This window comes from Cupriavidus phytohabitans, from assembly GCF_017815025.1.
Taxonomy (GTDB): Bacteria; Pseudomonadota; Gammaproteobacteria; order Burkholderiales; family Burkholderiaceae; genus Cupriavidus.
In genome coordinates this window covers 1-55946 of record NZ_JAGIQB010000016.1, presented here as the reverse complement: position 1 = coordinate 55946, position 55946 = coordinate 1, and the positions used below count along the sequence as shown (strand labels likewise).

Genomic DNA, 55946 nt, shown 5'->3' with positions numbered 1-55946 from the left:
GCGACATTTATTTCATCAGTGAATTACCCTCGGATCCCCGCGTGAACGACATCGTCACCATCGGCATCATTTCCTTCGTGCTGGCCACGCTGGCCACGCTCTATCCCAGCTGGCGTGCCGCCCGCGTCAACCCCGCGGAGGCGCTGCGCTATGAGTGAAGCCGTGCTGCAAGCGGATACCACCGCCAATGCGGCGGGCCAGCCGGGCACCGGTTCGCCGGTACTGGTTGCGGAGGGGCTGACCAAGCGTTTTCGCCAGGGCGGACTCGATGTCGAAGTGCTGCGCGGCGTGGACGTGCGCGTCAATGCCGGCGAGAAGGTCGCCATCGTCGGCGCGTCCGGCTCGGGCAAGAGCACGCTGCTGCATGTGCTGGGCGGGCTCGACAATCCCGACTCGGGCCGCGTTGCGCTGCTCGGCAAGCCGTTCACGGCGCTGCGCGAGCACGAGCGCAATGTGGTGCGCAACCGCTCGCTGGGCTTTGTCTACCAGTTCCATCACCTGCTGCCGGAATTCACCGCGCTCGACAACGTGGCGATGCCGATGCGCATTCGCGGCCTGACGCAGCACGATGCACGCGGCACGGCGCAGGCCATGCTGGAACGCGTGGGGCTGGGCGGCCGCTCCAAACACCGGCCGGGCGAGCTTTCCGGCGGCGAGCGCCAGCGCGTGGCGATCGCGCGCGCGCTGGTGGGGCAACCTGCCTGCGTGCTGGCCGATGAACCGACCGGCAACCTCGACGACCACACCGCCGGCGGCGTCTACGATCTGATGCTCGAACTGTCGCGCACGCTCGGCACCAGCTTCGTCATCGTCACCCACGACCTCGACCTGGCCGGCCGCTGCGACCGCGTGCTGCGATTGCGCGACGGCCACCTGCATCAGGAACGCTAGGCCAGGCCCCCGGCATTGCACCATGTGGATCGACACCCACTGCCATCTCGACGCGCGCGAATTCGACGCTGACCGGCGCCAGGTCGCCGACGCGGCCGAGGCCGCCGGCGTGCGCGGCATCGTCGTGCCGGCGGTGGCGGTGTGGAATTTCGAGGCGGTGCGCACGCTGGCGCACGAGGATTCGCGCTGTGTCTACGCGCTCGGCATCCATCCGCTCTGCTCGGCCGGTACAGGGCAGGCCGATATCGATGCGCTCCGGCGCGAGGTCGCGGCCAGCATGGGCGATCCGCGTTTCGTCGGCATCGGCGAGATCGGGCTCGATTTCTTTGTCGCCGGTCTCGATGCCAATCACCAGACCTGGCTCTATGCCGAGCAGCTGAAGATCGCGCGCGAGTTCGACCTGCCGGTGCTGCTGCATGTGCGCAAGTCGCAGGACCAGGTCGGCGCGCAGTTGCGCAAGGCGGGCGTGAAGCGCGGCATTGCGCATGCGTTCAACGGCAGCCATGAGCAGGCGCGGCGCTTTGTCGAGCAGGGCCTCAAGCTTGGCTTCGGCGGCAACCTGACCTTCAGCCGCTCGCGCCAGATCCGCCGGCTGGCTGCAGACATGCCACTGGAGGCCCTGGTGCTGGAAACCGACGCGCCCGATATCGCACCCGCCTGGCTTGCCGATGACCAGTTCGGCGAGCAGCACAAGGTGCGCAACACCCCCGCGGAAGTTGCCGGCGTGGCGCGCGTGCTGGGCGAGCTGCGCGGCATCGATGCCGCGGCGCTGGCGCAGGCGACCTGGCGCAATGCCGTCGACGCGCTGCCTCGGTTGGCGGCCTTCGCCGGAACCATGGCACCGGCCAGACACATAACTTCCACGAGTTCCTGACAGGCTGACAAGCTTTCCGCCGCGTCGCGCGGTTACAACTCTGGCTGTGTGCAATCAGCCGGGGAGGTGCCGTGCGCGTGTTCGTGGTGGCGTTCGTCGCGGGATGCTGGGTGCTGCAGCAGCAGGCAACGCTGCCGCGGCAGGACGTCGTGCGCATTGCCGCAGCCGGACTGGCGCTGGCCGGCATGGCGATGCTGGTGTGGGGCGGGCGCCTGCGTCCCGCTTGGCGGGGCCTGGTGCTGGCCGTGCTGGCCTTTGCCGCCGCGATCTGCTGGGCGGCATGGCGCGCCGACATGCGCTTGCGCGACTGGCTGCCTGACTCGCATGAATCGCGCGATCTCGATGTGCGCGGTGTGGTTTCCGGGTTGCCGTCTGAATCAGCGGGCGGTGTCCGCTTTGCCTTGACCGTCGAGCGGGCCGTGCCGGATGGGGCGGATGGGCCGGGCGAACCTGCGCCGACGTTACCTGGCAGGCTGCTTCTCCACTGGCGCGATGCGCCGCCTGACCTGTATCCCGGCCAGCGCTACACCCTGACCGTACGCCTGCGGCGCCCACGCGGACTGGCCAATCCCTTCGGCTTCGACTATGCCTTCTGGCTATTGGCGCAGGGCTATGGTGCGACGGGCTACGTACGGCGTGCACACGGTCCACCGCAGGAGGCAAGACGGGAACGGCTCGCATGGCGCATCGAAGCGTGGCGCGCGGCCGTGCGTGATCGCCTGCGCGCCGCGCTGCCGGCCGATGCGCGCTATGGTCCCGTGCTGATCGCGCTGGTGATCGGCGACCAGCGCGGCATCGATACGGAAGACTGGCAGTTGTTCCGGCGCACCGGCATCAGTCACCTGGTCAGTATTTCAGGGCTGCACATCACCATGATTGCCGGCATGGCGGGGTCGTTCGTCGGCATGCTGTGGCGGTATTCGTTCGGGCTGGGGCGCAGGCTGCGCCGGCCGCTGCCACTGTGGCTGCCGGCCAGGTATGCGGCCCTGGTGACGGCGGTAGCCGGTGCGGTGGCATATGGACTGCTGGCCGGGATGCAGATCCCCGCGTTGCGCACGGTGGCGATGCTATGCGTTGCCGCGCTGGCGGTATGGGGCGGGCGGGCACCGCCGGCGTCGGTGGTGCTGGCCTGCGCGGCACTGGCCGCATTGCTGCTGGACCCGTGGGCGGTGATGTCGCCGGGCTTCTGGCTGTCTTTCGGCGCGGTGGCGGTGATCTTTTACGCTGCCCGGTCCGAACATGGCGAGCTTGAAACCCGATGGCAACGCATGCGTGCCACGCTTGCCGCCGCCGCGCGCACGCAATGGGCGGTGACAGCCGGGCTGGTGCCGCTGACGCTGCTGATGTTCCAGCAGGTGTCGGTGGTGTCGCCGCTGGCCAATGCGCTTGCCATCCCCGTGGTCAGCCTGCTGGTGACGCCGCTGTCGCTGGCCGCCGCCGCCGTGCCGGCCGTGCTGGCAGCGCCGTTGCTGGCCGTCGCGCATCAGGCGATGGTGTGGCTGGCAGCCCTGCTGGGCTGGCTGTCCGGCCTGCCTTGGGCCATGTGGGAAGCACCGGGATCCGGGCCGTTGCCTTTGCTGCTGGCCGGACTCGGGATTGCGCTGTCGCTGGCCCCGCTGGCCAGTGCTGTGGTGCGCCTGCACGGCGGCCTGCTGGTGCTGCCGCTGGTGTTGGCGCGCGGGCCGTCGGTGGCGCATGGCGAGTTCCGCGCGGTGATGCTCGATGTGGGGCAGGGGACGGCGGTGCTGGTGCAGACGCGCGCGCATGCGCTGCTGTACGACGCGGGGCCGGGCTATGCATCTGGCGCCAGCGCCGGTGCACAGGTGGTGGTGCCGCTGCTGCGTGGCCTGGGCCTGGGCCGGATCGACCACTTGATGGTCAGTCATGAAGACGCCGACCATGCCGGCGGCGTGGCCGACGTGGAAGCGGCGGTGGCCGTCGCGGCGCGCAGTACCGGCGCGCCACCGGGCCATGCCCTGCTCGGGCCGGTGCCGTCCGGGTGGGCGCCGTGCGCGGCCGGGCAGCAATGGGAATGGGACGGCGTGCATTTCACGGTGCTGCATCCGCTGCCATCGCAATCGCAGCATGCGGAGATTGCCAGCAATGCCCGCAGTTGCGTGCTGCACGTGGCAACCGCGCGGCATCGCTTGTTGCTGACCGGCGATATCGGCGAGGCCGAAGAACGCGCGCTGATCGACAGGCTGCCGCCCGAAGCGCTGCATGCCGACGTGATGGTGGTGCCGCACCATGGCAGCGGCACATCTTCCGGTGCCGTATGGCTGGAAGCGGTGCGGCCCCAGGCTGCCGTATTCCAGCTGGGCTATGCCAACCGCTACCGCCATCCACGTGCCGACGTGTGGGAGCGCTATGGGCGCGCCGGCATTGCCCGCTACCGCAGCGACGAAACCGGCGCTGTCACCATGGCCACAGCGCCGGCGGGTTATACGCTGTCGGTGTTTCGGCAGGCTGAGCCGCGCTATTGGCGCGCCAGGCCGGATGCGCCGCGCTAGCGGGGCTTGCGTCGCGCGCGGGTGGCTGCCGGGGCAGGCTTCACGTCCCCGGAATCCGGCTGGGCCGTGGCGCGGCCTCGGGCAGGCGGCAGCGTCCGTGCCGGTTCGGCGCCTGCGATGCGGCGTTCGCGCAGGTGGGCCTTGGCGCGCTGCAGGCCGGCGGCGACCGATTCCGCGCGCTCCAGCGCCACGCCTGCGGCCAGCACGTCGCCAAGCACAAGGTGGCTGATGCGGGACGTCATCGGTGTATAGACCTCGCTGTCTTCCTCGACGTCGGAAAACACGCAGACGTCGGCGAGCTTGGCCAGCGGCGAGCCGCTGTGTGTGATCGCCAGCACGCTGGCGCCGCTGCCGCGCGCCAGCGTGGCGGCGGTCAGCATGTCCCAGGTGCGACCGCTGTTGGACACCAGCACCGCCACGTCGCCGGCGCCGAGCAGTGCGGCCGACATGCTGAAGACGTGCGGGTCGGAGTAGGCGACGGTCGGGATGCCGAGACGGAAGAACTTGTGCTGGATGTCGAGCGCGACGATGCCGGAATTGCCGCAGCCGTAGAACTCGATGCGGCGCGCGCGGGCCAGCAGGTGGATGCCGTGCTCGATCTGGTCGGCCGACAGCGCGTTGCGCACGCTCATCAGCGTGGCGATGGTGCGGTCGAACACCTTGCCGGCGATGTCGGCGGGGCGGTCGTGGGCGTCGACGTCCTGGTGCACGAAGGGCATGCCGCCGCCGACGTTCTGCGCGAACTGCAGCTTGAACTCGCGGAAGCCGTCGTAGCCCAGCGCGGCGCAGAAGCGTGCGATGGTGGGCTGCGACACGCCTGCGCGCTCGGCCAGTTCGGGCATCGACAGGCGGATCACGGCGGCGCCGTGCTCGGCGACGTAGTCCGCCAGGCGGCGTTCGGAGGGGCGGAGCGTGTCATAGACGGCAAGGATTCGGTCGCGCATGGCGGCGGATGATCAGGTTGTTCGGGATTGCGGAATGTAGATATTCTACATCCAATGGCGCGGCATCATGCCCGAAAAGGTGCATGCCTGGATGTCAGGGTTTGCCCGTAATTCGGGAAAATCAGCGAATTCCGGCGCCATTGTGACGCATGACCTAGTCGACGGTGGCATTGCTATCGGTATAATGTAGAAAATCTACATGCGATTGCGCCGCTTTGGTGCTACGCCCCGACAACAAGGAACGTCTCCGCCATGCCCATTGCCGTCCATGCCGAGCTGTTGGCCGTCACCGAACGCATCGTTGCCCGCAGCCGCGTCAGCCGTGCCGCCTATCTTGCGCGCTGCGAGCGTGCGCAAGCCGAACTGGGGCCGCTGCGCGGCATGTCCTGCGCCAACCTGGCGCACGGCTTCGCCGCGCTGCCTGCCAGCGACAAGCTGAAGCTGCGCGTCGACCATGCGCCCAATCTCGGCATCGTCACCGCGTACAACGACATGCTGTCGGCCCACCAGCCCTATGAGCGCTACCCCGGCGTGATCCGCGAAGCCGCGCGCGCGGTGGGGGCCGTGGCGCAGGTGGCGGGTGGCGTGCCGGCGATGTGCGATGGCATCACGCAGGGCAATGCCGGCATGGAGCTGTCGCTGTTCTCGCGCGATGCGATTGCCATGAGCACGGCCATCGCGTTATCGCATAACACCTTTGATGCGGCGCTGATGCTGGGCGTGTGCGACAAGATCGTGCCGGGCCTGCTGATGGGCGCGCTGCAGTTCGGCCACCTGCCGGTAGTGTTTGTGCCGGCGGGCCCGATGGCCACTGGCCTGTCCAACAAGGAAAAGGCGCGCGTGCGCCAGCTCTACGCCACCGGGCAGGTCGGTCGCGATGCGCTGCTCGAGGCAGAATGCCAGGCCTACCACGGCGCCGGCACCTGCACCTTCTACGGCACCGCCAACAGCAACCAGTTCCTGATGGAAATCATGGGTCTGCACCTGCCCGGCGCGGCCTTCGTCCATCCGGATAGCGGCCTGCGCGACGCGCTGACGACCGCGGCGGCTCAGCGCGCGATCGCATTGCGCGCGCGCGGCAGCGAATACCTGCCGCTGGCGCGCATCGTCGACGAGCGCGCGGTGGCCAATGCCATGGTCGGCCTGCTGGCGACGGGTGGCTCCACCAACCACACCATCCATCTGGTGGCGATGGCGCGTGCCGCCGGCATCATCGTCGACTGGGATGATTTCGACCACCTGTCGCGCATCACGCCGCTGCTGGCGCGGGTGTACCCGAACGGCTCTGCCGACGTGAACCACTTCCATGCCGCCGGCGGCGCCGGGCTGATCATCCGCGAACTGCTGCAGGCCGGGCTGCTGCATGAAGACGTGCAGACCGTCGCGGGCCCGGGCCTGGCGCGTTACACGCAGGAGCCGGTGATGCGCGATGGCGTGCTGCAATGGCGCGAAGGGGCGACGGCCAGCGGTGACGCCCAGGTCGTTGCCAGCGCCGCGGCGCCGTTCTCGGCGGAAGGGGGGCTGCGGCTGATGCAGGGCAACCTGGGCCGCGGTGTGATCAAGGTTTCGGCTGTGGCGCCCGAGCACCGCGTGGTTGAGGCGCCGGTGCGCGTCTTCGATGCGCAGGAAGCGCTGCAAGCGGCGTTCGAGGCCGGCGAGCTGAACGGTGACCTGGTCGCCGTGGTCCGCTTCCAGGGCCCGAACGCCAATGGCATGCCTGAGCTGCACCGCCTGACGCCGGTGCTGGGCGCGCTGCAGGACGCCGGGCACAAGGTGGCGCTGGTGACCGACGGCCGCATGTCGGGCGCGTCGGGCAAGGTGCCTGCGGTGATCCACGTCGGCCCTGAAGCACTGGCCGGCGGCGCGCTGGCCCGCGTGCGCGACGGCGACCGCATCCGCGTCGACGCGGTGGCCGGCGTGCTGCAATGGCTGGGCGACGAGGGCGAGTTCGCGGCGCGCGAGCTGGCGCCGGCCCCGGCCGACGATTTTGCCCGGTTCAGCCTCGGGCGCGGGCTGTTCGGCTCGTTCCGGCGCCACGCGCGCATCGCGGAAGAGGGGGGCAGCGCACTCGACCTGTCCGAAGCGGATGCCGACGCGGCGCCAGTTATATCCGCCACTGCCATGGCGGCGCAAACCGTCGCACAATAGCCTCACACTCATGCCCGCCGCCGGCACGCCGGCGCGCGGGAGCGGCCCGCAGGCATTGGCCAGAGCCGCGACCCCATCCGAAAGCAAGACAGCAAGACAGCAAGATAGCAAGACGATACCAAGACCGACGGAGCAGACATGATCTATATCCTGATGGGCGTATCCGGCAGCGGCAAGACCACGGTCGGCCAGCTGCTGGCGCAGCGCCTGGGCTGCGGCTTCCATGACGCGGACGAATTCCACAGTGAAGCCAACAAGGCCAAGATGCATGCGGGCATCCCGCTGACCGACGAGGACCGCTGGCCCTGGCTGGCGGCGATGCGTGCCGCCATTGACGCGGCGCGCGCCGATGGCCGGACCCACGTGTTCACCTGCTCGGCCCTGCGCCAGGCATACCGCGACCGGCTGACGCCGCCCGACGGCGGCGTGACCTTCGTCCACATGAAGGGCGACGCCGCGCTGATCGCCGGGCGCCTGTCCGCTCGCAGCGACCACTTCTTCAACCCCGAGCTGCTGCAGAGCCAGTTCGATACGCTGGAAGCGCCGCGCGACGCGCTGGAACTCGATATCCGCCAGCCGCCCGAGGTCCTGGTGGAAACCATCCTGCAGGCTCCCGCTCGCTGAGGTTTTCGCCCTCGACCATCCGCTCCATCCCATGACGGCCGCCAGCCCCCGCTGGCGGCCGTTTTTGCGTACGCTGGCAGACATCTTGCTAATTCACTTTCCGTGCCGGCTGCGATTCGCCAGCTTGCGGCTTTCGCCGGTACAGGTATGCTGAAAGGGCCAGTGACTCGACAGTATCGCCGCGCCAATCCCATCGGGGACCATTCCGGACCTTCCCGGGGCAATTGCGCGGCGGGCTTGTGGCAGGACAGCCAGGTCAAACCAGGGCGGCCGGATGCGGGGAAGCGGCAGCACCCGACGCCCACTACATGGAGGAGCGGCCATCATGGCGGGGCGGTTTTTCGACGAGATGCTGGACTGGCGCGCCGACGGGGCGCCCATGGTCATCCAGGCCGGGCAGTCGCTGCCCGACGGGGCGGTACGCCCGCATTACCGGCATTTCACGGACTGGCTGGCGCGGCAGTCCGGCAGCACCATGGACAACAAGCGGGCCGAGGCGGACCTGATCTTCCGGCGCGTGGGGATTACCTTTGCCGTCTATGGCGACAAGGACGAGGCCAACAGCGGCACCGAACGCACCATCCCGTTCGACGTGATCCCGCGCATCTTTCCGGCCAGCGAATGGGCGCTGCTGGAAAAAGGCCTGCGCCAGCGCGTGGCCGCGCTGAACCGGTTTATCCATGATATCTACCACGGCCAGGACATCATCCGGGCCGGCGTGATCCCGCCCGACCAGATCTACAACAACGCCCAGTACCGGCCCGAGATGCTCGGCGTCAGCGTGCCGCACGACATCTATGCGCACGTCGCCGGCATCGACGTGGTGCGCGCCGGCGAGGGCGAGTTCTACGTGCTGGAAGACAACCTGCGCGTGCCCTCCGGCGTGTCATACATGCTCGAAAACCGCAAGATGATGATGCGGTTGTTCCCGGATCTGTTCGCACGCAACCGCGTCGCGCCGGTGGCGCACTATCCGGACCTGCTGCTCGACATGCTGCGCGGCGTGTCGCCGCAGGCGATCGCCGATCCCACCGTGGTGGTGCTGACCCCTGGCATGTACAACTCCGCGTACTTCGAGCACGCTTTCCTGGCGCAACAGATGGGCGTCGAGCTGGTCGAAGGCAGCGACCTGTTCGTCGAGGACGACCACCTGTTCATGCGCACCACGCAAGGGCCGCAGCGCATCGACGTGATCTACCGGCGCGTCGACGACGATTTCCTCGACCCGCTGGTGTTCCGGCACGATTCCGCGCTGGGCGCCGCCGGGCTGCTGTCGGTCTACCGCGCCGGCAACGTGACCATCTGCAATGCGATCGGCACCGGCGTGGCGGACGACAAGTCGATCTATCCGTACGTGCCCGACATGATCCGCTTCTACCTCGGCGAGGAGGTCATCCTCAATAATGTACCCACGTACATGTGCCGGCGCCCCGACGATCTGCAGTACGTGCTCGAGCATATGGACGAGCTGGTGGTCAAGGAAACCCACGGCGCGGGCGGCTACGGCATGCTGGTGGGACCGGCCGCGACACGCGCCGAGATCGATGCCTTCCGCGAGGTGGTCAAGACCAGGCCCGAGCAGTACATCGCGCAGCCGACCCTGGCGCTGTCGACCTGCCCGACCTATGTGGAGTCGGGCATCGCCCCGCGCCATATCGACCTGCGCCCGTTCGTGCTGTCGGGCAAGGAGGTGCGCATGGTGCCCGGCGGACTGACGCGCGTGGCGCTGCGCGAGGGCTCGCTGGTGGTCAATTCCTCGCAAGGGGGCGGCACCAAGGACACCTGGGTGCTGGAACGATGACGACGACAACCCACCACGCGAGCAAGACCGCCGCCGCCATGCGAGGAGACTCCACATGCTGAGCCGTACCGCCGACCACCTGTTCTGGATGGCCCGCTACACCGAGCGCGCGGAAAACACCGCGCGCATGCTCGACGTCAACTACCAGACCTCGCTGCTGCCGCAATCGGCCGAGGTGGCCGAGCAGGGCTGGTGGGCCATGCTCGATATCTCCGAGCTGACGCAAGCCTTCGACCATAAGTACGGCTTGCTGTCGCGCGACGACGTGATCGATTTCATGGTGCGCGACATGACCAATGTGTCGTCGATCATGAGCTGCCTGCGCGCAGCGCGCGAGAACGCGCGCGCGGTGCGCGGCTCACTGACCACCGAAGTCTGGGAAACCGTCAACACCACCTGGCTCGACGTGCAGCGCATGATCGCCGACGGCGTGCTCAGGGAAGACCCGTCGCGCTTCTTCGAATGGGTCAAGTTCCGCTCGCATCTGGCGCGTGGCGTGCAGTTCGGCACCATGCTCAAGGACGATGCCTTCCACTTCATGCGGCTGGGCACCTTCCTGGAGCGCGCCGACAATACCGCGCGGATCCTCGACGTCAAGTTCCAGGCCTCGGGCAGCGACGACAGCAATCCCAACCGCGAGCAGAACGACTTCTACCATTGGGCAGCGGTGCTGCGCTCGGTGTCCGGCTTCGAGGTCTACCGCAAGGTCTATCGCGCGGTGGTCACGCCGCAGCGCGTGGCCGAGCTGCTGGTGCTGCGCCCCGACATGCCGCGCTCGCTGGTGTCGAGCATGGACGAGGTGGTGACGATCCTGGCCATGGTGCGCAACCAGCAGTCGGCCGAGACCGAGCGGCAGGCTGGTAAACTCCACGCCGACCTGAAGTACGCGCGCATCGACGACATCTTTGCCGTCGGCCTGCACGCGTACCTGACCAGCTTCCTGGAGCGCATCGGCGATCTCGGCAATGGCATCAGCCGGGACTTCCTGGTGCCGCTGCAGGCGGCCTGACATGGGCACGCCGGCGGCGACCATGTGCTGCCGCCGCCGCGCCGCGCCCTGATACCGTGAAATACAAGATCCATCACCATACTGTCTACCGCTATGCCGAGCCCGTGCGCCGCAGCGTGCACGAGCTGCGGCTCGAGCCGCGCTCGGGCCCGCTGCAGACCGTGCACAGCTGGCAGCTGTGCACGCCGGGCAACCCTTCGGCGGCGCGCGATGGCTTCGGCAACATCGTGCACAACTTCACCGTGGCGGGCCCGGCGGACACCATCGCCATCGAAGCCAGCGGCGAAGTGGAAGTGCTGCCGCCGCATGGCGACCTTGACCGCGATGGGCACCATGCCTTCTGCGATGCGCCGCCGGCTGGCGAATCGCGCGTATCGCCGCTGTACTTCCTTGGCACCACGCCGCTGACCACGGCACCGCGCGAGATGCAGGCCTTCGCCGCGCCTTTCCTGGCCGCGGGCCACGATATTCCCGCGTTGCTGGCACTGGCCCAGGCCATCGGCGAACGCGTGCGCTACAAGCCCAATACCACCGATGTCGGGACTTCCGCCGCCGAGGCGTTCGGCCTGGGCAGCGGTGTGTGCCAGGACCAGGCGCAGGTGATGGTGGCGGCCTGCCGCGCGCTCGGCGTCCCGGCGCGCTATGTGAGCGGCTACTTCTACGATCCCGCCGCCACCGAACTGGCCAGCCATGCGTGGGCCGACGTTTGCCTTGACCCGCAGCGCGAGATCTGGTGCAGCATCGACATCACCCACGGCTGCCTCACCGACGAGCGCCATGTGCGCCTCGCCGTGGGGCGCGACTATCAGTCCGCCGCACCGGTCCGGGGCATCCTGGAGGGTGGTGCCGGCGAGACGCTCGAAGTCAATGTTGTGATCACACCGCTTGCCGATCCAGTCTAGGCTCCGGCTGCGCCAATTAGGTGCCACATTCCAGAACCGGCACTGACAGGCGCAGCGGCGCTAGAATCCATTAATGCAGGCCTGCGGCCGGCCACTCCCGGCCGTCCAACAAGAACACCAGAACAAGACCATGACGTACTGTGTAGCCATGCGGCTGGATGCCGGCCTGGTATTCCTGTCCGATTCCCGCACCAACGCCGGGGTGGACGCCATCTCGACGGCACGCAAGATGACGGTGTTCGAAGAGCCCGGCGACCGCGTGATGGTGCTGATGACTGCGGGCAACCTCGCCATCAGCCAGTCGGTGCGCCAGATCCTGGCGGAAAGTCACGATGACAAGCGCTCGCTGTGGAATGCGCGCGACATGTTTGAAGCGGCGTCCATCGTCGGTGACGCTGTGCGCCAAGTACACAAGCGCGATGCGCACGCGCTGCGCGATGCCGGCATCGAATTCAATGTCAGCCTGATCTTCGGTGGCCAGGTCCGGGGTGAGAGGCAGCGGCTGTTCAACATCTATGCCGCCGGTAACTTCGTCGAAGCCACGCCGGAAAACTGTTATTTCCAGATCGGCGAGGCGAAGTACGGCAAGCCCATCATCGACCGCGTCGTGCATCCTTCGCTGCCGCTGGCCGAGGGCGCAAAATGCGCGCTGATCTCGATGGATTCGACGCTGAAGTCGAATATTTCCGTGGGTTTGCCGCTGGACCTGCTGGTCTACGAGGCGGATTCGCTGCGCGTGACCCGATTCGTCAATATCGACGAGCGCAATGCCTATTTCCGCATGATCCGCGATACCTGGGGCCACCGGTTGCGGCAGGTGTTCGGCGAAATCCACAATCCCGAATGGGATCCGGCCCAGCAGGCTGACTTCCCGCTGGCACGCAGTGGCGAGGGCGACTGCTGGGGGCAGCCCGTGCGCGCCAGGCGCAATCCCTCCCGCACCCAGGAATGAAGGGCGGGGCGGCGATGCGCGAGATCATCCATTTTTCCCATGCCAACGGCTTCCCGGTCACGACGTACCGCAAGCTGTTTGGCGAACTGGACGGCGAGTTCGAATTCCGCGCCGTGGACCGCTACGGCCACCGGCCGCAGTTCCCGGTCACACGCGGGTGGCCACACCTGGTGGAAGAACTGCTCGAGGAAGTGGGGCGCCAGTACCGGGAGCCGGTCTGGCTGGTCGGCCATTCGCTGGGCGGCTTCCTGTCGATGATGGCGGCGCTGCGCCGGCCCGAATGGGTGCGGGGCGTGGTGATGCTGGATTCGCCGATCATTGCAGGCTGGCGCGCTTCGCTGCTGAAGACGGCCCAGGTGCTTGGCATCGACGAAAAGCCCGGTCCGGCGGCGGTGACCAGGAACCGGCGTACGCACTGGCCCGACGCCGAGGCCGTATGGCAGCACTTTCGCAGCAAGCCGAACTTCGCCGTGTGGGATCAGGAGGTGCTGCGCGACTATGCGCTTCACGGCACCGAGCCGACCGGCAAGGACAACGAGCGGCGCTTGCGCTTCGACCGCGAGGTCGAATACTGGATCTACCGCACGCTGCTGACCAGCCTGGGACGCAAGCTCAGGCGGGGCGCGCCGGTGCCGGTCGGCTTCGTCGCCGGCACGCGCTCGCGCGAGGTACGCCAGTGCGGCCTCGCGGCGACCCGCAAGCTGGTGGGCGAAAACCTGCGCTTTATCGAGGGCGGCCATTTGTACCCGATGGAGCGGCCGCGGGAAACGGCGCAACTGGTGCGCGACCTGATCGGAGCAATGCGCCGCGGGTGCTGAACAGGCGCTGAACGGGCATGCGGCGCATGCGCCGCAGTGCTGCCGCCGGGCGCTGGAAGGCCCCGGCAGGGGCACGCGCGCACCGGCGCTGGCGGGCGTGGTTGTCACAATTTCCGGGTCGGCGGAGACCGGGCTCTCATGTATAATCCCGATTTCCCCGGCAAGCTCGGTTTATGACCAAATTCGTCTTCGTCACCGGTGGCGTCGTCTCTTCCCTCGGCAAGGGCATCGCTGCTGCCTCGCTCGCGGCCATTCTTGAGTCGCGCGGCCTCAAAGTCACCCTCCTCAAGCTAGATCCCTACATCAACGTCGATCCCGGCACGATGAGCCCCTTCCAGCATGGCGAGGTGTTTGTCACGGAAGACGGTGCGGAAACCGACCTCGATCTCGGCCACTACGAGCGTTTCGTCTCGGCCAAGATGCGCAAGTCGAACAACTTCACCACCGGCCAGATCTACGAATCGGTGATCCGCAAGGAGCGCCGCGGCGAATACCTGGGCAAGACCGTGCAGGTGATCCCGCATATCACCAACGAAATCCAGGCCTTCATCGAGAAGGGCGCCGCCGCCTCGCACGACGGCAAGGCCGACGTGGCGCTGGTGGAAATCGGCGGTACCGTGGGTGACATCGAATCGCTGCCGTTCCTGGAAGCCGCGCGCCAGATGAGCCTGCGCATGGGCCGCAACCACGCTGCCTTCGTGCACCTGACGCTGGTGCCGTTCATTGCCAGCGCCGGCGAGCTGAAGACCAAGCCGACCCAGCACTCGGTGCAGAAGCTGCGTGAAATCGGCATCTCGCCGACCGCGCTGCTGTGCCGCGCCGACCGCCCGATCCCGGACGACGAGCGCGCCAAGATTTCGCTGTTCGCCAATATCCCGCAGGACGCCGTGATCTCGGTGTGGGATGCGGACAGCATCTACAAGATTCCGCAGATGCTCAACGAGCAGGGCCTCGACCGCCTGATCTGCGAGGAGCTGCGCCTGGACCCGCGGCCGGCCGACCTGTCGATGTGGCAGAAGCTGGTCAACGCCCAGGAAAATCCCGAGCACGAAATCACCATCGGCATGGTCGGCAAGTACGTCGACCTGACCGAGTCTTACAAGTCGCTGATCGAGGCGCTGCGCCACGCCGGCATGCACACCGCCACGCGCGTCAATATCGAGTACATCGATTCCGAGGAACTGGAATCGGGCCACCTCGAAGTGCTGGCCCCGCTCGATGCCATCCTGGTGCCGGGCGGCTTCGGCAAGCGTGGCACGGAAGGCAAGATCCGCGCGATCCAGTACGCTCGCGAGAACAAGGTGCCGTACCTGGGCATCTGCCTGGGCATGCAGTTGGCCGTGATCGAGTTTGCCCGCCACGTGGCCAATATGGCTGACGCCAACTCGACCGAGTTCAACCTCGAAACCGAACACCCGGTGGTCGCGCTGATCACCGAGTGGGTCGACCGCGAAGGCAAGGTCGAGCAGCGCTCGGCCGAATCCGACCTGGGCGGCACCATGCGCCTGGGCGCGCAGTGTGTGCCGGTCAAGGAAGGCACCAAGGCCAACGCCATCTACGGCGCCGAGGTCAACGAGCGCCACCGCCACCGCTACGAGGTCAACAACCACTACGTGCCGACGCTGGAAAACGCTGGCATGGTGATCTCGGCCCGCACCCCGACCGAGAACCTGCCGGAAATGATGGAGCTGCCGGAATCGATGCACCCGTGGTTCGTCGGCGTGCAGTTCCACCCGGAATTCACCTCGACGCCGCGTGACGGCCATCCGCTGTTCAAGGCCTACGTCGAAGCCGCGCTGGCCAGCCAGCAACGCAAGGGCGCCTGAGCGCAGGCGGCAAGAGAGGAGTCTGTCATGAAACTCTGTGGATTCGAGGTCGGCCTCGACAAGCCGTTCTTCCTGATCGCCGGCCCGTGCGTGATCGAGTCCGAGCAGATGGCGCTGGATACCGCCGGCGAGCTCAAGGCCATCACCGCTGAACTGGGCATTCCGTTCATCTACAAGTCGTCGTTCGACAAGGCCAACCGTTCTTCCGGCAAGTCGTTCCGCGGGCTGGGGATGGAGAAGGGCCTGGAGATCCTGGCGACCGTCAAGCGCGAGGTCGGCGTGCCGGTGCTGACCGACATCCATGAGATCGACGAGATCAAGCCCGTCGCAGCCGTGGTGGACGTGCTGCAGACGCCGGCGTTCCTGTGCCGGCAGACCGATTTCATCCGCGCCTGCGCCCAGAGCGGCAAGCCGGTGAACATCAAGAAGGGCCAGTTCCTGGCCCCGGGCGACATGAAGAACGTGATCGACAAGGCCCGCGACGCCGCGCGCGAAGCAGGCCTGCCCGACGATGTCTTCATGGCCTGCGAGCGTGGCGTTTCGTTCGGCTACAACAACCTTGTGTCGGACATGCGCTCGCTGGCGATCATGCGCGAGACCGGCGCCCCGGTGGTGTTCGACGCCACCCACTCGGTGCAACTGCCGGGCGGCCAGGGCACCAGTTCCGGTGGCCAGCGCGAGTTCGTGCCGGTGCTGTCGCGTGCAGCCGTCGCCACCGGCGTGGCGGGCCTGTTCATGGAGACGCACCCGGACCCGAGCAAGGCGATGTCCGACGGCCCCAACGCGGTGCCGCTGTCGCGCATGAAGGAACTGCTGGCCGTGCTCAAGGATATCGACACGCTGGTCAAGCGTGCCGGCTTCCTGGAAGACAACTTCGGCTGGCCGGCCTGCGCCTGAGCAGGCCCGGTTTTGTCACCACCGCGCCCTCACCGGGCGCCGGTGATGACAAACCATATCGAAAGACAATACAAAAAATCGGGAGATTCTCCATGGCCGCGGGCTATATCATCGCCTACATCGACGTGACCGATCCCCAGCAGTACGAAGAGTACAAAGTGCTCTCGACCAAGGCCATGCAGATCCACGGCGCCGAGGTGCTGGTGCGCGGCGGCAAGACCGAGCCGCTGGAGGGCGAGTGGGCGCCGACCCGCGTCGTGGTGCTGAAATTCCCCAGCTATGAAGCCGCCAAGTCGTTCCACGACGGCGAAGCCTATCGCGCCGCCCGAAAGGCGCGCGAGCATGCAGCAAAGATGAACATGATCGTGGTGGAAGGCGCTGCCTGAGGGTTGTCGGGCAGCTTGACATGCGCCTGACACGGGCACAGGTTGAAGTAATCAGCAGCAGCAAGAATCAACAGTCAGAGAGGAATTCATGAGTGCAATCGTAGATATCATCGGTCGCGAGGTTCTCGACTCGCGCGGCAACCCCACCGTCGAATGCGACGTGCTGCTGGAATCCGGCGTGATGGGCCGTGCGGCGGTGCCGTCGGGCGCGTCGACCGGTTCGCGTGAAGCCATCGAACTGCGTGACGGCGACAAGTCGCGTTACCTGGGCAAGGGCGTGCTGAAGGCCGTCGAGCACATCAACACCGAAATCTCCGAAGCCATCATGGGCCTGGACGCCTCCGAGCAGGCCTTCCTGGACCGCACCCTGATCGACCTCGACGGCACCGAGAACAAGGGCCGTCTGGGCGCCAACGCCATGCTCGCCGTGTCGATGGCCGTAGCCAAGGCCGCCGCCGAAGAGGCTGGCCTGCCGCTGTACCGCTACTTCGGCGGTTCGGGCGCGATGCAGCTGCCGGTGCCGATGATGAACATCGTCAACGGCGGCGCGCACGCCAACAACAGCCTGGACATCCAGGAATTCATGATCATGCCGGTGTCGGCGACCAGCTTCCGCGAAGCCCTGCGTTGCGGCGCCGAGATCTTCCACGCGCTGAAGAAGATCCTGGCCGACAAGGGCATGTCCACCGCGGTGGGCGACGAAGGCGGCTTTGCCCCGAATTTCTCGTCCAACGAGGAATGCCTGAACACCGTGGTGCAGGCCATCGAGAAAGCCGGCTACCGCGCCGGTGAAGACGTGCTGCTGGCGCTGGACTGCGCCGCCAGCGAGTTCTACCACGAAGGCGAAGGCGTGTACCAGCTGGAAGGCGAAGGCCTGAAGCTGTCGTCGACCCAGTTCGCCGACTACCTGGCCAACCTGTGCGACAAGTTCCCGATCGTATCGATCGAGGACGGCATGGCGGAAGGCGACTGGGACGGCTGGAAGACGCTGACCGAGAAGCTCGGCACGCGCGTGCAGCTGGTGGGCGACGACCTGTTCGTCACCAACACCAAGATCCTGAAGGAAGGCATCGAGAAGGGCATCGGCAACTCGATCCTGATCAAGATCAACCAGATCGGCACCCTGACCGAAACGTTCGCCGCCATCGAGATGGCCAAGCGCGCCGGCTATACCGCCGTGATCTCGCACCGCTCGGGCGAAACCGAAGACAGCACCATTGCCGACATCGCCGTGGGCACCAACGCCGGCCAGATCAAGACCGGCTCACTGTCGCGTTCGGACCGTATCGCCAAGTACAACCAGCTGCTGCGTATCGAGGAAGACCTGGGCGATATCGCCAGCTACCCGGGCAAGAGCGCGTTCTACAACCTGCGCTGAAGCCTGTGGTTGTCATTCCAGCCTTCGCGGGAGCTTCGCGGGAATGACGTGGTAGGTTCAAGAATGGCGGTGGCACGGAATTCGTTCCGGCCACCGCCGTTTTTGTATCGAAATCTGCCTGGCAATTGCCTTCCGGGCTGACTTCGCAGATCATTGTGCGGAATTTCTCGTCCGCAACCTTTCATGCGTCTGATTTCGCTGCTGTTGTTCGTGCTGCTGCTCGCGGTCCAGTATCCGCTCTGGCTGGGCAAGGGTGGCTGGCTGCGCGTCTGGGACCTGAACCGGCAGCTGACCGAGCAAGGTACCCGCAACCAGACGCTCAAGCTGCGTAACGCCAAGCTGGAAGGGGAAGTTGCCGACCTGCAGGACGGCACTGGCGCGATCGAGGAACGTGCCCGCTATGAGCTGGGCATGGTCAGGGAAGGCGAGGTGTTCGTGCAGTTCGTGGCACCGGCCCCCAAGGTCAGCGCCACGCCGCCGCTGCCGCCGCCGGCAAATTCCGTGGCCGGGCGCGGCGGACACTGATCAACCTTCTGTTTGCTGTTGGCGGCACCCAAGCCGTCACCACCAGTAGGGATAGCCGCCCCAGTAGCCGGGCATTCCCACGCTGACGCCGCCACCCCAGTGGCCGCCTCCCCATCCTCCGTAGAACAGGTTCCAGCTCGTGTTGGGATAGGCATATGCCGCACGCGCATAGGCCTCGGCCTGCTGCTGCCGCGCGATGGCGTCGGCCTGCTCGCGCAGCACCTCCTGGTTCAAGGCATCGAGCTTCTGGCGAGCTTCGGGCGTCAGCCGGGCCGGCGGCATGGCGTTTGGCGCGAGCCGCGCAGTCGGGGGCGAGCCGTTGGCGTCGCGCGGGATTTCCGCGCAGCCGGCGGACAGCAGCAGGGCGCCTGCCGCGGCCAAGACAAGAGCGCCATGCAGGCGGCCGCGCGTGGAGGCCGCCTGCATGGCGCTGGATTCGGGTAAGGGCAGAGAGGCTTCGGCGGACATGGCGGTCCTCAGGCTCGCGGGTACGGCGATCGTACAGCCGTTGGACAGGGCGGCGCGCCGGATGTTTCCGCTACGCCGCTCCCGGCACGGGCCAAGCCGTGGAATGCCGCCTCAGTGGTGCTGGTGCGCGCCAGCCCCGGCGCCCGTGGCGACGTGGGTGGCCGAAAACAGCTGGGCGCAGTCGACCGGGTCAAACTCATAGCGCTGGCCGCAGAAATCGCAATGGATCTCCACGTTGCCGCGCTCGGCGATGATGCTCTCGATCTCTTCCCGCCCCAGCGACTGCAGCATGCCCGCCACCTTGGGGCGTGAGCACGAGCAATGGAAATGCGGCGTCATCGGCTCAAACACGCGCAGGCCGGCATCCTGCAGGTCTTCCCAGAACAGGCGGCGCAGCAGTGTCTCGGGCGACTCGGCCAGCAGTTCTTCGGCCTTGAGCGTGGTGCCAAGCTGCACCGCGCGGTCCCAGGTATCCAGGTCCTGGGCCCTGGCATGGCTGGCCAGCGGTGCGCCGGTCTCGCCCACGTCGGCGGTGCCGCCGTAGGAGGGCAGCTTCTGCAGCAGCATGCCGGCGGCCACGCGGTCGTCGGCGGCCAGCCACAGGCGCGTGTCGAGCTGCTCGGAGGCCTTCATATAGTGCTCCAGCACCGCGCTGATCGACGGCAGCGGGCCGTGCTCGTCCGCCAGCGGCACGATACCCTGGTACGGCTGCTGGCCCGGCAGCTTGTCCTTCGGGTCGAGCGTGATGGCAAAGCGGCCATGGCCGTGCGCATGGACCAGGTCGGCCAGCGTGGCGTCGTCGGCAATCTCCGCGCCCTCGGCCAGCTTGGCGGTGGCACGCATCGACAGGTCGGACAGGCATTCCACCACCAGCATCCGCACCGGGCCGTCGCCGTGCAGCTGCATCACCAGCGCGCCGTTGAACTTCAGGTTGGCCGACAGCAGTGCGGCGGCGGCCATCATCTCACCCAGCAGCCGGCGCACCGGCGTGGGGTAGCTGTGGCGGCCCAGCACTTCCTGCCAGGTGGCTTCCATGCGCACCAGCTCGCCGCGCACGGGGGCGGCGTCGAACAGGAACTTCTGCAGGGTGTCGGGGGTGGTGGGGGTAGTCTGGGTCACGTTGTCTGTCGAGTAATGCGATGGATGTCGCCGCGGCGCCGGCGGGGTTCAGCCGATCCGCTTGAGCTGTTGCTTGTACATGGCCTGCCGCGCGGCGTAGGTCTCGGCGTTGCGGTACAGGTTGGCGACGTCCTCGTCGGTCAGCTGCCGCACCACCTTGGCCGGCGCGCCCAGGATCAGCGAGCGGTCCGGGAAGACCTTGCCCTCGGTGACCACGGCGCCGGCGCCGACCAGGCATTCCTTGCCGATCACGGCACGGTTCAGCACCACGGCCTGGATGCCGATCAGCGAGCCTTCGCCGACGGTGCAGCCGTGCAGCATGGCCTGGTGGCCGATCGAGACCCTGTCGCCCAGGGTCAGCGGGCAGCCGGGGTCGGTGTGCAGTACCGAGCCCTCCTGGATATTGGTGTCATGCCCCACCACGATCGGCTCGTTGTCGCCGCGGATCACGACACCGGGCCAGGCGCTGGCGCGGGACTTGAGGGTCACGTTGCCAATGACCGTGGCTTCCGGGGCCACGTAGGCTTCGCTGTCGATATTGGGCTTGACGTCGCCGAGCTGGTAAAGCGCCATGAGGTCTCCTGCACGAAAGGCTTATGTTGAAATGGGGGTTGCCGCCGGACTTTAAAGAGTCGGTGGGGCTGTGGGGAACTGCTTGGCCAGGCACGTGGGTGGGTGCCGGCGAGGCCCTACAATGGCGGCAGTCCGGATTTTACGCCCATGCCAGAAAAAACTCCCGTCGCCACGTCGCCTGATCCGTCACTTTCGCCACGCCATCGTGCGCTGGCGGTGCTGTGCATGACCGATCCGCGCGAAAAGGCTGGCGCCGCACGGGCCTTGTACCGCGATGCCATGGCGCTGTCCGATGCGGCGCTGCGTGCGGGCGAGCCGATCGATGCCGGCGAGGGCCAGATCATCCCTGGACGTCCGGAGCGGCCGGTGCTGGTGGCGCCGCAGGACGTCGAACGGCGCCGCTCGCTGCATACCCCTGCCGGGCGCGCGGCAATGATCCACGCGCTGTGCCATATCGAATTCAACGCCATCAACCTTGCGCTGGACGCGGCATGGCGCTTTGCCGGCATGCCGCCCGGCTACTACCGCGACTGGCTGCGCGTGGCGGATGAGGAAGCGCTGCACTTCACGCTGCTGGCCGACCATCTCGGCACGCTGGGTGCCGCCTACGGCGATTTTCCGGCCCACAACAGCCTGTGGGAGATGACCGGCAAGACAGCCGGCGACGTGCTGGCGCGCATGGCGCTGGTGCCGCGCACGCTGGAGGCGCGCGGGCTGGATGCCTCGCCGCCGGTGCGGGCCAAGCTGGCCAATGTGGGCGACCATGCCGCCGCGGACATCATCGACATCATCCTGCGCGATGAAGTCGGCCACGTGGCGATCGGCAACCACTGGTATCGGTGGCTATGCGCGCAGCGCGGGCTGGATCCGGTGGCTACCTATGCGCAGCTGGCGCAGCAGTACGGTGCGCCAAAGCTGCGCGGGCCGTTCAACCTCGATGCGCGGCGCGCGGCCGGGTTTGACGAGGATGAACTGGCGTGGCTGGAGGCGTCAGCCGGCTAGCGCCGGTCCTCGGGCGCGCAAGGCTAAGCGCGCTGCGCCGCCCGCTCTTCCTCCAGCAACCGCAGCACCCGCCGCTGTATCTTCCCGGTGGTCGTCATCGGCAACTGGTCGATGAACTCGATCGCCTTCGGATACTCGTACGGCGCCAGCTGTCCGCGCACGTGCGCCTGCAGTTCAGCCACCAGCGCCGCGTCGCCGTCGAACGAGCGCGCCACCGCCGGCGTCAGCACCACGAAGGCCTTGACCACCGCGCCGCGCTCGGGATCGGGCGAAGGCACCACCGCGCAGTTGGAGACCGCGGGATGCTTGAGCAGGCAGTTCTCGATCTCGCTCGGCCCGATGCGATAGCCCGAGGACTTGAACATATCGTCGGCGCGGCCCTGGTACCACAGGTAGCCGTCGACATCGACGCGCGCGAGATCGCCGGTGCGGCACCAGCGCAGGCCGTCGCGCTCGACGTACTTGGCCGCGGTCGCCGCCTCGTTCTTCCAGTAGCCGAGGAAGAACACCGGGTCCGGATGTCCGGCGCTATCGGTGGCGCAGACCGCGACCTCGCCGTCCTCGCCCGGCGCGCAGGGGCGGCCTTCATCGTCGATCACCTGCACGCGATGGCCGGGGTAGGGACGTCCCATCGAGCCGGGCCGTGCCGGCCAGCCCAGGCGCTCCTCGTCATTCTGCGCGGTGCAGTTGCCGACGATGTAGTTGATCTCGGTCTGGCCGAACATCTCGTTGACGATCACGCCGAGCGCATCGCGGCACCAGCCGAACACGGTCTCGCCAACCGCTTCACCGGCGCTCATCAAGGCGCGCAGCCTGATGTCATAGCGCTGCCGCGGCTCGGGGCAGGCCTTCATCATCTGCTTGAGTGCGGTCGGGAACAGGAAGGTGTTGGTGACGGCGTAGCGCTCCAGCAGTTCGAAGGCACGCTCGGCGGAGAAGCGGCCCTGGTAGCCGACGATGGGCTTGCCGAAGTACAGCGCCGGCATCAGCGCATCCCACAGCCCGCCGGTCCAGGCCCAGTCGGCCGGGCTCCAGAACACGTCGTCGTCCTGCGGGTACCAGTTCTGCGAGCAGACAAAGCCAGTGAGGTTGCCGACCAGCGCGCGGTGCGGGATCAGCGCGCCCTTGGGCGGGCCGGTGGTGCCGCTGGTGTAGATCAGCACCGCGGCCTCGTCAGCCTTGGCCTCTTCGGCGATGAAGGCGGGCAGCTGCGCGGCCAGCAGCACGTCCCAGTCGTGGTCGCCGCGGCCGTGCGCATCGCCGGCGGCGATCACGGTGCCCAGCGCCGGGCATTCCGGGCGCGCGGCGAGCACGTTGTCGATCGAGGTTTCATCGGCAATCGCCACGCTGGCTTCGCTGTGCGCGATGCGGTAGGCCAGCGCCTCCGGCCCGAACAGCATCGACAGCGGCATCGCGATCGCGCCCAGCTGGTAGATCGCCATATGTGCGATCACGGTCTCGATCCGCTGCGGCATCACGATTGCCACGCGGTCGCCGCGCGCCACGCCCAGTTCGCGCAGCGCCGCCGAGAGCCGGTTTGCCTCGGCCTGGATGTAGGCAAAGGTATGCGCGTTGCGCCGGCCATCCTCGTGCTCGGTATAGACGGCGATGCGGTCCATGGTTGCCGGATCCCGCGCCCAGCGGCCGCAGCAGGCTTCGGCAATGTTGAAATTCGGGGGGATTTCCCAGCGGAAGGATTCGTACAGCGCGTGGTAGTCGTCGCGCCGGCTTGCCGGCAAGGCAGCTGCGGCCATCCAAGGTCTCCTAGAGGTCTGCTGGCAGTTCGCCTGGCGCGGCAAGCTGCAAATGGCTCTGGCCGCTATAATGCCCGCAAGCGAACGATCGTTCTATTTTGTCGAGGCTTCCGCCAGCCCACGCGGCCGGAAGACCTGACGCAAGGGTGGAGACAATGACAATCAAGGAAACCTCGCGGTCTGAATTTATCACGTTGCGCGGGCTGCGCTACCACGTGCGCCACTGGGGCAAGCCCGGTGCGCGCAAGCTGTTCATGCTGCATGGCTGGATGGACGTGGCCGCGTCGTTCCAGTTCCTGGTCGACCGCCTGCACGGCGACTGGCACGTCATCGCACCCGACTGGCGCGGCTTTGGCGAGACCGACTGGCCCTCGCGCTATCCCGGCACGCAGTCGTACTGGTTTCCCGACTACATCGCCGACCTGGAGGCGCTGCTCGAGCACTACCAGCCGGATGGGCAGGTCGACCTGGTCGGCCACAGCATGGGCGCCAACGTGATCTGCCTGTATGCCGGCATCCGCCCCGAACGCGTGCGCCGCGTGGTGGACCTGGAAGGCTTCGGCATGACGGCGACGCGGCCGGTGCATGCCCCCAGGCGCTATGCGCGCTGGCTTGACGAGTTGCGCATTGGCGGCGAGCTGAGGACCTACGACAGCGTCGACGGCGTGGCCGCGCGCCTGCAGAAGACCAACCCGCGTTTGCCCGATGACCGCGCCGCGTTCCTGGCCGCGCACTGGTCGCGCCGGAATGCCGACGGCCGCTGGGAAATCCTGGGTGACCCGGCGCACAAGCTGGTCAATCCGATGCTGTACCGGCTCGATGAAGTGATGGCGATCTGGGAACAGGTCAGCGCGCCGGTGCTGCATGTCGAGGCGCGCGATTCCGAGACGCTGCGCAATATTGCCCACAAGCAGAGCATCGACGAATTCAAGGAGCGCTTCCGCGCTTTCCGCGATTTCCGCGAGGCCGTGATCGATGACGCCGGACACATGCTGCATCACGACCAGCCGGCCGCGGTGGCCGAGCTGGTCGAGTCGTTCTGCCGGTAGTGTTTTGCCGGTAGTGCGACGCCCGTTTTCAGGCGTGGGTGAGCTTTTCCTTCAATGCGGCGTTGTTGCTGGTGTGCACATGCACCAGCGCCTTCTCCGGGAAGGCATAGTGATACGCCTTGCGCAGCGCCAGGGCGGCTTCATGGAAGCCTGACAGGATCAGCTTCTGCTTGTTGGGGTAGAAGGCGATATCGCCTGCGGCAAAGATGCCCCGGCGCGAGCTTTCATACGTGGTGGTGTCGACCAGGATGCGGCCGGCGCGCATATCCATGTCCCATTGCGCGATCGGGCCGGGCTCGGACACCAGGCCGTACAGCGCCACCAGCTCATCGGCGGGCAGCAGCTGGCTGCCGTCGCGGGTGCGCACTTCCACTTCGGCCAGTGCATCGCCGTCGGTGCGAAGGGCGCCCAGCATGCCGACCACGAAATCCATCTCGCCGGCCGCCACCGCGGCGCGCATCTCGGCCACGGTGCCATCGGCCGCCCGGAAGCCCTCGCGCCGGTGCAGCAGCGTCACGCGAGCTGCCACCTTGCGCAGCGCCAGCGCCCAGTCCAGCGCCGAGTCGCCGCCGCCGGCAACGATCACCCGCTTGCCGGCAAAGCGCGATACATCGCGCACGGCGTAGTGCACGTGCCGATCTTCCAGCGCCGCGGCTTCCGGCAGGGCAACGCGCTGCGGCGCGAACGCGCCCGCGCCGGAGCAGACCAGCACCGCTGCGATATCGAAGTGCTTGCCGCCATCGGTGGTAACCAGCATGCGCTGGTTGGCGGGATGGCCGTCCTGCGCTGGAGCGCCGGGGATTTCGGACACGCTTTCGGCGCGCTGGCCGAAATGCATCGGGAAGGCGAACGGCGCGCATTGCTCCAGCAGCCGGTCCACCAGTTCCTGCGCCAGGCAGCCGGGCACGGCCGGGATGTCATAGATCGGCTTTTCGGGATACAGCTCGGTGCACTGGCCTCCGGCGCGGTCGAGCACGTCGATCAGCTCACATTTGAGGCCGAGCACGCCGGCCTGGAAGGCGGCGAATAGCCCGACCGGGCCGGCGCCCACGATCAGGACGTCAGTGGTGGTGACGGCGGGCGTGGTCGCGGTGGTGGCGGTGGTGGCGTCGGTAGACATGGTGGGCACGGCGGGCACGGACGGCCCGTGGAAGATGGTGCAAAACCTGACTATACCCCGCGCCGGCCCGTTTTCCGGCGACGCCAGCGTTGCCGGCAGGGCTTTGCCATGGGCGCCAGACCACCTCCGGCACGCCACCGGCGCCACGCAGGCGAAGGCGACCGGAGTAGAATGAGCCTCATGCAAAACGCCCACGCCATCAACGCCGACCTGCACTGCCACTCCACCGTGTCCGATGGCACGCTGTCGCCCCGCGCGGTGGCTGAACTCGCGCGCGATGCGGGCGTTGCGTACTGGGCGCTGACCGACCACGACGAGGTCGGCGGGCAAGCCGCGGCGCGCGCGGCGGCCGAGGAATTCGGCATGCGCTACGTGCCGGGCGTGGAGATCTCGGTGACCTGGGCCGGGCAGACCGTGCATATCGTCGGCCTGCAGATCGACCCGTTCTGCCCCGATCTGATCGATGGCCTGACCAACACCCGTACCGGGCGCGCCCGGCGTGCGCGCGACATCGGCGAGGCGCTGGCCAAGGTCGGCATCGAGGGTGCCTATGCAGGCGCGCTGAAGTACGTAGGCAATCCCGACCTGATCTCGCGGACCCATTTCGCGCGCTGGCTGGTTGACCAGGGCCACTGCGCAACCATCGGCGACGTGTTCAGCGAATACCTTTCGGAAGGCCGGCCCGGTTTTGTCGGCCACCGCTGGGCCAGCCTAGCCGAGGCGGTCGGCTGGATCCGCACCGCCGGCGGCATCGCCGTGATGGCGCATCCCGGCCGCTACCACTACACCGACACCCAGCACGATGCCCTGTTCGACGAGTTCAAGTCGCTCGGCGGCGGCGCCGTCGAGGTCGTGACCGGCAGCCACACGCCGGACCAGTACCGCCGCTATGCCGAGGTGGCGCGCCACTATGGGCTGCTGGCCTCGCGCGGCTCGGATTTCCACGGACCCGGCGAAGGCCGGGTCGAGCTCGGCACGCTGCCGCCGCTGCCGTCCACGGTCACGCCGGTCTGGCACGACTGGTAACCCGCCAGCCAAACGAAAGGCGTCCTGCATGTCCCAGTACTTCGAGATCCATCCGCTCAACCCGCAGTCGCGCCTGATCAAGCAGGCCGCGCAGATCCTGCAGAAGGGCGGACTGATCGCGCTGCCGACCGATTCCAGCTACGCGCTCGCCTGCCAGCTCGACGACAAGCACGCGGTCGAGCGCCTGCGCCGGCTGCGCGGCATCGACGATCGCCACCACCTGACGCTGATGTGCCGAGATCTGTCCGAGCTGGGCAACTTCGCCCGCGTCGACAACCGTCAGTACCGCTGGATCAAGGGCGCCACGCCCGGGCCATACGTCTTTATCCTGGAAGCCACCAAGGAAGTGCCGCGGCGCCTGTCGCACCCGGCGCGCAAGACCATCGGCATGCGCGTGCCCGACCACGCCATCCCGCTGGCGCTGCTGGGCGAGACCGGCGAGCCGCTGATCACGGCCACGCTGCAGATGCCCGGCGACGACGAGCCGCTCAACGACCCGGCGGAAATCCGCACCCGGCTGGAAAAACAACTCGACCTGGTGGTCTGCGGCGGCCCGGCGCCGGCGCAGCCGACCACGGTGATCGACCTCACCGGTGGCGAGCCCGAACTGGTGCGAGCCGGCCGCGGCGATATCTCGCTTTTCGGCCTCTGAGCGGGCGCTGCGCCGCCGCCACAGGTGCGCCGCCGTGCGCCTGGCAAGCCGGCGGCCCGTTACAATAGCCGTCATGGATTCCTCCCTTATCCAGACCTTCGCGGTCTATGCCCTGCCGGTGCTGCTCGCCATCACGCTGCACGAGGCGTCGCACGGTTATGTGGCCAAGGTGTTTGGCGACAACACGGCCTATTCGCTCGGGCGCGTCAGCCTGAACCCGATCCGCCATATCGACCCGATCGGCACCATCGCGGTGCCACTGCTGCTCTACATCATGACCAGCGGCCAGTTCGTATTTGGCTACGCCAAGCCGGTGCCGGTGGTGTTCGAGCGCCTGCGCAATCCGCGCTGGCATGGCATGTGGGTGGCCCTGGCAGGCCCGGCCAGCAATGTGGTGCAGGCCTTCGCCTGGGTGCTGCTGGCGATTGGCCTGACCTGGGGCGGGGTGCGCGAACCGTTCTTTGGCGAAATGGCGCTGGCGGGTGTTCGCGTCAACCTGGTGGTGGCTGCCTTCAACCTGTTCCCGGTGCCGCCGCTGGACGGCGGCCGCGTGGCGACCGCGCTGCTGCCGCAGGGCGTGGCGCGCGCGGTGTCCAGGATCGAGCCGTACGGCATTTTCGTGGTGCTGGCGCTGGTCGCCGCTGGGGTGATCACCACCATCTGGATGACCCCGGTGGTTAACGTCCTGATGTCGCTGATCGAGCTGATGCTGCGCCCGATCATGCTGCTGCTGCACTGACGGGGGCGCCATGATCGACGTCCAAGCCGCTGCGCATGCCGGCCTGTCCGCACCGTCCGCGTGGGTCACCCGTTGGGCGCACCTGCTGCGCCCCGGTGCCCGCGTGCTCGATCTTGCCTGTGGCAGCGGCCGCCATGCCGCCTGGCTGGCCGCGCGCGGCCATGCGGTGCTGGCCGTTGACCGCGATGCCAGTGCCATTGCCGCGTTGCCGTCCGGCGTGACCGGCCGCGTGGCTGACCTGGAGCACGGTGCCTGGCCGCTGGCCGACGAGGCGCCGTTCGATGCCATCGTCGTCACCAACTACCTGCACCGGCCGCTGTGGCCGCACCTGGCCGCGGCACTGGCGCCGGGTGGAGTGTGGCTCTATGAGACCTTCGCGGCAGGCAACGAGACCGTCGGCAAGCCCTCGCGGCCCGATTTTCTGCTGCGCCACGGGGAATTGCTCGACGTGGCGCGCACGCACGGCCTGCGCGTCATCGCTTATGAAGACGGCGTGCAGGAAGTGCCGAAAACGGCCTTCTTGCAGCGCCTGTGTGCGGTGCGCGAGGCTGCCGCAACGCCGGATGCGGCCACCCCGGCACGCTACCGCCTGGACCCCTGAAAGCGCGTGTGCGCTGTCGGCGAGAATGCCGCTGCACACGTTGAAACAGTTGGTATCAACCCCGAATCAACCAGCTTCCCGCCGGTGGTCGAAGCCGCCTGAGGTTCCGGTACAATCCCGTTATTCGCATCCCGAATTCCTTAACTTATGACACAGATTACCGGCAGCATCGTCGCCATCGTCACCCCGATGCATGAGGACGGAAGCCTGGACTTCCCGGCCCTGCGCGCACTGGTCGACTGGCACGTCGCCGAGGGTACCGACGCCATCGTGATCGTCGGCACGACCGGTGAATCCCCGACGGTTTCCGTCGAGGAGCACTGCGAGCTGATCCGCGTGGCCGTGGAGCAGGCCGGCAAGCGCATCCCGATCATCGCGGGCACCGGCGGCAACTCCACCAAGGAGGCCATCGAACTGACCGCCTTCGCCAAGAAGGTGGGTGCCGATGCATCGCTGCAGGTCGTGCCGTACTACAACAAGCCGACCCAGGAAGGCATGTACCGCCATTTCCGCACCATCGCGGAAGCGGTGGAGCTGCCGGTGCTGCTGTACAACGTGCCGGGCCGCACCGTTGCCGACATGAGCAACGACACCATCCTGCGCCTGGCGCAGGTGCCGGGCATCGTCGGCGTCAAGGAAGCCACGGGCAATATCGACCGGGCCGCGCAGCTGATCAACGACGCGCCGGAAAGCTTTGCCATCTACAGCGGCGACGATCCCACCGCGGTCGCGCTGATCCTGCTGGGCGGCAAGGGCAATATCTCGGTCACCGCGAACGTGGCCCCGCGCAAGATGCACGAGATGTGCGCGGCGGCACTGAAGGGCGACGTCGTCACCGCGCGCCGCCTGCACATGGAACTGATCGGACTGAACAAGGCCATGTTCGTCGAAGCCAATCCGATCCCGGTGAAGTGGGCCCTGCAGCAGATGGGCAAGATGGCCGGCGGCATCCGCCTGCCGCTGACCCCGCTGTCGGAATCCAACCACGAAACCGTACGCAAGGCACTGGCCGCCGCCGGCCTGCTGGCCTGATTTACCGCGGCGTCTTGCTGTCGCTCCCTCAACTAGGATTGCGTGTCAATGAAATCGAAGCTTAACCGCCGCGGCGCGACGCAAGTCCGCCGCGCCGCCCTGGTTGTGCCCGTGCTGGCCGCGGGCGTGATCACCGGCTGCAGCAGCATCAACGAAGCGATGCAGCCCGACAAGATCGACTACAAGTCGTCGGCGTCGAAGCGCACGCCTACGCTGGACATCCCGCCGGACCTGACCAAGCTGGAGGGCGATCGCCGCTACTCGGTGCCCGATGCCAACGGCACTTCGACGCTGTCGACCTACAGCCAGGCGACCAAGGTGCGCGAGCAATCCCCGACCGAGAACGTACTGCCCTCGGCGCAGGGCATTCGCATGGAGCGCGACGGCAACACGCGCTGGCTGGTGATCAGCAACGGCATGCGCGGCGACCAGCTGTGGCAGCAACTGCGCGGCTTCTGGCAGGAAAGCGGTTTCCTGCTGGTGCAGGACTCGCCCGAGACCGGCATCATGGAAACCGACTGGGCCGAGAACCGCGCCAAGATCCCGCAGGACATCATCCGCAATACCATTGGCAAGGTGTTCGACGGCCTGTACTCGACCTCCGAGCGCGACAAGTTCCGCACCCGCGTCGAGCGCGCGCAGAACGGGACGATGGAAGTGTTCATCAGCCACCGTGGCGCGCAGGAGCAACTGACCGGCATCGACAAGTCCAGCACCGTCTGGACCCCGCGTCCGGCCGATCCCGAGCTGGAGGCCGAATTCCTGTCGCGCCTGGCGCAACGCCTCGGCGTGCAGAAGGAGCAGGCCGACCGCATGGCCAAGAACCCAGCTCAGGCTGGCAACAACGCGGCGGCGGCCGACGCGGCCGCGGCTGGCGCCGCGGGCACCACGGCTGCCGCAGCCGGCGGTGCTGCGCAGAAGTCCTATCTGGCCCAGGTCAATGGCGCCCCGGCGCTGCAGCTGCCAGAGCCGTTCGATCGCGCCTGGCGCTCGGTGGGCCTGTCGCTGGATCGCGTCAACTTCACCATCGAAGACCGCGACCGTGCCCAGGGCCTGTACTACGTGCGCTACGTCGATCCGCGCACCAATGTCGACAACCGTGGCTTCTTCTCCAAGCTGTTCACCAAGCCGGATGATCCCAAGACCGCCAAGAAATACCGCGTGGCGCTCAAGGGCACCGGCAGCGGCACGCTGGTGACGGTGCTCAACGATGCCGGCCAGCCGGAGAACGGCGAAATCGGCAAGCGCATCCTGTCCCTGCTCGACGAGCAACTGCACTGAGCCGGCGGTGACCGGCTCAACCACCGGCCGTCCTGGCCGGCCTGCCAACTGCACGGCGGGGAGGGCGCGGCCATGATGCGCTTCGCCTTCCTCGGCAGCGGCAGTGAGGGCAACTCGCTGCTGATCGAATCCCGCGAAGACACCACCACCACGCGCGTGCTGCTTGACTGCGGCTTCGGCATCCGCGAGACCGCGCGGCGCCTGGAGCGGCTTGGCGTCACGCCCGACCAGCTCGACGCCGTGCTGGTCACGCACGAGCATGGCGATCATGTCGGCTCGGCCTATGCCTTTGCGGCACGGCACCGGCTGGCGGTCTACACCAGTCACGGCACCTGGCTGGCGACTTCGCATATGCGCGGCGCCGACGTTGCGGACGTGCGCGTCTGCGGCGCGGACCACGGCTTTGCCATTGGCGGCATCCAGGTGATGCCTTACACGGTTCCGCATGACGCGCGCGAGCCGCTGCAGTTCGTGCTGTCAGATGGAAAGTCGCGCCTGGGCGTGCTGACCGACGCGGGCATGGAAACGCCCTACGTGACGGCGCGCCTTTCAGGTGTCGATGCGCTGGTGCTGGAGTGCAATCACGACCGCGAGATGCTGCGCAACTCGATCTACCCGGCGTCGCTGAAGCGGCGGATTGGCGGTGACTTCGGTCATTTGGCCAACGAAGTGGCGGCGAGCATCCTGGGGCAGGTCGCGCATGCCGGTCTGCATCGCGTCGTGGCGGCGCACCTGAGCAAGCAGAACAACACGCGTGAACTGGCCACGGGTGCGCTGGCTGCGGCGCTGGGCGCGTTGCCGTCGGAAGTGCTGGTAGCCGATCAGGAAATGGGGCTGGACTGGCAAGCGGTGCGTGCCTGAAACGCGCACGTCGCGCCTTGCGGCGCCCAATAAAAAAACCGGCCCGAAGGCCGGTTTTTTTATCGGTAGAAACCGATTACTGCTTGGCGGCCGGAGCCGAAGCGTCAGCAGCCGGAGCCGAGGCTTCAGCAGCCGGGGCCGAAGCGTCAGCAGCGGCAGCAGCCGGGGCTTCAGCAGCCGGAGCCGAAGCTTCAGCAGCCGGAGCGGCGGCAGCCGGAGCAGCCGTGTCAGCGGCCGGAGCAGCCGGTTCTTCCTTCTTGCCGCAAGCGGCGAGAGCAACAGCGGCCAGCAGCGATGCGATCAGGAGAGACTTCTTCATTGTTCGTCCTTTAACTTGTAATAACGGAAAACAGGCGATGAATAATTACCGGTAATTATCGCTCTTGAACTGCAAAATAGAGGCCCTCCCGGGTGCCGACATATGCAGTGGTCCACAGTACTAGCCAGCCAACGATTATATCCGCGTTTTCCCGGCTTGTGTAGCGCCGAAATTTACTGAATTGCAATGTTACGCATTATTACACCGGGGTCCCAATTGTAGCCATCCTTCCTGCGTCCAGTGATGAAAAGTCTCCATCAGGTCAGGCAAACCGGCGCATGCCGCAACATCTTTGCCACTAAGGTGGCGATTATCGGCCAGTTTCTTCAGCCAAGCCATCAATTCGGCCGGCGGCTCGTAGGCTTCCCCATTGAGGAAGAAATTGTTCCGGTCGTAAAGCGCAATCGAGGCGGACGCAAGAACGACGCCATGCTGGGCCGCAAGTTTCTCATAACGGCGCTGCGGCAGGTCGGATATCTCGGCGAATTCGACCCCGGGCTTTGGTTCGGACAGATGAGAGCCAAGAAATTCCGACACCATCTGCGCATTCCATTGCAGTGCCTTGAGGCGCTCGGTCACTGCCTTGGCCATGCCGGCGGGCAGTTGCGCGGGCTTCGTTGCCGCACGTTCGCCGGCATCGGCGTAACGCCCGCTCAGGTCTTCGTTGTCCTCCACCGTCTCGGAGAGCCACGCCAGGAAGTGACCCGCCAGTTCACGGTAGGCCGGTGCACGGAAGCCGATCGAGCAGGTCATGCATTCGCCTTCGGCCACGCCGTCATGGGCGTATTGCGGCGGCAGGTACAGCATGTCGCCGGGCTCCAGCACCCATTCCTCCTCGGCGCTGAAATCGGCAAGGATCTTGAGCGGCATGTCGGGGACCAGTTCCAGGCTGGTCCCCGACGAGATGCGCCAGCGGCGCCGGCCCGAGACTTGCAGCAGAAACACGTCGTAGGAATCGAAGTGCGGGCCCACGCCGCCGCCGTCGGACGCGTAGCTGATCATCAGGTCGTCCAGGCGCGCGTCGGGCACGAAGCGGAAGCGGCCCATCAGCTCCGCGGCGGCGGCATCGTGCAGGTTCACCCCCTGCACCAGCAAAGTCCACTGGCGGGTCTTGACGGCAGGGAGGTTTTCGCGCGCAAATGGACCATGTTCGAGCTTCCAGCGATTGCGGAAGTGCGTCACCAGGCGCGATTCGACTTCGTCGCGATCGGCAAGGTCGAAAAGCGCATCGCGCGACACAGGCGGCACGATTCCGGGTACCGCCTGTCGAATCAGCAGTGGCTTGCGGTGCCAGACATCCCGCATGAATGCAGCCGGCGTCATGCCACCAAGCAGGTCGAGCGGAGTGTCTGGATCGACGGGGCCAGGGGGCAGGGCCTGCGCGTATAATGCGGAATCGTTCATGGAGTCAAGAATTGAAAATCGCTAAGAACACGGTAGTGTCCGTGATGTACAAGCTGTCGGACGCGCAAGGCAATCTGATCGAGGAGTCAGATGAAGCCATGGTCTATTTGCACGGCGGGTATGATGGCACGTTCCCCAAGATCGAGGAAGCGCTCGACGGCCATGACACCGGCTTCGAGACCCAGTTGCAGCTCGAGCCCGAAGACGCCTTTGGCGATTACGATGCCGAGCTGGTCAAGGTCGAGCCGCGTGACCGCTTCCCCGAGCCGCTGGAAGTCGGCATGCAGTTCGAAGGCATGCCCGAGGACGGCGATGAAGAAGACTCCGTCATCTACACAGTGACCGACGTTGCCGAAGACAAGGTGGTGCTGGACGGCAACCACCCGCTGGCTGGCATGGCGCTGCGCTTCTGGCTGAAGGTTTCCGAAGTGCGCGAGGCCACCGCCGAGGAAATCGAACACGGCCACGCCCACGGCGCCTCGGGCATCGAGGTGGTGGACGAGGACGAGGACGACGATACCCCGCGCACGCTGCACTGATCCCGTGCCCTCCGTGGCCCATGAAGGAAGCCGGCTTTGCCGGCTTTTTTCATGGGCGTTTTCATGGATTTAACACAGCGGCTCAGGGGGTGGTCGGCGCGTCCTTGAGGGAAACCGAGAACGGCGCCGCCGCGTTCGGCGTGATCACCAGCTCAGTCCATTGCGCCACCGTATTGTTCGGCAGCGAGACCCGCGTGAAATTCTGCAGCACCTTGCCGGCGCTGTCGCGCAGCGGCTTGTCGATGCCGAAGCCGCTCTCGCCCGCATGCACCAGCAGTACGTGGCCGGGAAAGCGCGCGCTCAGGTCGCGCAGCTGGCGCTTGAACTCCAGGTAGCCGTCGCGCGTGCGATGGCGCATGAAGCCGTCCAGCAGCGTCGGGCGGCCTTTCTTCTCCCAGCCGTTGGCGAAGTGCGGGTCGGCATGGGCAATCACGACGATGCCATTCATGTCGCGCTGCCGTGCCAGCGAAAACGCGCGAGCCAGCCACTGGCGGTTGGCCTCGCGCCGGTCTTCGAACTCGCTGTTGCGCCCGCCCTCGTTGCGGTAGTGGTTGTTGTCTCCCGGCACGTTCAGGCCGACGAACAGGATGTCGCCCAGCGTGAGGCGGGCGTTCTCGCGGAAGGTGCGGAACAGGGCCTGGTCGGACTGCCGCACCACCGGCCGCGGACGCTGGCCCAGCGTGGCATCCTCAGGGAAGAACAGCTCGCGCAGGCGGTTCAGCCGCTCGACCGAGTCGAATTTTCCGTTGACCGGCAGCCGGCATTCGGCCCAGTCGGTCTCGCCCGGCACGTAGAGCAGCGGCAACGGCGACTGGGCGAGCAACTGCTGGCGGCTTGTCAGGATGGCGTCGCTGCAGGATTCGGTATCGCCCTTGATGCCGCCGGCGTGGATCACAAGGTCGAGCTTGCGTTCTGCAAAGCTGTCGAGCAGTGCCGTCGCGTTGGCTTCGGCGGCAGGCCATTGCGGCAGGTCGGCGATCAGCGCGACGCGCATCACCTTTGGTTTGGGCGAGGCCTTGCCCCCGCGGCCGGCGGGTGCCGGCCATGCGGTGCTGGCCGCGCACAGCAGCAAGGCCGCGGCGAGGATCCGGACGGCGTGCCGGCGCCTGGCGTTCATGCCGTGCCGACCGCCTCGCCTGCAAGCGCCTTGAGCCGGTACAGCGCATCGAGCGCGGCACGCGGCGTCAGGCTGTCCGGGTCCAGGTCGGCCAGCGTGTCGATCAGCGCGGCATGCTCCGGTGCCAGTGCGGCTGGCTGCGGCGAGGCCGAGGCAAGGCCGTTGCCCTCGTTCTCATCGCCCTCGTCGTCATCGGTGTCCGGCACCGTCGGCGCGGCGAACAGGTCGAGCTGCGGGGTCGGCGTGGCATCAGCCGACTGCTGCTCCAGCCATGCCAGGTGCTTGCGCGCGGCGCGGATCACCGGCTGCGGCACGCCAGCCAGCTGCGCCACCTGCAGGCCATAGCTCTGGCTTGCGGGGCCATCCTGCACCGCATGCAGGAACACGATCCCGTCGCCGTGCTCGACCGCGGACAGGTGCACATTGGCGGCCTGCGGAAACTCCTGCGGCAACTGCGTCAGCTCGAAATAGTGCGTCGCGAACAGCGTATGGCTGCGGTTGTGCGACAGCAGGTGGCGCGCGATCGCCCACGCCAGCGCCAGCCCGTCGAAGGTGGAAGTGCCGCGGCCGATCTCGTCCATCAGCACCAGTGAAGACGGCGTGGCGTGGTGCAGGATGCCGGCCGCTTCGGTCATTTCCACCATGAAGGTGGAGCGCCCGCCCGCCAGGTCGTCGGCTGCGCCGATGCGGGTAAAGATACGGTCGATCGGGCCGATCACGGCGCGCCGCGCCGGCACGTAGGCGCCCACGCAGGCCAGCAGCACGATCAGCGCGGTCTGGCGCATGAAGGTCGACTTGCCGCCCATGTTGGGGCCGGTGATCAGCAGCAGCTTGCGCGCTTCGTTGAGCTGGCAGTCGTTGGCGATAAACGCCACCGATTCCGCTGCCAGCTGGCCTTCCACGACAGGGTGGCGGCCCTGTACGATGTCGACCACATTCTCGGGCACGCGCTCGGGCGCGGACCAGTCCAGCGTCTGCGCGCGCTCGGCCAGCGCCGCCAGCACATCGAGGCGCGCCAGCGCGCCGGCTACGCGCTGCAGCTCGCCGATATGCGGCAGCAGCGCCTGCAGCAGGCCGTCGTAGAGCTGCTTCTCGCGCGCGAGCGCGCGGTCCTGCGCCGACAGCGCCTTGTCCTCGAACGACTTCAGCTCGGGCGTGATATAGCGCTCGGCATTCTTCAGCGTCTGGCGGCGGCGGTAGTCGTCGGGCACCTTGTCGGCCTGGCCGTTGGTTACCTCGATATAGAAGCCATGCACGCGGTTGAACTCGACGCGCAGGTTGGCAATGCCGGTGCGCGTGCGTTCGCGCGCTTCCAGGTCGATCAGGAACTGGCCGCAGTTCTCGGAGATATCCCGCAGCTCGTCCAGCTCGGTGTCGTAGCCGCGCGCAATCACGCCGCCGTCGCGCACCACGGTGGCGGGTTCTTCGGCGACCGCGCGCACCAGCAGGTCCAGGGACGCCTGCGGTACGGCCAGATCCTGCTGCGTCTGCGCCAGCAGCGCGCTGTCCTGCCCGTCGGGGATGCAGGCCTGCACGTCGGGCAGCGCACGCAACGTGTCGCGCAGCGAGGACAGGTCGCGCGGGCGCGCGCTCAGCAGCGCCAGGCGCGAGGTGATGCGCTCGACGTCGGCCAGCCGGCGCAGCGCGGCACGCAGCGAATCGGTGCCCTGGTCGATCAGCACGCCGATGGCCTGTTGCCGCGCCTGCGGCACGGCCGGGTCGCGCAGCGGATGATGCAGCCAGTGGCGCAGCGCGCGGCTGCCCATCGTGGTGCAGCAGGTATCCAGCAGCGAGAACAGCGTCGGCGACTCGCCGCCGCGCAGCGTCTCGGTCAGTTCCAGGTTGCGGCGCGTGGCCGAATCCAGGCCGATGTATTCCGACTCGCGTTCGACCTTCAGGCCCTGCACATGGCGCAGCGACTGGCCTTGCGTGGTGGCGGCGTAGTTCAGCAGCGCGCCGGCGGCGCCGATCGCCGCGCCAAGCCCGGCACAACCAAACGGATCGAGGCTGGCCACGCCCAGCTGCTCGCGCAGGCGGCGCGCGCCGGCATCCTGGTCGAAATGCCATTCGGGCAGGCGCGTGCGCGCGCAAGCCAGCGCCGGCAGGTCGATGCCGTCGGCATGGAGCAGTTCGGCCGGGCGGATGCGCTCAAGCTCGCGGCCCAGTTGCGCCACCTCGCACTCCATCAGGCGCAGCTCGCCGCTGGCAAGGTTCAGCCACGCCAGCCCGGTCTTGCTGATGCCGCGGCGCGTGGTCTGCTGGTGCACCGCCATCAGGAAGGTGTCGACCTTGTCCGGCAGCAGCGCCGCGTCGGTCAGCGTGCCCGGCGTGACGATGCGTACCACCTTGCGTTCCACCGGCCCCTTGCTAGTGGCGGGATCGCCGATCTGCTCGCAGATCGCCACCGACTCGCCCAGCTTCACCAGCCGGGCCAGGTACTGGTCCGCCGAATGGAAGGGAATGCCGGCCATCCGGATTGGCACGCCATTCGAGGCGCCGCGCGCCGTCAGCGTGATGTCGAGCAGGCGCGCGGCCTTCTCGGCGTCGTCGTGGAACAGCTCGTAGAAGTCACCCATGCGATAGAACAGCAGGGTGTCGGGGTGGTCTGCCTTGATGCGAAGGTACTGCTGCATCATTGGCGTGTGGCGGCTGCCTGCGGCGTCTGCCTGTGCCTGTTCAGGGTCGGTTTTCTTCTGCAATCCCATTGCCATTTAGCCTGTCTGGCGGTGGGCCTGCGTTGTGCCGCCCGATCCGCTCGGAGCGCCGCCTTGCGTGTCGCGGAAAAGCGCCCCCGCGGGGGCGGCCGGGCGCTGGTCCGGCGGCCTGTGGCCGCGGCACGAAGGGGCGTTCTCGAATATGGCGATATGGTACAGCACGGTGCACGCCGCCGACGTGCCGCCGACCGCTGTGCCGGCCCCGGATTAGCGGAACACCAGCACAGGGATGTCGCTATGGGTCAGCACTTTCTGCGTTTCGCTGCCCAGCAGCAGCCCGCTGAGTCCCCTGCGACCGTGCGAGGCCATGAAGATGACGTCGCAGCCGAGTTCTCCGGCGGCATGGATGATGCCCTGGTATGGCACCGAAGCGCTGGAGACGTGGCCGGTGCACGGCACCCCCGCCAGCGCCGCCGCGGCTTCGACCTTGGCGAGTTCCTGGCGCGCTTGGGCTTCCACGCGCTGCTGGTACACCTCGCGCTTTTCGTGCGAGCTGTCGCTGGACAGCACATACGGATAGCTCTCCACGCACATATATGGCGTGAGCCGTGCCGCGGCGGTGCGGGCAAACTGGATGGCGGCGGAAACGGCCTTGTGCGAAAGCTCGGAGCCGTCGACGGGGAGCAGGATGTGCTTGAACATAGGGTCCTTTTCTGGTGGGTGAGGCGAAAGAGGCGAAAGGAACAAGGCGGCGTCCTGCGTTGCCGCCTGGGAGTCAGTTGGCCAGCGCGCGTCCGACGATCAGCGGATCGGCCGGGCCGATGGCGGCGGTGTCCCGGTTGGCATAGGGAAAGCGCGACAGGATGTAGCGCAGCGCATTGAGCCGCGCGCGCTTCTTGCAGTCCGACCGGATCACCGTCCACGGCGCGTCGGCGGTGTCGGTATGCGCGAACATCGCCTCCTTGGCGCGTGTGTACTCTTCCCATTTGTCGAGCGATGCTATGTCGACCGGGCTGAGCTTCCACTGCTTGAGCGGGTGGATCTCGCGCTCGCGGAAGCGGCGGCGTTGCTCTTTCTGGCTGACCGAGAACCAGAACTTGAACAAGTGGATGCCGCTGCGCACCAGGTGGCGCTCGAACTCCGGGGCCTGTTGCAGGAAGTCCTGGTACTCACGCGAGGAGCAGAAGCCCATCACATATTCAACGCCGGCGCGGTTGTACCAGGAGCGGTCGAACAGCACGATTTCACCGGCGGCCGGCAGGTGCTGCACGTAGCGCTGAAAATACCACTGGCCGCGTTCGGATTCTGTCGGTTTTTCAAGTGCCACCACACGGGCGCCGCGCGGGTTCATGTGTTCCATGAAGCGTTTGATGGTGCCGCCCTTGCCGGCGGCATCGCGGCCTTCGAACAGGATCACGACGCGCTGCCCGGTCTCGCGCACCCAGGCCTGGAACTTGAGCAGCTCGACCTGCAGCCGGTATTTCTGCTTTTCGTAATTGCGGCGCGACATGAGGTTCTGGTAAGGGTAGGCGCCGTCGCGCCAGCCGGCCGCGAGTTCATCGTCGGGCTGCCGCCGGCGGCCCGCCTGCCAGGCGCCGGGATCTCCTTCCAGAATAAGGCTGCGCAACTGCGCGGCCTCATCGGGCGCCAGGCCGTCGAGCAGCGTGCGCATGGCGTCGAGCATGCTGGCACCCTGGCCGGCGCGGCTGGCGAGGATGTCCTGCATGCTGCTGGCCGCCACCTGCACGGCGGCATCGACGGCGTTGCTGATTTCATTGCGTTCGGCCGACAGGGCCGTGTTGGTCGGCAGCACATCGCCGCGCGCGGCAGGGCGGGCATGGGGCTGCGCAGGGGCATGGGCGGCCGGCGTGTCGCGGTCGGTCATGTGCAGTCCTCCTCCGTTCAGGCCACACGCTGGCGCAGGATCTGGTAGAGCTGGTCCTTGATCTGCAGCTTCTCCTTTTTCAGCCGCTCGATCTCGAAGCCCGAGGCCGGCACAAGGCCGGACTCCATGTTGTGGATCTCCTGGTCCAGCGCATTGTGGCGATGGAACAGGCGGGCGAAGTGGGCGTCCTGCGTCTTCAGGAGCGAGATCTGGTCGCGGTATTCGGGAAACATGCGGGCTCTCCTCGGCTTGATCCGCGCGCACGGGGCGTGGCGCATGGATTCATTCTGGGGAGGGCAGGGCGGCGCGACCTTGATGGGGATCATGGTCGGCCGGGGTGGCGGGAAATATGCGAAAAATCTCTGCGCGCCGGCAAGCGCCGTGGCAGGAAAGCAAAACGCCCGCCTGGGCGCGGCGGGCGTTTGTGCAGGCGATGGCCATCAGGCCATGCCACGGACTCAGGCAGTGGCCGGTTTGGCGTTGTCTAGCGAGTACGGCGACAGCAGGCGCACCATCTGGGCAAAGGCCTTGGGGTTGCCCGCCAGCACTTCGCCTTGCTCCATCTGGCGCGGCTCGCCGTTGTAGTTGCCGACCAGGCCGCCCGATTCGGTGATCAGCAGCATGCCAGCGGCCATGTCCCACGGCTTCAGGCCGCGCTCGAAGAAGCCGTCCAGGCGGCCGCAGGCGACATAGGCCAGGTCCAGCGCGGCGGCGCCCGGGCGGCGCAGGCCGGCGCAGCTGCGCGTCATCAGCGAGAAGACCTCGAGGTATTCGTCCACGCCTTCCAGGTCGCGGAACGGGAAGCCGGTGCCGATCAGGCAGTCGGCCAGCTTGTCGCGGCGGGTCACGCGGATGCGGCGGTTGTTCAGGAAGGCGCCGGCGCCCTTGCTGGCGGTGAACAGTTCGTCGCGGGTCGGGTCGTAGACCACGGCCTGCACGGGCGTGCCGCGGTGCAGCTGGGCGATCGAGACCGCGTACTGCGGGAAGCCGTGGATGAAGTTGGTGGTGCCGTCGAGCGGGTCGATAACCCAGGTGTATTCGTGGGCGTCTTCGCCCTCGGCCCAGGACTGGCCGGACTCTTCCGCTAGAATGGCGTGTTCCGGGTAGGCGGTGCGGATGACCTCGATGATCGCGGCTTCGGCGGCGCGGTCGACCTCGGTAACGAAATCGTTGTGTTGCTTGCGCGAGACGCGCACCAGATCGACGTCGAGCGACGCGCGGTTGATGATGGAACCCGCCTTACGGGCCGCCTTGACGGCGATATTGAGCATCGGATGCATGAATCTCTCCAGGCCGGCCATGAAGATGCGGCGGGCGCCATGGCACCGCGCGCCCACTCATGGGCAGCTGACAACACAACGGATTGTAGAAGAACGCAGGGCGTCGCCGGTCTGGGTACTGGATGTGCCGCGAATGTCTCGCGGGCACGCCCTGACCTGGCGCCGCGCCAGAGAAGAACCCCGAATTGTATATGAACCCGGCAAATGATACGAGTCGCCCCGCGGGCGGGCCTGATGCGCCACACGCAACCGGTGCAGGGCCGGATGCCTTCGGCCGCGTGCGCTTCGTGCTGGTCGAGACCAGCCACCCGGGCAACGTCGGCTCGGTCGCGCGGGCGATCAAGACCATGGGCTTCGGCAGCCTGGTGCTGGTCTCGCCGCGCGAACCCGGGGTCCTGGCCCATGCCGAGGCCATCGCCATGGCCAGCGGCGCCGACGATGTGCTGGCAGGCGCCGTCATCGTCGACCAGATCGACGCGGCCCTGGCCGGCGCGGCGCTGACCGTGGCCATGACCGCGCGCCAACGTGAGTTCGGGCCGCCCCGGCTGCTGCCGCGCGCCGCCGCGGCGCGCGCCTGCCAGACACTGGCCGGCAGCGGCGACATTGCCTTTGTCTTTGGCAATGAGCGCTATGGGCTGCCCAACGAAGTGGTCGAGCGCTGCGCGGCGCTCACGCATATCCCCGCCAACCCCGCCTATGCCTCGCTCAACCTGGCACAGGCGGTGCAACTGATCGCCTACGAGATGCGGCTGGCACTGCTCGATGCAGTTCCGCCTGCCGCTGAGGCGGCGGACGCGGGCGCCAATATCGGCTATGCTGGTGAACCGGCGACAGCGGAGCAGGTCGAGGCCATGTTCGGGCACCTGCAGGCAGGCCTGGAAGCGATCGGCTTTCTCGATCCCGCCAATCCGCGCAAGCTGATGCCGCGGCTGCGCCGGCTGCTGGCCCGCAGCGGGCTGGAGCGCGAGGAAGTCAACATCCTGCGCGGCATCGCCAAGCATATGCTGATGGCGCAGGGCCAGCCGGACCGCAAGGCGTAACTGGAGAGAAGCACAGTGGCAGCAACCCGCAGCATTCCGAGAACGGACGACGCAGGCGTACGTGGCAAGCGCGCACGCCGTCGGCCCGTCGCGGCGGGTTGGCGCGCGCCGGGGCGATGTTGATCGCCGCAATGCCGCTGCAAAATCCCTGACGGATCCGGGGCCAATGGCCGGCGCCAGAACGCCGGCCGCAAATCACTTACACTCCCTGATCCTGTCCCCACCGGCCACCGACCTCGCCGGCGACCCTGCCCCTGGCGCAAGCCTTGCGTGGCGCGGCGCACGGCGCGGCAACACGACACGACCAAGATGTTCTCTCGCCTTAAGGAAGATATCGACACGATCATGCTGCGCGATCCCGCCGCGCGCAGCCGCCTGGAAGTCCTGACCTGCTACCCCGGCCTGCATGCCGTGGTCTTCCACCGCTTTGCGCACGCGTGCTGGAACGGGGGCTTCCATTGGCTGGGACGCTGGATCTCGCACTGGTCGCGCTTCCTGACCGGCATCGAGATCCATCCGGCGGTGAAGCTGGGGCGCAGGGTGTTTATCGACCACGGCATGGGCGTGGTGATCGGCGAGACCGCCGAGATTGGCGACGACTGCACCATCTATCAGGGCGTGACGCTGGGCGGCACCTCGCTGTACAAGGGCCAGAAGCGGCATCCGACGCTGGGCGCCAACGTGGTCGTGAGCGCGGGCGCCAAGGTGCTGGGCGGCTTCGTGGTGGGCGACGGTGCGCGCGTGGGTTCGAACGCCGTGGTGCTCAAGCCGGTGCCGCCGGGCGCGACCGCGGTGGGCGTGCCGGCGCGCATCATCCTGCCCGATGCGCCGGCGGAGCAGCAGGGCGCCAAGCAGGAGTTCTCCGCCTACGGCATCACGCCGAACGCGGACGATCCGGTGTCGCTGGCGCTCAAGAGCCTGATCGATAATGCCGCGCGCCAGCATGAGCGCATCGAGTCCGTGCTGGCCGCGCTGGACCGGCTGGGTGAGCACCTGGAGAACACGCCGAATGACCGCTTCGATGCGAGCGAGTTGCGCAAGCTGATGAAATAAGGGAAGAAGGCGGCCGGTAACGGCCGTTTTCTTTTTTGCGCGCTCTCAATCGGTCTGCGGCAGCAGTCGGAACCCGCCGCCGTCGAGCTGCAGCACGGCAGCGCGCGGATGGCGGCTGTCCAGGTCCCAGTCGGTCAGCACCCAGCGCACGCCCGCAGCGTGTTCGTGGCGCGCCGGGCGATGGGTGTGGCCATGCACCATCAGCCTGGCCTCGGCCATGCCGAAGAGTTCGGCCGCGGCAGCGGGCGCCACGTCGCCGTAGACCATCGCTGCGCCGTTGCCCTCGGCGGCTTGCCGCGCGCGGTTGCCTTCGCTGTCCGCGCGCAGTTTGCGTGCAATCGACAGCCGCGTACGCAGCGGCAGCGCCAGGAACAGCCGCTGCACCCAACCCTTGCGGGTCCAGCGGCGGAAACGGTTATAGCGCTCGTCGTCGATGCACAGCATGTCGCCGTGGCTGAGTACCACGCGCTGGCCTGCGCAATCGATCACCGTCGGGTCGGGTAGCAACCGCGCGCCGGCGGCCGCGGCAAAGCGCTCGCCCAGCAGGAAATCGCGGTTGCCGTGCATCAGGTAGACGGCAACGCCGCGCGCGGCCAGCGCGCGCAGGGCGCCGGCCACGCGTTGCGCGAACGGCGAGTCGGTTTCCTCGTCGCCGATCCAGAATTCAAAGAAATCGCCCAGGATAAACAGCGTGCGCGCGCCGTGCGCGGCGCGCTCGAGCGTGCGCTCGAAGGCCGCCAGCGTGCGTGGCATGCCGGGCGTGAGATGCAGGTCCGAAATGAACCACGCCGGCGCCTGTACCTCGAGGGGACCGGCCACCGGCGTGCGGGGGATTGCGGTCATGCGCGGAGTCGGGAAGCAGGTGCCGGCAGGGCCGGGCGCGCGTAGCCGCAATCAGGGTGCATGGCTTGCTCGACGCTTATTCGACGATTACGCGACGATTATTCGACGACGGTGGCCTTCTCGATCACCACGTCTTCCAGCGGCACGTCCTGGTGGAAGCCCGAGCTGCCGGTGCGCACGCCCTTGATCTGGTCGACCACGTCGGTGCCTTCCACCACCTTGCCGAACACGGCGTAGCCGAAGCCCTGGGGCGTCGGCGAGGTGAAGTTCAGGAAGTCGTTGTCGACCACGTTGATGAAGAACTGCGCGGTGGCCGAGTGGGGCGCGTTGGTGCGTGCCATGGCCACGGTGTAGCGGTCGTTCTTCAGGCCGTTGCCGGCCTCGTTCTCGATCGGCGCGTCGGTGCCCTTTTGCTTCATGCCGGGCTCGAAGCCGCCACCCTGGATCATGAAATTCTTGATCACGCGGTGGAAGATGGTGTTGTCATAGTGGCCCTTGCGGACGTACGACAGGAAGTTCTCGACCGATTTCGGTGCCTTCTCGGCGTCGAGTTCGATGGTGATGACACCCTGGTTGGTATGGAGCTGGACCTTGGACATGGTTTCCTCTGTACGGTGTGTTATTTGACGACAGTGGCCGACTCGATCACGATCGGCGAGGCCGGCACATTGCGCATGGGGCCGTAGGCCGTGGTCGGCACGCTCTTGATCTTGTCGATCGTGTCCATGCCTTCCACCACCTTGCCGAAGACTGCGTAGCCGTTGCCGTCCGGCTGCGGGTAGTCGAGATTCGGATTATCCACCACATTGACGAAGAACTGCGCGGTGGCCGAATCGGGGTTGCTGGTGCGTGCCATGGCGAGCGTGCCGGCCTTGTTCTTCAGGCCGCCGCGGGCTTCCAGCGGGATCGGCGCGCGCGTGGGCTTTTCCTTCATGTCGCGGTCGAAGCCGCCGCCCTGCACCATGAAGCCGTTGATCACGCGATGGAAGATGGTGCCGCTATAGAAGCCGCTCTTCACGTATTCCAGGAAATTGGCCACGGTCTTGGGCGCCACGTCCGGGTACAGCTCGACCGTGAACTGGCCAGCGCTGGTGACGAACTGGACGCGCTCGGCGGCCTTCTGCTGCGCCAGCGCGCTGAACGACGACAACGCGAGTGCGCCTGCGGTCAGCGCGGCCAGGGCGATGCGACGGGAACGGATCATGGGTGGGAACTCCGGTGAGTCGTTATGCAAACGGCCCGGACACCAGCGCGCCCGGACATTCTTGGCAGGGGCGTCAGTTTGCTGCCGGGGCGCTGGCCGGGGCCGGCTTGCGGGTGCCGGCCGGCGTGGCGGTTGTTCCGCTCGGGCCCGTCACCGCCGGGGTGCCGGTGGCTGCCTCCGGGCGCAGCTGGCGCAGGCCGGCGCTGGCGCGGGTATCGGCCGGATTGCGGCGCAGCGCCTCGGCGTAGGCCTGCTCGGCCAGGCGGCGGTAGACATCGCCCAGGTTGGTATAGGCGATGGCAAAGGCCGGCTTGACCTCGGTGGCCAGCAGCAGTTCGGCCTCGGCGCGCTTCAGGTCGCCGCGCTTGGCATAGAGCAGTGCCAGGTTGTTGTGGGGCTCGGGCAGTTCGGGAAAGTCCGCGGCCATTTCCGTGAAGGCCTGGATGGCGGCGTCCTCGCGCCCGGACTGCGCCAGCGCCCAGGCGCGCTGGAAGCGGGCCTGGGCGTTGCGCGGATTGGCCGCGATCACGCGGTCGAAACCCTTGATGGCTTCGTCATAGCGGCGTGCGTTGGCCGCCTGCTGGGCCTGGGTCATGCCCGGATCGGTCGAGCGGATGCCATCCACCGGCGACGTGGGCGCGGGCAGCGACAGCGGTCCTTGCTGGGCCTGCGCGGGGCCGGCCAGCGCGGCGGCAAGCGCCAGGACTGCCGCGGCGGCCAGTGCCTGATGCAAATGGAGCGGGCGGAGCGGGCGGAGCAGGCGTGCAGGCGCGGCGATCGACGCGCTGGGAGACGCGGCAGGGGACGAGGAGGGCAGCAGCAGGCTCATTGAGGACGGGTCCGTTATACTCGGCGGCATTCTAGCAAAGAGGCACTGCCGGCACTAAAGCCATGGCCCGGGCACGCCGTTGGCAAGCGCTGGCAAGAGTTGGCAAGCCACGGCCGGCGGCGGCAAGTCCCCCGGACGCGCGGCCTACCGGCACATCGCCTTCCGGTAAGATATGGGGCGCGGCGGAATTGCGCCAGTGCCGCCTCCCCTGACCATTCACTTCGTTTCATGCAGCCTCTGAACATCTACAACACGCTCGCGCGTGAGAAGCAGCCATTCGTGCCCATCGAACCCGGCAAGGTCCGCATGTATGTCTGCGGCATGACCGTGTACGACTACTGCCACGTCGGCCACGCGCGCGTCATGGTGGTGTTCGACATGGTGCATCGCTGGCTGCGTGCCGCCGGCTACGCTGTGACATATGTGCAGAACATCACGGATATCGACGACAAGATCATCCGCCGCGCCGCCGAGAACGGCGAGACCATCGGCGCGCTGACCACGCGCTTCATCCAGTACATGCACGAAGACGCCGCCGCACTGGGCGTGATCCGTCCCGACCACGAGCCGCGCGCGACCGACTACGTGCCGCAGATGCTTGACATGATCGGCAAGCTGGAGGCGAGGGGCCTGGCCTACCAGGCCAGCGATGGCGACGTGAACTACTCGGTGCGCAAGTTCGATGGCTATGGCAAGCTGTCCGGCAAGTCGCTGGAAGACCTGCGCGCGGGTGAGCGCGTCAGTGCCAACGACGCCAAGCAGGACCCGCTCGACTTCGTGCTGTGGAAATCCGCCAAGGCCAGCGAGCCGCCCGAGACCAAGTGGGAGTCGAAGTGGGGCAGCGGCCGCCCGGGCTGGCACATTGAATGCTCCGCCATGAGCTGCGCGCTGCTGGGCGAGCATTTCGACATCCATGGCGGCGGGGCGGACCTGCAGTTCCCGCACCATGAGAACGAGATCGCGCAATCGGAAGGTGCCAGCGGCAAGCCGTTCGTCAACATGTGGATGCACAACGGTTTCGTGCGCATCAACGACGAAAAAATGTCCAAGTCGCTCGGCAATTTCTTCACGATCCGCGAAGTGCTGAAGACGTACGACGCCGAGGTCGTGCGCTTCTTCATCCTGCGCGCGCATTACCGTAGCCCGCTGAACTACAGCGACGCGCACCTGGACGACGCGCGCCATGCGCTGACGCGCCTGTACACCGCGCTGAAGGACACGCAGCCCGGCGGCTGCGCGGTCGACTGGGACGAGCCGCACGCCAGGCGCTTTGCCGAGGCGATGGGCGATGACTTCAACACGCCGATCGCGATGTCGGTGCTGTTCGACCTGGCCAGCGAGATCAACCGCACCGGCTCCACCGCCGCCGCGCGCCAGCTTAAGGGGCTGGCCGGCACACTCGGGCTGCTCGAGCGGGATCCGCATACCTTCCTGCAGGGCGGCAAGTCCGCTGACGGCCCCAGCGCCGAGGAAATCGAAGCCAGCATCGCCGCGCGCAAGGCGGCCAAGAGCGAGCGCAACTTCGCCGAAGCCGACCGCATCCGTGCGGAACTGCTTGCGGCCGGCATCGTGCTGGAAGACAAGCCGGGTGGTGCGACCGAGTGGAGGCGTGCTTGAACGCTGCCGCGCGCAAGCCTGCCAACGCCGCCGTGCCGGCAGCCGCGGGCCGGTCTAAGGCGTCCGGCCCGCGTCCGGCCAAGGCGGGCGCCAGCGAGGCACCGCTGCCGGAAGGCGAGGCAGCGGGTAAGGCGGCGGCCAAGGCCACGCGCAACGCCAAGGCGGTATTGCCCGAGGCCGACGCGGTACCGCTGCCGGTCGAGACCATCATCGACGCGGTCCGTCCCGCTTACTGGGACGAAGCCTGCGCCGACCTGATGAAGCGCGACCGCATCCTGCGCAAGATGATCCCGACCTACGGTCCGGCGCACCTGGTGTCGCGCGGCGATCCGTTCGTGACGCTGGCACGCGCCGTGGTGGGCCAGCAGATCTCGGTCAAGGCGGCGCAGTCGGTGTGGGAGCGCCTGCACGCGGCCTGCCCCAAGCTGACGCCGGCGCAGTTCCTGCGCGCCGGTACCGAGAAGCTGGCCGGCTGCGGATTGTCCAAGCGCAAGGCGGAATACATGATCGACCTGGCCGACCACTTCAAGGCAGGCAGGGTGCACGTGGCCGAATGGGCGCAGATGGACGACGAAGCGGTCATCTCGGAGCTGACCCAGATCCGCGGCATCGGCCGCTGGACCGCCGAGATGTTTCTGATGTTCAATCTGATGCGGCCCAACGTGCTGCCGCTCGATGATATCGGACTGATCAATGCGATTTCCGCCAACTATTTCAGCGGCGAACCGGTCACGCGCAGCGAGGCGCGCGAGGTGGCGGCCAACTGGGAACCGTGGCGGACGGTGGCAACCTGGTATATGTGGCGTAGTCTGGACCCGTTGCCTGTGACGTACTAGGCATCGGGACAATAAAAATCAGAGGCAGGTGCATTGCAGGCTATCTGGCAGGCGCTAAGATAGCGGCCAATTTCCGGTAGAATGCGCCCCTTCACAGACAGGTACGTGTGATTTTATGAAAACCACCTTCCTGGATTTTGAGCAGCCCATTGCCGAGCTCGAGGCAAAAATCGAAGAACTGCGCTTCGTGCAGGACGATTCGGCTGTCGATATTTCCGAAGAGATTTCGCGGCTGGCCGGCAAGAGCCAGCAGCTGACCAAAGACATCTATGCCAACCTGACCCCGTGGCAGGTTGCGCAAATCGCCCGCCATCCCCAGCGCCCCTACACGCTGGACTACGTGCGCGAGATCTTCACCGATTTCCACGAACTGCACGGCGACCGCACCTTTGCCGATGACCTGTCGATCGTCGGCGGCCTGGCGCGCTTCAACGGCCAGGCATGCATGGTGATCGGCCACCAGAAGGGCCGTGACACGAAAGAGCGCGCCCTGCGCAATTTCGGCATGCCCAAGCCCGAGGGCTACCGCAAGGCCAAGCGCCTGATGGAACTGGCCGACAAGTTCGGCTTGCCGATCTTCACCTTCGTCGACACCCCGGGCGCATTCCCCGGCATCGACGCGGAAGAGCGCGGCCAGTCCGAGGCCATCGGCCACAACCTGTACGTGATGGCCGGCCTGAAGGTGCCCCTGATCGCCACCATCATCGGTGAAGGCGGTTCGGGCGGCGCGCTGGCGATCGCCGTGGGCGACGTGGTGCAGATGCTGCAGTTCGCCACCTATGCGGTGATCTCGCCGGAAGGCTGCGCCTCGATCCTGTGGAAGACCGCCGAGAAGGCACCGGAAGCCGCCGAGGCGCTGGGCCTGACCGCGCACCGCCTGAAGGCGCTGGGACTGATCGACAAGATCGTCAACGAGCCGCTGGGCGGCGCGCACCGCGATCACAAGGCCATGGCGGCGCTGCTCAAGCGCACGCTGGCCGAGTCGCTGCGCCAGTTCCAGGGCATCAGCGTGAAGGAACTGCAGGCGCGCCGCTACGAGCGCCTGCTGGCCTATGGCAAGTTCAAGGAAACCGGCGCCCCGGAATGATCCGTCCGCCCGGCTGACCGACAAGGTCGCACAGGCCCTGCAGGGCGGTGCGGCCTTTGTTGTTTCTGGGGACGGCGCGCCGGTGATCGCGGTGGCGCTGTCGGGCGGTCGCGATTCGGTCGCGCTGCTGCATGCCGCGTGCGCCGCCACGCAGGGCACGGCGGCGCGCGTGGTGGCGCTGCACGTGCATCACGGGCTGCAGGATGCCGCCGACGAATGGGACCGCTTCTGCGAGGGAGTATGCGCGCAGTGGCAGGTCGGCTATTTCGTGCGCCGGGTCACGGTACGGCAGGCGGCGGGCGAGGGCGTGGAAGCCGCCGCGCGCCGCGCGCGCTATGCCGCGCTGGCGGCGATGTGCGCCGACAGCGGGGCGCGCCTGCTGCTGTTCGCGCATCACCAGGACGACCAGGTCGAGACCGTGCTGCTGCGGCTGTTCCGCGGCGCCGGCGTGGCCGGCATGGCCGGCATGCCAGCAATGCGGCCGCTGGATGCGCACAGCGGCGTGATGCTGCTGCGGCCGTGGCTGGATGTGAGCCGCGATGAGATCGATGCCTACTGCGCCGCCAATGCGCTGCGCTGGATCGACGATCCCTCCAATGCCGACGCGCGCTATGCCCGCAACGCCCTGCGCGCGCACCTGCCCGCGCTGGTGTCGGCCTTCCCCGCGCTGCGCGCCAACGTGGCCCAGGCGGCGGCGCATTTCGCACAGGCCAGCGAGTTGATGGATCAGCTGGCCGCCGCCGCGTTGGCGCGGCTGGCGCATCCGGGCCGCGATGCCGATACGCTGGCCGAACTCGACCTTGCCGGCTTGCGCGCGCTGCCGGCGGCGCAGGCCGATGCGGTACTGCGGCTATGGCTGCGCGATCTCGGCACGCGCGCGCCATCGACCGCGCGGCTTGCGGCTATGCGCGCGCAACTGGTCGCGCACGAGGGCGGCGAGCCTGCCATCGCCCATGACGGCCTGGTGCTGCGCCGCTTCCGCGACCGCGTGCTGGCCTGCACGCCGCCGCCTGTGCAACCTCCCATAGCCGTGTCGCTCGAGTGGCGCGGCGAGGACCGCATCGTCGTGCCCGCATGGCGCGGCGAATTGCGCTTCTTCCGCGACGACAGCTTCGGCGTGCCGGAAGCCGTGCTGCGGCAGCCGCTGCGGCTGGCCCCGCGTGCCGGCGGCGAACGGCTGGTGCTGCGCCCCGGCGGTCCGGCGCGCGCGCTCAAGCAGGCATGCCAGGAAGCTGGCATCCCCGCCTGGCGCCGGGCCTGGCTGCCACTGCTGTGGGCCGGCGACACCCTCGTGCTAGCCGCCGGACTCGGCATGCACCGCCGCTGGCCGGACGATGCGGCAGCGCCGCGCTGGCGTGTGGAATGGCATGCGCAGGTGCCGCAGATGCCCCAGACGCCGCGCTGACCGGCATCGCCCTCGCGGCGATCCGCCGCGTGCATCACATCCCGACCGGTCGCAAACTCGGCTTCACCTTGCCTGACAAGCCTTGTTCGTGTATTTTCAAGAGCTTTGCACAATCGCTGGCGTCGACAAGAAGATGGCTCTCATCGTTCACAAATACGGCGGCACTTCGATGGGTTCCACGGAACGCATCAAGAATGTCGCCAAGCGCGTTGCCAAGTGGCACCGCGCCGGTCACCGCGTAGTCGTGGTGCCTTCGGCCATGTCGGGCGAGACCAATCGCCTGCTGGGACTCGCCAAGGAAATTTCGCCGCAGCCGAATCCGCGTGAACTGGACATGCTCGCCTCCACCGGCGAACAGGCCAGCGTGGCACTGCTGGCCATCGCGCTGCACGGCGAGAACATCGACGCGGTCAGCTACACCGGCTGGCAAGTGCCGGTGAAGACCGACTCGGCATACACCAAGGCGCGTATCGAATCGATCGACGACGAGCGCATCCTCGGCGACCTGGACGCCGGCCGCGTGGTTGTGATCACCGGCTTCCAGGGCATCGACGACGACGGCAACATCACCACGCTGGGCCGCGGCGGCTCGGACACCTCGGCCGTGGCCATCGCCGCAGCGATCGAGGCCGACGAGTGCCTGATCTACACCGACGTCGATGGCGTGTACACCACCGACCCGCGCGTGGTCGAGGACGCCCGCCGCCTGGACCAGATCACCTTCGAGGAGATGCTGGAAATGGCCAGCCTCGGCTCCAAGGTGCTGCAGATCCGCTCCGTGGAGTTCGCCGGCAAGTACCGCGTGAAGACCCGCGTGCTGTCGTCGCTGACCGACCCGCTTATGCCGCTCGAGCAGGAAATGCACTCGGGCACGCTGATCACTTTTGAGGAAGAGTCTGAAATGGAAGCAGCCGTCATCTCCGGCATCGCCTTTGCCCGTGACGAGGCCAAGATCACCGTTCTGGGCGTGCCGGACAAGCCGGGCATTGCCTACCAGATCCTGGGCCCGATCGCCGACGCCAACATCGACGTCGACATGATCATCCAGAACCAGTCCGTCGACGGCAAGACCGACTTCACCTTCACCGTGCCGCGCGCCGACTACCAGCGCGCGCTGGCGATCCTGGACGACGGCGTGAAGACGCATATCGGCGCCGGCAGCGTGTCGGGCGACCCGAAGGTGTCGAAGGTGTCGGTGGTCGGCGTTGGCATGCGCTCGCACGTGGGCATCGCCAGCAAGATGTTCCGCACGCTCTCGGAAGAGGGCATCAACATCCAGATGATTTCCACTTCGGAAATCAAGATCTCGGTGCTGATCGACGAGAAGTACATGGAGCTGGCCGTGCGCGCCCTGCACAAGGCCTTCGAACTGGAACAGGCGTGATCCGTTCGTAAGCATTTTCCGGCGGCGCTGCAAATTTTGTGTTGAGTCATCGATTTTTCATTGACCAACCTACGTGGCGTCGCTAGAATACGCGCTTCGTTGTGTGGCTCCCTCACACAACGCAAGTTTGGGAGACGTGGCCGAGAGGTCGAAGGCACTCCCCTGCTAAGGGAGCATCCGGGCCAAAACCTGGATCGAGGGTTCGAATCCCTCCGTCTCCGCCAGAAGACCCGCCCGGCCCCTGAGGGGGCCGGGTTCTGGCCCCAAATCGGGCTCCTACGCCCTGACCACTGTTCCATTGCCTGTACCAGACGGCGTACCATGGATGATGGAGGTGGCCTCATGGATGTCTCTAGTTCCTATATTCGCAGGCGTCCGGGTTCCCGGAATTACTCGTTTCGGATGGCGGTTCCCGGCGATCAGCGGGACCGCTTCGGCAAACCGGAAATCAGCTTCAGTCTGCACACCGCGGATGTTCTCGCGGCCAAGCAACATGCGCTCGAGTTGGCCCAACAATATCAGCGGGAGTTTGCGCACGCGCGCCGTGAGGCGCACAGACGCAGCCTCGATGCGGCGGGGATCGACACGCTAATTGTGGAGATGTCGCGACGAGTGATCGACATCTACGAACAGGCGCTGGACTGTGTGGACCTGGCTCCCGCCGAGTACTTCGACCGCTGGCGTCAGAGCGCGCAGCACCACGGTTTCCTGGAGAACTTGCTGTGCGAGTTTGATTTCAAGCCGGACCTGAACAATGAAGATGGCACGAGGCTGCGCCAAATTTTTGATGCGCTCGTCGACGCCTCTGTAAAGGCCATCCAGCAGGAGTATGCCTTGTTACAGTCGGTCGAGGCCAAGGCCGCCAAGGCCCGCACCCGCTACAACCGCAGGGTTTCCGCCGTAGCGCAAGTGCCTCCGCCCATGCCGGACGTTGCTCATGGACTGTCTGGCATCGGCAATCCTCGCCTCCAAGCGGCGCAATCAGCCGGATCTACCCCAGCGGCTGGGGAGGCCTTCCGGGATACCGGAGAAGGCTTTTCGCCAATGTGTAGTGCACCGGCGGCAACGGCCGCACGCAACGAACATCTCACATTGAGTGATTTAATTGATGCGTGGGCTGCCGAGAAGGGGGGCGACCTAAACGCCAAGACGGAAGACGCCATCCGCAGGGTTTTCGAGGAGTTGGTGGCCTATGCGAACGTCAAATATGCGGCGGAGGTGACGAAGGACATGGTCATCGGCTTCAAGACGTTGTTATTGACGCGCGGTAGGGGCGGCGTGATGGCCGACGGCAAGCATCATTCGAAGGCGGAACGCGCCAATGGCAACGTTACGGTGAAGAAGAAGATTGCTTATCTCAATATAGTCTTCAACCATGCCGTGGACAATCTCCTGATTTGCGGAAATCCTGCTCGCGGGGTTAAGGTAAAGCTGTCGAGGAATCCACCGAAATCGCGCTTGCCATTCGATGCCAGCGACATCAAGCGGATTTTCAGCACGCCGTTGTTCACCAGCAAGGTCCTTCCTGAATACGTCGGTGCTGGCGGGGAGGCGGCGTACTGGATGCCGTTGCTCGCACACTTCTCGGGTGCGCGGCCCGAAGAAATCGGCCAACTGTCCGTCTCTGATGTCAAATATTACCGGACGCAGAGGGGCGAGATGATTCCCTATATCGAGATTAGCAACGCGGAAGACAAGGGTACCAAGAATCGAGGTTCGAACCGGGAGGTTCCATTGCATCCTGAGGTGATCCGGCGCGGCTTCTTGGAGTATGTTGGTGCGCAAGCGCCGGACGGTAGGCTGTTTCCGCTGCTGCGGCCGGACGTATATGGCACGCTTACTGCCGGTTTTTCCAAATGGTTCAATGGCATCTATCTTCGTCGCGAGCTTCGCATTACCGACAGTCGAAAGATGTTGTACTCATTTCGCCATACTTTCATTACTGCATGTCGGAACTCGGGCGTTAATCTAACGTGCGCATACGCTTTGGTTGGGCACGAGCTTGGTACGGTGCACGATGACTACGGAGCGCCTCCTTCCGTGTTCGCTCTTTACGATGCGCTGAAACAGATTCACTTTGAGGGCTTTCCGTTCTGAAACGGCTTATCAGGTTATTGCCATCCACCGATGGGCGAAGACGCGCGGGTCAACTCGGTGTAAGTTGCTGAGTTGACCCGCCGGCAGCCGTCGGTTAATCCTCTCTCTCGTCCGACTTTGGCAGCCCGGTTAGCGCCGCCTTCTGCATCACAGGCAATAGCGTCTCGGCCTGCACCAGGAGTTGGGACACCTGGACATGCAGTACTGCTGCAACGCGGTCCAACGTGCGCAGATTGGGCGATCCGACTCCCCGCTCCAGGCGACTCACTGCGGCAGGCAGCAGGCCTGCGCGTTCGGCCAGAGCCTCCTGACTCAGTCCAAGCGCCTTGCGCCGAAACCGGACCGCCTCGCCGACCGCCTTCTCAAGTCTCATATCCCGCACTTCATTGCCAAAGGCCGTAGTCTTTCGGCGTGGCGTCAGCGCGTCCAGATCATTTTTTGATAAAAAAATACAAATTCGTATAAAATAGATCGAAGAAGCGTTTTTTTTCTCTCGACGGATACGATGTTCAAATTATCCTGGTCCTTAAGTGCCTAACGAATCACTGCCCCTCGTGTGTCCGGTATGAGAAAGAAGGGGCGGGAGGCACGGAATCCAATGCCGTGCCTGCGTCGTTCCTCGCGGAAATGGAGCATTTGCTTGGCACGCGCATTCTCCGGGTTCGGAGGTCGTAAAAAGCGCTGATTTCATGTTGGGCGCTCTGGACAGGGATTTCCCGGTTGCCTTCAACTCTCACCAGTGCTCGCCACTGGCTGGAGGCACAGTCTCTGCGGACTGAGGCAGCCGGCGGTGTTTTGAACGGTTATGCAAGACCATATGTTCAAAGAGGTGACGGGGTCGGATCGCCGCGTTTTCGCCGTGCGGCTTAGTCTTTTTTCGCGCCAGCTTGGCGTCGTGCGATTGAGGTCATAGTGAGTCAATACATCCCACCGAGCACAAGGGCTTCCATGGCCGCCCTCGGGCTCTTCTACGTGTCAAAGGGCGGCGTGAAACTTCCGCCCTACGAACTACCCGGTGAACAGAAGTGGCGTACGGATTTTCTGCAGTGGCATGCACGCAGCATCGTCGGGAAAGCTTGCCTGCTTCCAGGGCATATGAGAGACGGATATCTCGCACGGGCAGAAGAGGCTCAGTTAGAGGATGGGGTGCTGACAGAGCTGGAAGTCTATGGGGTCTTCGAATGTGCCCGTAGGACGCTTCAAGGTATGCCTGGTGAACCCGCCACGCGCGAGGAGTGGGATGTGTTCACTGGGCGTCAAGATACTGAGGAAATGGAACTGAAGGCAAGGCGACAGGCCATCTTCCGTGGAGAAGAGAATGACGATGCGTCCTAAGCCAAGCAATTTGCCGCGCTGCAGACGCAAAGCGCGCGTTGGCCCGTATTGTCGGATTCAAGCATGTGACGCAAATCAGCTTGTCACCAACATTGACGGGCGAACTTCGCTTGCTCTTGTGATACGGACGCCGGATCCCCCGGCTGATCAGCCAATCACTACGTTAGTGGCGTGGGGTATTAAGTATGCGGAGTAAACCAATTTCACGAATGAGAGTCAGATGCCAGTCACATGAAGAACGAGCTGGCATCGCCGA

General features: G+C 66.6%; 54 protein-coding genes and 1 tRNA gene (1 of these 55 running past the window's edge). 36 read left to right on the top strand and 19 right to left on the bottom strand.

Annotated features, from left to right (window positions below; genetic code table 11):
• The 4 genes from J8I34_RS13390 to J8I34_RS13375 form a co-directional block, all read left to right on the top strand.
• A protein-coding gene (locus J8I34_RS13390) for a lipoprotein-releasing ABC transporter permease subunit (RefSeq protein ID WP_029046879.1) crosses the window boundary here: on the top strand, positions 1-158 show its 3' end. 1093 nt of this gene lie to the left of the window's left edge; the window shows 158 of its 1251 coding nt (coding positions 1094-1251); its start codon lies beyond the left edge, outside the window; its stop codon occupies positions 156-158.
• Positions 151-891 (top strand): lipoprotein-releasing ABC transporter ATP-binding protein LolD, encoded by a 741-nt coding sequence (gene lolD, locus J8I34_RS13385; RefSeq protein WP_029046880.1) that lies wholly within the window; start codon positions 151-153, stop codon positions 889-891. The genes J8I34_RS13390 and lolD overlap by 8 nt, the downstream gene beginning before the upstream one ends.
• A gap of 22 nt (positions 892-913) precedes the next feature.
• Positions 914-1765 (top strand): TatD family hydrolase, encoded by an 852-nt coding sequence (locus J8I34_RS13380; protein ID WP_209806241.1) that lies wholly within the window; start codon positions 914-916, stop codon positions 1763-1765.
• A gap of 71 nt (positions 1766-1836) precedes the next feature.
• Entirely contained in the window at positions 1837-4275 is a 2439-nt protein-coding gene (locus J8I34_RS13375; protein ID WP_209806240.1) for a DNA internalization-related competence protein ComEC/Rec2, read from the top strand.
• On the opposite strand, the gene J8I34_RS13370 is transcribed toward J8I34_RS13375, so the two are convergent.
• Positions 4272-5219, bottom strand: coding sequence for a MurR/RpiR family transcriptional regulator (locus J8I34_RS13370; RefSeq protein WP_029046883.1), 948 nt, complete (start codon positions 5217-5219; stop codon positions 4272-4274). The two genes, J8I34_RS13375 and J8I34_RS13370, sit on opposite strands and share 4 nt — an antisense overlap.
• A gap of 252 nt (positions 5220-5471) precedes the next feature.
• Between J8I34_RS13370 and edd the strand changes: the two genes are divergently transcribed.
• From edd to ftsB, 12 genes are all read left to right on the top strand, one after another.
• Entirely contained in the window at positions 5472-7367 is a 1896-nt protein-coding gene (gene edd / locus J8I34_RS13365) for a phosphogluconate dehydratase (RefSeq protein WP_209806239.1), read from the top strand.
• Between the two features lie 138 nt (positions 7368-7505).
• A complete protein-coding gene (locus J8I34_RS13360; protein ID WP_029046885.1) occupies positions 7506-7991 on the top strand; it encodes a gluconokinase in 486 nt (161 codons plus the stop codon).
• Positions 7992-8316: 325 nt separating this feature from the next.
• Positions 8317-9792: a circularly permuted type 2 ATP-grasp protein gene (locus tag J8I34_RS13355; protein WP_209806238.1), complete on the top strand. Its 1476-nt coding sequence runs from the start codon at positions 8317-8319 to the stop codon at positions 9790-9792.
• Positions 9793-9847: 55 nt separating this feature from the next.
• A complete protein-coding gene (locus J8I34_RS13350) occupies positions 9848-10801 on the top strand; it encodes an alpha-E domain-containing protein (protein WP_029046887.1) in 954 nt (317 codons plus the stop codon).
• A gap of 56 nt (positions 10802-10857) precedes the next feature.
• A complete protein-coding gene (locus tag J8I34_RS13345) occupies positions 10858-11703 on the top strand; it encodes a transglutaminase family protein (RefSeq protein ID WP_029046888.1) in 846 nt (281 codons plus the stop codon).
• Positions 11704-11833: 130 nt separating this feature from the next.
• A complete protein-coding gene (locus J8I34_RS13340; RefSeq protein WP_029046889.1) occupies positions 11834-12655 on the top strand; it encodes a proteasome-type protease in 822 nt (273 codons plus the stop codon).
• A 14-nt stretch (positions 12656-12669) separates the two neighbouring features.
• Complete coding sequence (locus tag J8I34_RS13335) at positions 12670-13473, top strand: alpha/beta fold hydrolase (protein ID WP_209806237.1); 804 nt, start codon at positions 12670-12672, stop codon at positions 13471-13473.
• Positions 13474-13646: 173 nt separating this feature from the next.
• On the top strand, positions 13647-15299 hold the full coding sequence (pyrG, locus tag J8I34_RS13330; RefSeq protein WP_029046891.1) for a CTP synthase: 1653 nt from the start codon (positions 13647-13649) through the stop codon (positions 15297-15299).
• Between the two features lie 27 nt (positions 15300-15326).
• On the top strand, positions 15327-16196 hold the full coding sequence (gene kdsA, locus J8I34_RS13325; RefSeq protein ID WP_029046892.1) for a 3-deoxy-8-phosphooctulonate synthase: 870 nt from the start codon (positions 15327-15329) through the stop codon (positions 16194-16196).
• 92 nt (positions 16197-16288) lie between these two features.
• Positions 16289-16582: a DUF1330 domain-containing protein gene (locus J8I34_RS13320; RefSeq protein WP_029046893.1), complete on the top strand. Its 294-nt coding sequence runs from the start codon at positions 16289-16291 to the stop codon at positions 16580-16582.
• Positions 16583-16670: 88 nt separating this feature from the next.
• Positions 16671-17960: a phosphopyruvate hydratase gene (gene eno, locus J8I34_RS13315; protein WP_029046894.1), complete on the top strand. Its 1290-nt coding sequence runs from the start codon at positions 16671-16673 to the stop codon at positions 17958-17960.
• 183 nt (positions 17961-18143) lie between these two features.
• Positions 18144-18485: a cell division protein FtsB gene (gene ftsB, locus J8I34_RS13310; protein ID WP_029046895.1), complete on the top strand. Its 342-nt coding sequence runs from the start codon at positions 18144-18146 to the stop codon at positions 18483-18485.
• Positions 18486-18521: 36 nt separating this feature from the next.
• Here the strand turns inward: ftsB and J8I34_RS13305 are convergent, their stop codons facing one another.
• The 3 genes from J8I34_RS13305 to J8I34_RS13295 form a co-directional block, all read right to left on the bottom strand.
• Positions 18522-18953 (bottom strand): hypothetical protein, encoded by a 432-nt coding sequence (locus J8I34_RS13305; RefSeq protein WP_209806236.1) that lies wholly within the window; start codon positions 18951-18953, stop codon positions 18522-18524.
• 111 nt (positions 18954-19064) lie between these two features.
• Positions 19065-20072 (bottom strand): Hsp33 family molecular chaperone HslO, encoded by a 1008-nt coding sequence (hslO, locus tag J8I34_RS13300; RefSeq protein WP_029046897.1) that lies wholly within the window; start codon positions 20070-20072, stop codon positions 19065-19067.
• A 48-nt stretch (positions 20073-20120) separates the two neighbouring features.
• The gene (locus tag J8I34_RS13295; protein WP_209770729.1) at positions 20121-20645 is read right to left on the bottom strand and encodes a gamma carbonic anhydrase family protein; all 525 of its coding nucleotides are present in this window, start codon (positions 20643-20645) and stop codon (positions 20121-20123) included.
• 147 nt (positions 20646-20792) lie between these two features.
• On the opposite strand from J8I34_RS13295, the gene J8I34_RS13290 reads away from it, so the two are divergent.
• On the top strand, positions 20793-21647 hold the full coding sequence (locus J8I34_RS13290) for a ferritin-like domain-containing protein (RefSeq protein WP_209770727.1): 855 nt from the start codon (positions 20793-20795) through the stop codon (positions 21645-21647).
• A 23-nt stretch (positions 21648-21670) separates the two neighbouring features.
• Here the strand turns inward: J8I34_RS13290 and J8I34_RS13285 are convergent, their stop codons facing one another.
• On the bottom strand, positions 21671-23401 hold the full coding sequence (locus J8I34_RS13285; protein ID WP_209806235.1) for an acetate--CoA ligase: 1731 nt from the start codon (positions 23399-23401) through the stop codon (positions 21671-21673).
• 155 nt (positions 23402-23556) lie between these two features.
• On the opposite strand from J8I34_RS13285, the gene J8I34_RS13280 reads away from it, so the two are divergent.
• Positions 23557-24450: an alpha/beta fold hydrolase gene (locus J8I34_RS13280; protein ID WP_209770722.1), complete on the top strand. Its 894-nt coding sequence runs from the start codon at positions 23557-23559 to the stop codon at positions 24448-24450.
• A gap of 28 nt (positions 24451-24478) precedes the next feature.
• On the opposite strand, the gene J8I34_RS13275 is transcribed toward J8I34_RS13280, so the two are convergent.
• The gene (locus tag J8I34_RS13275) at positions 24479-25570 is read right to left on the bottom strand and encodes an NAD(P)/FAD-dependent oxidoreductase (RefSeq protein WP_209770720.1); all 1092 of its coding nucleotides are present in this window, start codon (positions 25568-25570) and stop codon (positions 24479-24481) included.
• Between the two features lie 180 nt (positions 25571-25750).
• On the opposite strand from J8I34_RS13275, the gene J8I34_RS13270 reads away from it, so the two are divergent.
• The 7 genes from J8I34_RS13270 (at position 25751) to J8I34_RS13240 (ending at position 31762) form a co-directional block, all read left to right on the top strand.
• Positions 25751-26596 carry a 3',5'-nucleoside bisphosphate phosphatase gene (locus J8I34_RS13270; RefSeq protein WP_084402416.1) on the top strand — a complete coding sequence of 282 codons (846 nt, stop codon included), beginning with the start codon at positions 25751-25753 and terminating at the stop codon, positions 26594-26596.
• A 28-nt stretch (positions 26597-26624) separates the two neighbouring features.
• Positions 26625-27248: an L-threonylcarbamoyladenylate synthase gene (locus J8I34_RS13265; protein ID WP_029046904.1), complete on the top strand. Its 624-nt coding sequence runs from the start codon at positions 26625-26627 to the stop codon at positions 27246-27248.
• Between the two features lie 73 nt (positions 27249-27321).
• The gene (locus J8I34_RS13260; protein ID WP_209806234.1) at positions 27322-27987 is read left to right on the top strand and encodes a site-2 protease family protein; all 666 of its coding nucleotides are present in this window, start codon (positions 27322-27324) and stop codon (positions 27985-27987) included.
• A gap of 10 nt (positions 27988-27997) precedes the next feature.
• The gene (locus J8I34_RS13255) at positions 27998-28588 is read left to right on the top strand and encodes a class I SAM-dependent methyltransferase (protein WP_029046906.1); all 591 of its coding nucleotides are present in this window, start codon (positions 27998-28000) and stop codon (positions 28586-28588) included.
• Between the two features lie 147 nt (positions 28589-28735).
• Positions 28736-29620, top strand: a complete 885-nt coding sequence (dapA, locus tag J8I34_RS13250; RefSeq protein ID WP_029046907.1) for a 4-hydroxy-tetrahydrodipicolinate synthase — start codon at positions 28736-28738, stop codon at positions 29618-29620.
• 48 nt (positions 29621-29668) lie between these two features.
• A complete protein-coding gene (gene bamC / locus J8I34_RS13245) occupies positions 29669-30901 on the top strand; it encodes an NlpB/DapX family lipoprotein (RefSeq protein ID WP_209770717.1) in 1233 nt (410 codons plus the stop codon).
• A 72-nt stretch (positions 30902-30973) separates the two neighbouring features.
• Positions 30974-31762, top strand: coding sequence for an MBL fold metallo-hydrolase (locus J8I34_RS13240; RefSeq protein WP_209806233.1), 789 nt, complete (start codon positions 30974-30976; stop codon positions 31760-31762).
• Between the two features lie 76 nt (positions 31763-31838).
• On the opposite strand, the gene J8I34_RS34725 is transcribed toward J8I34_RS13240, so the two are convergent.
• Both J8I34_RS34725 and J8I34_RS13235 read right to left on the bottom strand, forming a co-directional pair.
• Positions 31839-32081, bottom strand: a complete 243-nt coding sequence (locus J8I34_RS34725; RefSeq protein ID WP_084402413.1) for a hypothetical protein — start codon at positions 32079-32081, stop codon at positions 31839-31841.
• 189 nt (positions 32082-32270) lie between these two features.
• A complete protein-coding gene (locus J8I34_RS13235) occupies positions 32271-33485 on the bottom strand; it encodes a cupin domain-containing protein (protein ID WP_209770699.1) in 1215 nt (404 codons plus the stop codon).
• A gap of 11 nt (positions 33486-33496) precedes the next feature.
• On the opposite strand from J8I34_RS13235, the gene J8I34_RS13230 reads away from it, so the two are divergent.
• Positions 33497-34024 carry an FKBP-type peptidyl-prolyl cis-trans isomerase gene (locus tag J8I34_RS13230; protein ID WP_029046911.1) on the top strand — a complete coding sequence of 176 codons (528 nt, stop codon included), beginning with the start codon at positions 33497-33499 and terminating at the stop codon, positions 34022-34024.
• Between the two features lie 82 nt (positions 34025-34106).
• Here the strand turns inward: J8I34_RS13230 and J8I34_RS13225 are convergent, their stop codons facing one another.
• The 6 genes from J8I34_RS13225 to J8I34_RS13200 all read right to left on the bottom strand — a co-directional run bounded on the left by J8I34_RS13225 (position 34107) and on the right by J8I34_RS13200 (position 40960).
• Positions 34107-35141 (bottom strand): metallophosphoesterase, encoded by a 1035-nt coding sequence (locus tag J8I34_RS13225; RefSeq protein ID WP_209806232.1) that lies wholly within the window; start codon positions 35139-35141, stop codon positions 34107-34109.
• Positions 35138-37846 carry a DNA mismatch repair protein MutS gene (gene mutS, locus J8I34_RS13220; protein WP_245175922.1) on the bottom strand — a complete coding sequence of 903 codons (2709 nt, stop codon included), beginning with the start codon at positions 37844-37846 and terminating at the stop codon, positions 35138-35140. The genes J8I34_RS13225 and mutS overlap by 4 nt, the downstream gene beginning before the upstream one ends.
• A gap of 216 nt (positions 37847-38062) precedes the next feature.
• Positions 38063-38497 (bottom strand): universal stress protein, encoded by a 435-nt coding sequence (locus J8I34_RS13215; protein ID WP_029046914.1) that lies wholly within the window; start codon positions 38495-38497, stop codon positions 38063-38065.
• 73 nt (positions 38498-38570) lie between these two features.
• Positions 38571-39680 (bottom strand): polyphosphate kinase 2, encoded by a 1110-nt coding sequence (ppk2, locus tag J8I34_RS13210; protein ID WP_035877377.1) that lies wholly within the window; start codon positions 39678-39680, stop codon positions 38571-38573.
• A gap of 17 nt (positions 39681-39697) precedes the next feature.
• Complete coding sequence (locus J8I34_RS13205; protein ID WP_209770687.1) at positions 39698-39913, bottom strand: HP1242/YdcH family protein; 216 nt, start codon at positions 39911-39913, stop codon at positions 39698-39700.
• A 225-nt stretch (positions 39914-40138) separates the two neighbouring features.
• Positions 40139-40960 (bottom strand): inositol monophosphatase family protein, encoded by an 822-nt coding sequence (locus tag J8I34_RS13200; RefSeq protein ID WP_029046917.1) that lies wholly within the window; start codon positions 40958-40960, stop codon positions 40139-40141.
• 191 nt (positions 40961-41151) lie between these two features.
• Between J8I34_RS13200 and J8I34_RS13195 the strand changes: the two genes are divergently transcribed.
• Both J8I34_RS13195 and cysE read left to right on the top strand, forming a co-directional pair.
• Positions 41152-42000, top strand: a complete 849-nt coding sequence (locus J8I34_RS13195; protein WP_029046918.1) for an RNA methyltransferase — start codon at positions 41152-41154, stop codon at positions 41998-42000.
• A 309-nt stretch (positions 42001-42309) separates the two neighbouring features.
• Positions 42310-43053, top strand: a complete 744-nt coding sequence (gene cysE, locus J8I34_RS13190; RefSeq protein WP_029046919.1) for a serine O-acetyltransferase — start codon at positions 42310-42312, stop codon at positions 43051-43053.
• A gap of 45 nt (positions 43054-43098) precedes the next feature.
• On the opposite strand, the gene J8I34_RS13185 is transcribed toward cysE, so the two are convergent.
• The 4 genes from J8I34_RS13185 to J8I34_RS13170 form a co-directional block, all read right to left on the bottom strand.
• The gene (locus J8I34_RS13185; protein WP_209806230.1) at positions 43099-43896 is read right to left on the bottom strand and encodes a UDP-2,3-diacylglucosamine diphosphatase; all 798 of its coding nucleotides are present in this window, start codon (positions 43894-43896) and stop codon (positions 43099-43101) included.
• Between the two features lie 98 nt (positions 43897-43994).
• The gene (locus J8I34_RS13180; protein ID WP_029046921.1) at positions 43995-44495 is read right to left on the bottom strand and encodes a peptidylprolyl isomerase; all 501 of its coding nucleotides are present in this window, start codon (positions 44493-44495) and stop codon (positions 43995-43997) included.
• Positions 44496-44515: 20 nt separating this feature from the next.
• Positions 44516-45100, bottom strand: a complete 585-nt coding sequence (locus tag J8I34_RS13175) for a peptidylprolyl isomerase (RefSeq protein ID WP_209770683.1) — start codon at positions 45098-45100, stop codon at positions 44516-44518.
• 73 nt (positions 45101-45173) lie between these two features.
• A complete protein-coding gene (locus J8I34_RS13170; RefSeq protein WP_209806229.1) occupies positions 45174-45929 on the bottom strand; it encodes a tetratricopeptide repeat protein in 756 nt (251 codons plus the stop codon).
• 228 nt (positions 45930-46157) lie between these two features.
• Here J8I34_RS13170 and cysS point away from each other — a divergent pair, with 228 nt between their 5' ends.
• The 7 genes from cysS to J8I34_RS13135 all read left to right on the top strand — a co-directional run bounded on the left by cysS (position 46158) and on the right by J8I34_RS13135 (position 54355).
• Complete coding sequence (gene cysS / locus J8I34_RS13165; protein WP_209806228.1) at positions 46158-47546, top strand: cysteine--tRNA ligase; 1389 nt, start codon at positions 46158-46160, stop codon at positions 47544-47546.
• The gene (locus tag J8I34_RS13160) at positions 47543-48382 is read left to right on the top strand and encodes a DNA-3-methyladenine glycosylase family protein (RefSeq protein WP_035877381.1); all 840 of its coding nucleotides are present in this window, start codon (positions 47543-47545) and stop codon (positions 48380-48382) included. Before cysS ends, J8I34_RS13160 begins: the two co-directional genes overlap by 4 nt.
• Positions 48383-48497: 115 nt before the next feature.
• On the top strand, positions 48498-49469 hold the full coding sequence (locus tag J8I34_RS13155) for an acetyl-CoA carboxylase carboxyltransferase subunit alpha (protein WP_029046926.1): 972 nt from the start codon (positions 48498-48500) through the stop codon (positions 49467-49469).
• Entirely contained in the window at positions 49435-50874 is a 1440-nt protein-coding gene (tilS, locus tag J8I34_RS13150; RefSeq protein ID WP_198030812.1) for a tRNA lysidine(34) synthetase TilS, read from the top strand. Before J8I34_RS13155 ends, tilS begins: the two co-directional genes overlap by 35 nt.
• 133 nt (positions 50875-51007) lie before the next feature.
• A complete protein-coding gene (locus J8I34_RS13145) occupies positions 51008-52258 on the top strand; it encodes an aspartate kinase (protein WP_029046928.1) in 1251 nt (416 codons plus the stop codon).
• Between the two features lie 130 nt (positions 52259-52388).
• A tRNA-Ser gene (locus J8I34_RS13140) sits at positions 52389-52482 on the top strand.
• 118 nt (positions 52483-52600) lie between these two features.
• Positions 52601-54355: a site-specific integrase gene (locus J8I34_RS13135; protein ID WP_209806227.1), complete on the top strand. Its 1755-nt coding sequence runs from the start codon at positions 52601-52603 to the stop codon at positions 54353-54355.
• Between the two features lie 94 nt (positions 54356-54449).
• Here J8I34_RS13135 and J8I34_RS13130 read toward each other — a convergent pair whose 3' ends face one another.
• Complete coding sequence (locus J8I34_RS13130) at positions 54450-54728, bottom strand: helix-turn-helix domain-containing protein (RefSeq protein WP_209806226.1); 279 nt, start codon at positions 54726-54728, stop codon at positions 54450-54452.
• 575 nt (positions 54729-55303) lie between these two features.
• On the opposite strand from J8I34_RS13130, the gene J8I34_RS13125 reads away from it, so the two are divergent.
• Positions 55304-55690, top strand: coding sequence for a hypothetical protein (locus J8I34_RS13125; RefSeq protein WP_209806225.1), 387 nt, complete (start codon positions 55304-55306; stop codon positions 55688-55690).
• Positions 55691-55946: the final 256 nt, after the last annotated feature.

Bases quoted from the DNA above. Each gene is read 5' to 3' on its own strand.
- ftsB (WP_029046895.1), top strand. From the start codon at position 18,144: ATGCGTCTGATTTCGCTGCTGTTGTTCGTGCTGCTGCTCGCGGTCCAG.
- J8I34_RS13290 (WP_209770727.1), top strand. From the start codon at position 20,793: ATGCCAGAAAAAACTCCCGTCGCCACGTCGCCTGATCCGTCACTTTCG.
- J8I34_RS13355 (WP_209806238.1), top strand. From the start codon at position 8,317: ATGGCGGGGCGGTTTTTCGACGAGATGCTGGACTGGCGCGCCGACGGG.
- J8I34_RS13255 (WP_029046906.1), top strand. From the start codon at position 27,998: ATGATCGACGTCCAAGCCGCTGCGCATGCCGGCCTGTCCGCACCGTCC.
- tilS (WP_198030812.1), top strand. From the start codon at position 49,435: ATGGCAAGTTCAAGGAAACCGGCGCCCCGGAATGATCCGTCCGCCCGG.
- bamC (WP_209770717.1), top strand. From the start codon at position 29,669: ATGAAATCGAAGCTTAACCGCCGCGGCGCGACGCAAGTCCGCCGCGCC.
- cysS (WP_209806228.1), top strand. From the start codon at position 46,158: ATGCAGCCTCTGAACATCTACAACACGCTCGCGCGTGAGAAGCAGCCA.
- J8I34_RS13205 (WP_209770687.1), bottom strand. From the start codon at position 39,913: ATGTTTCCCGAATACCGCGACCAGATCTCGCTCCTGAAGACGCAGGAC.
- J8I34_RS13320 (WP_029046893.1), top strand. From the start codon at position 16,289: ATGGCCGCGGGCTATATCATCGCCTACATCGACGTGACCGATCCCCAG.
- J8I34_RS13170 (WP_209806229.1), bottom strand. From the start codon at position 45,929: ATGAGCCTGCTGCTGCCCTCCTCGTCCCCTGCCGCGTCTCCCAGCGCG.
- J8I34_RS13380 (WP_209806241.1), top strand. From the start codon at position 914: ATGTGGATCGACACCCACTGCCATCTCGACGCGCGCGAATTCGACGCT.
- kdsA (WP_029046892.1), top strand. From the start codon at position 15,327: ATGAAACTCTGTGGATTCGAGGTCGGCCTCGACAAGCCGTTCTTCCTG.
- J8I34_RS13340 (WP_029046889.1), top strand. From the start codon at position 11,834: ATGACGTACTGTGTAGCCATGCGGCTGGATGCCGGCCTGGTATTCCTG.
- J8I34_RS13260 (WP_209806234.1), top strand. From the start codon at position 27,322: ATGGATTCCTCCCTTATCCAGACCTTCGCGGTCTATGCCCTGCCGGTG.
- J8I34_RS13225 (WP_209806232.1), bottom strand. From the start codon at position 35,141: ATGAACGCCAGGCGCCGGCACGCCGTCCGGATCCTCGCCGCGGCCTTG.
- J8I34_RS13200 (WP_029046917.1), bottom strand. From the start codon at position 40,960: ATGCATCCGATGCTCAATATCGCCGTCAAGGCGGCCCGTAAGGCGGGT.
- J8I34_RS13335 (WP_209806237.1), top strand. From the start codon at position 12,670: ATGCGCGAGATCATCCATTTTTCCCATGCCAACGGCTTCCCGGTCACG.
- J8I34_RS13270 (WP_084402416.1), top strand. From the start codon at position 25,751: ATGCAAAACGCCCACGCCATCAACGCCGACCTGCACTGCCACTCCACC.
- J8I34_RS13180 (WP_029046921.1), bottom strand. From the start codon at position 44,495: ATGTCCAAGGTCCAGCTCCATACCAACCAGGGTGTCATCACCATCGAA.
- cysE (WP_029046919.1), top strand. From the start codon at position 42,310: ATGTTCTCTCGCCTTAAGGAAGATATCGACACGATCATGCTGCGCGAT.
- J8I34_RS13195 (WP_029046918.1), top strand. From the start codon at position 41,152: ATGAACCCGGCAAATGATACGAGTCGCCCCGCGGGCGGGCCTGATGCG.
- J8I34_RS13215 (WP_029046914.1), bottom strand. From the start codon at position 38,497: ATGTTCAAGCACATCCTGCTCCCCGTCGACGGCTCCGAGCTTTCGCAC.
- J8I34_RS13295 (WP_209770729.1), bottom strand. From the start codon at position 20,645: ATGGCGCTTTACCAGCTCGGCGACGTCAAGCCCAATATCGACAGCGAA.
- edd (WP_209806239.1), top strand. From the start codon at position 5,472: ATGCCCATTGCCGTCCATGCCGAGCTGTTGGCCGTCACCGAACGCATC.
- eno (WP_029046894.1), top strand. From the start codon at position 16,671: ATGAGTGCAATCGTAGATATCATCGGTCGCGAGGTTCTCGACTCGCGC.
- J8I34_RS13305 (WP_209806236.1), bottom strand. From the start codon at position 18,953: ATGTCCGCCGAAGCCTCTCTGCCCTTACCCGAATCCAGCGCCATGCAG.
- lolD (WP_029046880.1), top strand. From the start codon at position 151: ATGAGTGAAGCCGTGCTGCAAGCGGATACCACCGCCAATGCGGCGGGC.
- mutS (WP_245175922.1), bottom strand. From the start codon at position 37,846: ATGGGATTGCAGAAGAAAACCGACCCTGAACAGGCACAGGCAGACGCC.
- J8I34_RS13240 (WP_209806233.1), top strand. From the start codon at position 30,974: ATGATGCGCTTCGCCTTCCTCGGCAGCGGCAGTGAGGGCAACTCGCTG.
- J8I34_RS13280 (WP_209770722.1), top strand. From the start codon at position 23,557: ATGACAATCAAGGAAACCTCGCGGTCTGAATTTATCACGTTGCGCGGG.
- J8I34_RS13285 (WP_209806235.1), bottom strand. From the start codon at position 23,401: ATGGCCGCAGCTGCCTTGCCGGCAAGCCGGCGCGACGACTACCACGCG.
- J8I34_RS13145 (WP_029046928.1), top strand. From the start codon at position 51,008: ATGGCTCTCATCGTTCACAAATACGGCGGCACTTCGATGGGTTCCACG.
- J8I34_RS13370 (WP_029046883.1), bottom strand. From the start codon at position 5,219: ATGCGCGACCGAATCCTTGCCGTCTATGACACGCTCCGCCCCTCCGAA.
- pyrG (WP_029046891.1), top strand. From the start codon at position 13,647: ATGACCAAATTCGTCTTCGTCACCGGTGGCGTCGTCTCTTCCCTCGGC.
- J8I34_RS13350 (WP_029046887.1), top strand. From the start codon at position 9,848: ATGCTGAGCCGTACCGCCGACCACCTGTTCTGGATGGCCCGCTACACC.
- dapA (WP_029046907.1), top strand. From the start codon at position 28,736: ATGACACAGATTACCGGCAGCATCGTCGCCATCGTCACCCCGATGCAT.
- J8I34_RS13235 (WP_209770699.1), bottom strand. From the start codon at position 33,485: ATGAACGATTCCGCATTATACGCGCAGGCCCTGCCCCCTGGCCCCGTC.
- ppk2 (WP_035877377.1), bottom strand. From the start codon at position 39,680: ATGACCGACCGCGACACGCCGGCCGCCCATGCCCCTGCGCAGCCCCAT.
- J8I34_RS13130 (WP_209806226.1), bottom strand. From the start codon at position 54,728: ATGAGACTTGAGAAGGCGGTCGGCGAGGCGGTCCGGTTTCGGCGCAAG.
- J8I34_RS13265 (WP_029046904.1), top strand. From the start codon at position 26,625: ATGTCCCAGTACTTCGAGATCCATCCGCTCAACCCGCAGTCGCGCCTG.
- J8I34_RS13185 (WP_209806230.1), bottom strand. From the start codon at position 43,896: ATGACCGCAATCCCCCGCACGCCGGTGGCCGGTCCCCTCGAGGTACAG.
- J8I34_RS13275 (WP_209770720.1), bottom strand. From the start codon at position 25,570: ATGTCTACCGACGCCACCACCGCCACCACCGCGACCACGCCCGCCGTC.
- J8I34_RS13125 (WP_209806225.1), top strand. From the start codon at position 55,304: ATGGCCGCCCTCGGGCTCTTCTACGTGTCAAAGGGCGGCGTGAAACTT.
- J8I34_RS13155 (WP_029046926.1), top strand. From the start codon at position 48,498: ATGAAAACCACCTTCCTGGATTTTGAGCAGCCCATTGCCGAGCTCGAG.
- J8I34_RS13360 (WP_029046885.1), top strand. From the start codon at position 7,506: ATGATCTATATCCTGATGGGCGTATCCGGCAGCGGCAAGACCACGGTC.
- J8I34_RS13175 (WP_209770683.1), bottom strand. From the start codon at position 45,100: ATGATCCGTTCCCGTCGCATCGCCCTGGCCGCGCTGACCGCAGGCGCA.
- J8I34_RS13135 (WP_209806227.1), top strand. From the start codon at position 52,601: ATGGATGTCTCTAGTTCCTATATTCGCAGGCGTCCGGGTTCCCGGAAT.
- J8I34_RS34725 (WP_084402413.1), bottom strand. From the start codon at position 32,081: ATGAAGAAGTCTCTCCTGATCGCATCGCTGCTGGCCGCTGTTGCTCTC.